General features: G+C 71.0%; 57 protein-coding genes and 7 pseudogenes (1 of these 64 cut by a window edge). 36 read left to right on the top strand and 28 right to left on the bottom strand.

Features of this window, described 5'->3' with window-relative positions:
* A protein-coding gene (locus E6R62_RS29430) for an alpha/beta fold hydrolase (protein ID WP_136216527.1) crosses the window boundary here: on the top strand, positions 1-176 show its 3' portion. It extends 1159 nt beyond the left edge of the window; the window shows 176 of its 1335 coding nt (coding positions 1160-1335); its start codon lies off the left edge, out of view; the stop codon is at positions 174-176.
* Here E6R62_RS29430 and E6R62_RS42255 read toward each other — a convergent pair.
* The 4 genes and pseudogenes from E6R62_RS42255 to E6R62_RS29410 all read right to left on the bottom strand — a co-directional run.
* Positions 88-798 (bottom strand): transposase, encoded by a 711-nt coding sequence (locus E6R62_RS42255; protein WP_368773875.1) that lies wholly within the window; start codon positions 796-798, stop codon positions 88-90. The genes E6R62_RS29430 and E6R62_RS42255 overlap by 89 nt on opposite strands.
* Positions 799-970: 172 nt before the next feature.
* Positions 971-1089: pseudogene (locus tag E6R62_RS41300) on the bottom strand (IS5/IS1182 family transposase); the annotation flags it as partial.
* Positions 1090-1127: 38 nt separating this feature from the next.
* Entirely contained in the window at positions 1128-1727 is a 600-nt protein-coding gene (locus E6R62_RS29415) for a hypothetical protein (protein ID WP_136216525.1), read from the bottom strand.
* 50 nt (positions 1728-1777) lie between these two features.
* Positions 1778-2261, bottom strand: a pseudogene (locus E6R62_RS29410) (type IV secretion protein Rhs); the annotation flags it as partial.
* 27 nt (positions 2262-2288) lie between these two features.
* Between E6R62_RS29410 and E6R62_RS42250 the strand changes: the two are divergent.
* A pseudogene (locus E6R62_RS42250) lies at positions 2289-2495 on the top strand (FAD-dependent monooxygenase); the annotation flags it as partial.
* A 282-nt stretch (positions 2496-2777) separates the two neighbouring features.
* Here E6R62_RS42250 and E6R62_RS29405 read toward each other — a convergent pair.
* Both E6R62_RS29405 and E6R62_RS29400 read right to left on the bottom strand, forming a co-directional pair.
* Positions 2778-3716 (bottom strand): NADP-dependent oxidoreductase, encoded by a 939-nt coding sequence (locus tag E6R62_RS29405; RefSeq protein ID WP_136216524.1) that lies wholly within the window; start codon positions 3714-3716, stop codon positions 2778-2780.
* A 723-nt stretch (positions 3717-4439) separates the two neighbouring features.
* Complete coding sequence (locus tag E6R62_RS29400; protein WP_240801979.1) at positions 4440-5192, bottom strand: peptidylprolyl isomerase; 753 nt, start codon at positions 5190-5192, stop codon at positions 4440-4442.
* Positions 5193-5431: 239 nt separating this feature from the next.
* Here E6R62_RS29400 and E6R62_RS29395 point away from each other — a divergent pair, with 239 nt between their 5' ends.
* The 4 genes from E6R62_RS29395 to E6R62_RS29380 all read left to right on the top strand — a co-directional run bounded on the left by E6R62_RS29395 (position 5432) and on the right by E6R62_RS29380 (position 9215).
* Entirely contained in the window at positions 5432-6418 is a 987-nt protein-coding gene (locus E6R62_RS29395; RefSeq protein WP_136216523.1) for an aldo/keto reductase, read from the top strand.
* Positions 6419-6461: 43 nt separating this feature from the next.
* The gene (locus tag E6R62_RS29390) at positions 6462-6671 is read left to right on the top strand and encodes a hypothetical protein (RefSeq protein WP_136216522.1); all 210 of its coding nucleotides are present in this window, start codon (positions 6462-6464) and stop codon (positions 6669-6671) included.
* Between the two features lie 221 nt (positions 6672-6892).
* Positions 6893-7834, top strand: coding sequence for an RNA polymerase sigma factor SigJ (gene sigJ, locus E6R62_RS29385; protein WP_136216521.1), 942 nt, complete (start codon positions 6893-6895; stop codon positions 7832-7834).
* Between the two features lie 169 nt (positions 7835-8003).
* A complete protein-coding gene (locus tag E6R62_RS29380; RefSeq protein ID WP_136216520.1) occupies positions 8004-9215 on the top strand; it encodes an NAD(P)/FAD-dependent oxidoreductase in 1212 nt (403 codons plus the stop codon).
* A gap of 77 nt (positions 9216-9292) precedes the next feature.
* Here the strand turns inward: E6R62_RS29380 and E6R62_RS29375 are convergent, their stop codons facing one another.
* Positions 9293-10072, bottom strand: a complete 780-nt coding sequence (locus tag E6R62_RS29375; protein ID WP_136216519.1) for an NAD(P)H-dependent oxidoreductase — start codon at positions 10070-10072, stop codon at positions 9293-9295.
* A gap of 140 nt (positions 10073-10212) precedes the next feature.
* Between E6R62_RS29375 and E6R62_RS29370 the strand changes: the two genes are divergently transcribed.
* Positions 10213-11061, top strand: coding sequence for a helix-turn-helix transcriptional regulator (locus E6R62_RS29370; RefSeq protein WP_136216518.1), 849 nt, complete (start codon positions 10213-10215; stop codon positions 11059-11061).
* Between the two features lie 119 nt (positions 11062-11180).
* Positions 11181-11333, top strand: a pseudogene (locus E6R62_RS41295) (YdcF family protein); the annotation flags it as partial.
* A 162-nt stretch (positions 11334-11495) separates the two neighbouring features.
* On the opposite strand, the gene E6R62_RS29360 reads toward E6R62_RS41295, so the two are convergent.
* Entirely contained in the window at positions 11496-12017 is a 522-nt protein-coding gene (locus tag E6R62_RS29360; RefSeq protein ID WP_240801978.1) for a RidA family protein, read from the bottom strand.
* Between the two features lie 359 nt (positions 12018-12376).
* Here E6R62_RS29360 and E6R62_RS29355 point away from each other — a divergent pair.
* A pseudogene (locus E6R62_RS29355) lies at positions 12377-12840 on the top strand (nucleotidyl transferase AbiEii/AbiGii toxin family protein); the annotation flags it as partial.
* Positions 12841-12903: 63 nt separating this feature from the next.
* Here E6R62_RS29355 and E6R62_RS29350 read toward each other — a convergent pair.
* The gene (locus tag E6R62_RS29350) at positions 12904-13812 is read right to left on the bottom strand and encodes a LysR family transcriptional regulator (RefSeq protein WP_136216517.1); all 909 of its coding nucleotides are present in this window, start codon (positions 13810-13812) and stop codon (positions 12904-12906) included.
* A 148-nt stretch (positions 13813-13960) separates the two neighbouring features.
* Here E6R62_RS29350 and E6R62_RS29345 point away from each other — a divergent pair, with 148 nt between their 5' ends.
* Positions 13961-14998 carry a YncE family protein gene (locus E6R62_RS29345; protein ID WP_136216516.1) on the top strand — a complete coding sequence of 346 codons (1038 nt, stop codon included), beginning with the start codon at positions 13961-13963 and terminating at the stop codon, positions 14996-14998.
* 323 nt (positions 14999-15321) lie between these two features.
* Here E6R62_RS29345 and E6R62_RS29340 read toward each other — a convergent pair whose 3' ends face one another.
* The 3 genes from E6R62_RS29340 to E6R62_RS29330 all read right to left on the bottom strand — a co-directional run bounded on the left by E6R62_RS29340 (position 15322) and on the right by E6R62_RS29330 (position 17093).
* Complete coding sequence (locus tag E6R62_RS29340) at positions 15322-16047, bottom strand: restriction endonuclease (RefSeq protein WP_136216515.1); 726 nt, start codon at positions 16045-16047, stop codon at positions 15322-15324.
* Positions 16048-16105: 58 nt separating this feature from the next.
* The gene (locus tag E6R62_RS29335; protein ID WP_136216514.1) at positions 16106-16315 is read right to left on the bottom strand and encodes a hypothetical protein; all 210 of its coding nucleotides are present in this window, start codon (positions 16313-16315) and stop codon (positions 16106-16108) included.
* Between the two features lie 313 nt (positions 16316-16628).
* Entirely contained in the window at positions 16629-17093 is a 465-nt protein-coding gene (locus tag E6R62_RS29330) for a hypothetical protein (RefSeq protein ID WP_136216513.1), read from the bottom strand.
* 752 nt (positions 17094-17845) lie between these two features.
* Here E6R62_RS29330 and E6R62_RS29325 point away from each other — a divergent pair.
* From E6R62_RS29325 to E6R62_RS29300, 6 genes are all read left to right on the top strand, one after another.
* On the top strand, positions 17846-19057 hold the full coding sequence (locus E6R62_RS29325; RefSeq protein ID WP_136216512.1) for a sedoheptulose 7-phosphate cyclase: 1212 nt from the start codon (positions 17846-17848) through the stop codon (positions 19055-19057).
* Positions 19054-19833, top strand: coding sequence for an SDR family NAD(P)-dependent oxidoreductase (locus E6R62_RS29320; RefSeq protein WP_168714212.1), 780 nt, complete (start codon positions 19054-19056; stop codon positions 19831-19833). Before E6R62_RS29325 ends, E6R62_RS29320 begins: the two co-directional genes overlap by 4 nt.
* Before the next feature lie 78 nt (positions 19834-19911).
* A complete protein-coding gene (locus E6R62_RS29315; RefSeq protein ID WP_136216510.1) occupies positions 19912-21444 on the top strand; it encodes a GMC family oxidoreductase in 1533 nt (510 codons plus the stop codon).
* Between the two features lie 130 nt (positions 21445-21574).
* The gene (locus E6R62_RS29310; protein ID WP_240801977.1) at positions 21575-22669 is read left to right on the top strand and encodes a Gfo/Idh/MocA family protein; all 1095 of its coding nucleotides are present in this window, start codon (positions 21575-21577) and stop codon (positions 22667-22669) included.
* Positions 22666-23997, top strand: coding sequence for a sugar porter family MFS transporter (locus E6R62_RS29305; protein ID WP_136216509.1), 1332 nt, complete (start codon positions 22666-22668; stop codon positions 23995-23997). Before E6R62_RS29310 ends, E6R62_RS29305 begins: the two co-directional genes overlap by 4 nt.
* 124 nt (positions 23998-24121) lie before the next feature.
* Positions 24122-24727: an HAD family phosphatase gene (locus tag E6R62_RS29300; protein ID WP_136216508.1), complete on the top strand. Its 606-nt coding sequence runs from the start codon at positions 24122-24124 to the stop codon at positions 24725-24727.
* Positions 24728-24926: 199 nt separating this feature from the next.
* Here E6R62_RS29300 and E6R62_RS29295 read toward each other — a convergent pair whose 3' ends face one another.
* Entirely contained in the window at positions 24927-25661 is a 735-nt protein-coding gene (locus E6R62_RS29295) for a helix-turn-helix domain-containing protein (protein WP_136216507.1), read from the bottom strand.
* A 241-nt stretch (positions 25662-25902) separates the two neighbouring features.
* Here E6R62_RS29295 and E6R62_RS29290 point away from each other — a divergent pair, with 241 nt between their 5' ends.
* Genes E6R62_RS29290 through E6R62_RS29280 form a run of 3 tightly spaced genes read left to right on the top strand, consistent with a single transcriptional unit; the run spans position 25903 to position 28373 of the window.
* The gene (locus E6R62_RS29290) at positions 25903-26574 is read left to right on the top strand and encodes a DUF4097 family beta strand repeat-containing protein (protein ID WP_136216541.1); all 672 of its coding nucleotides are present in this window, start codon (positions 25903-25905) and stop codon (positions 26572-26574) included.
* Positions 26575-26601: 27 nt separating this feature from the next.
* Positions 26602-27585 carry an ATP-binding cassette domain-containing protein gene (locus E6R62_RS29285; protein WP_136216506.1) on the top strand — a complete coding sequence of 328 codons (984 nt, stop codon included), beginning with the start codon at positions 26602-26604 and terminating at the stop codon, positions 27583-27585.
* Positions 27582-28373 carry an ABC transporter permease gene (locus E6R62_RS29280; protein WP_136216505.1) on the top strand — a complete coding sequence of 264 codons (792 nt, stop codon included), beginning with the start codon at positions 27582-27584 and terminating at the stop codon, positions 28371-28373. Before E6R62_RS29285 ends, E6R62_RS29280 begins: the two co-directional genes overlap by 4 nt.
* Positions 28374-28549: 176 nt before the next feature.
* On the opposite strand, the gene E6R62_RS29275 is transcribed toward E6R62_RS29280, so the two are convergent.
* Positions 28550-28765 (bottom strand): MbtH family protein, encoded by a 216-nt coding sequence (locus tag E6R62_RS29275; protein ID WP_136216504.1) that lies wholly within the window; start codon positions 28763-28765, stop codon positions 28550-28552.
* A 311-nt stretch (positions 28766-29076) separates the two neighbouring features.
* Between E6R62_RS29275 and E6R62_RS29270 the strand changes: the two genes are divergently transcribed.
* Positions 29077-29265 carry a hypothetical protein gene (locus E6R62_RS29270; RefSeq protein ID WP_136216503.1) on the top strand — a complete coding sequence of 63 codons (189 nt, stop codon included), beginning with the start codon at positions 29077-29079 and terminating at the stop codon, positions 29263-29265.
* Between the two features lie 99 nt (positions 29266-29364).
* On the opposite strand, the gene E6R62_RS29265 is transcribed toward E6R62_RS29270, so the two are convergent.
* Positions 29365-30117 (bottom strand): class I SAM-dependent methyltransferase, encoded by a 753-nt coding sequence (locus E6R62_RS29265; RefSeq protein WP_136216502.1) that lies wholly within the window; start codon positions 30115-30117, stop codon positions 29365-29367.
* 268 nt (positions 30118-30385) lie between these two features.
* Between E6R62_RS29265 and E6R62_RS29260 the strand changes: the two are divergent.
* Positions 30386-30621, top strand: a pseudogene (locus E6R62_RS29260) (transposase family protein); the annotation flags it as partial.
* Positions 30622-30636: 15 nt separating this feature from the next.
* On the opposite strand, the gene E6R62_RS29255 reads toward E6R62_RS29260, so the two are convergent.
* On the bottom strand, positions 30637-31164 hold the full coding sequence (locus E6R62_RS29255; RefSeq protein ID WP_136216501.1) for an ATP-binding protein: 528 nt from the start codon (positions 31162-31164) through the stop codon (positions 30637-30639).
* 140 nt (positions 31165-31304) lie between these two features.
* On the opposite strand from E6R62_RS29255, the gene E6R62_RS29250 reads away from it, so the two are divergent.
* Both E6R62_RS29250 and E6R62_RS29245 read left to right on the top strand, forming a co-directional pair.
* Positions 31305-31505: a hypothetical protein gene (locus E6R62_RS29250; RefSeq protein WP_136216500.1), complete on the top strand. Its 201-nt coding sequence runs from the start codon at positions 31305-31307 to the stop codon at positions 31503-31505.
* Positions 31502-31891: a hypothetical protein gene (locus E6R62_RS29245; protein ID WP_136216499.1), complete on the top strand. Its 390-nt coding sequence runs from the start codon at positions 31502-31504 to the stop codon at positions 31889-31891. The genes E6R62_RS29250 and E6R62_RS29245 overlap by 4 nt, the downstream gene beginning before the upstream one ends.
* Positions 31892-32012: 121 nt before the next feature.
* Here the strand turns inward: E6R62_RS29245 and E6R62_RS29240 are convergent, their stop codons facing one another.
* Positions 32013-32330, bottom strand: coding sequence for a hypothetical protein (locus tag E6R62_RS29240; protein WP_136216498.1), 318 nt, complete (start codon positions 32328-32330; stop codon positions 32013-32015).
* 148 nt (positions 32331-32478) lie between these two features.
* On the opposite strand from E6R62_RS29240, the gene E6R62_RS29235 reads away from it, so the two are divergent.
* The 3 genes from E6R62_RS29235 to E6R62_RS29225 are packed head-to-tail and all read left to right on the top strand — an operon-like array spanning position 32479 to position 33391.
* The gene (locus tag E6R62_RS29235) at positions 32479-32745 is read left to right on the top strand and encodes a hypothetical protein (RefSeq protein ID WP_136216497.1); all 267 of its coding nucleotides are present in this window, start codon (positions 32479-32481) and stop codon (positions 32743-32745) included.
* Complete coding sequence (locus tag E6R62_RS29230; RefSeq protein WP_136216496.1) at positions 32742-33113, top strand: DUF6247 family protein; 372 nt, start codon at positions 32742-32744, stop codon at positions 33111-33113. Before E6R62_RS29235 ends, E6R62_RS29230 begins: the two co-directional genes overlap by 4 nt.
* Complete coding sequence (locus E6R62_RS29225) at positions 33110-33391, top strand: hypothetical protein (protein WP_136216495.1); 282 nt, start codon at positions 33110-33112, stop codon at positions 33389-33391. Before E6R62_RS29230 ends, E6R62_RS29225 begins: the two co-directional genes overlap by 4 nt.
* A gap of 467 nt (positions 33392-33858) precedes the next feature.
* Here E6R62_RS29225 and E6R62_RS29220 read toward each other — a convergent pair whose 3' ends face one another.
* A complete protein-coding gene (locus E6R62_RS29220) occupies positions 33859-34689 on the bottom strand; it encodes an alpha/beta fold hydrolase (protein WP_136216494.1) in 831 nt (276 codons plus the stop codon).
* A gap of 1806 nt (positions 34690-36495) precedes the next feature.
* Positions 36496-37491: a helix-turn-helix transcriptional regulator gene (locus E6R62_RS29215; RefSeq protein ID WP_136216493.1), complete on the bottom strand. Its 996-nt coding sequence runs from the start codon at positions 37489-37491 to the stop codon at positions 36496-36498.
* A 228-nt stretch (positions 37492-37719) separates the two neighbouring features.
* On the opposite strand from E6R62_RS29215, the gene E6R62_RS29210 reads away from it, so the two are divergent.
* On the top strand, positions 37720-38115 hold the full coding sequence (locus E6R62_RS29210) for a hypothetical protein (RefSeq protein WP_136216492.1): 396 nt from the start codon (positions 37720-37722) through the stop codon (positions 38113-38115).
* A 62-nt stretch (positions 38116-38177) separates the two neighbouring features.
* Positions 38178-38414 (top strand): hypothetical protein, encoded by a 237-nt coding sequence (locus E6R62_RS39840; protein ID WP_168714211.1) that lies wholly within the window; start codon positions 38178-38180, stop codon positions 38412-38414.
* Between the two features lie 381 nt (positions 38415-38795).
* On the opposite strand, the pseudogene E6R62_RS29195 reads toward E6R62_RS39840, so the two are convergent.
* A pseudogene (locus tag E6R62_RS29195) lies at positions 38796-39070 on the bottom strand (MerR family transcriptional regulator); the annotation flags it as partial.
* 407 nt (positions 39071-39477) lie between these two features.
* On the opposite strand from E6R62_RS29195, the gene E6R62_RS29190 reads away from it, so the two are divergent.
* Positions 39478-40131 (top strand): TMEM175 family protein, encoded by a 654-nt coding sequence (locus E6R62_RS29190; RefSeq protein ID WP_276615668.1) that lies wholly within the window; start codon positions 39478-39480, stop codon positions 40129-40131.
* 112 nt (positions 40132-40243) lie between these two features.
* Here the strand turns inward: E6R62_RS29190 and E6R62_RS29185 are convergent, their stop codons facing one another.
* Positions 40244-41653, bottom strand: coding sequence for a hypothetical protein (locus E6R62_RS29185; RefSeq protein WP_136216490.1), 1410 nt, complete (start codon positions 41651-41653; stop codon positions 40244-40246).
* A gap of 304 nt (positions 41654-41957) precedes the next feature.
* On the opposite strand from E6R62_RS29185, the gene E6R62_RS29180 reads away from it, so the two are divergent.
* A complete protein-coding gene (locus tag E6R62_RS29180) occupies positions 41958-42428 on the top strand; it encodes a hypothetical protein (protein ID WP_136216489.1) in 471 nt (156 codons plus the stop codon).
* Between the two features lie 93 nt (positions 42429-42521).
* Here the strand turns inward: E6R62_RS29180 and E6R62_RS29175 are convergent, their stop codons facing one another.
* Together E6R62_RS29175 and E6R62_RS29170 are read right to left on the bottom strand one after the other, a co-directional pair.
* Positions 42522-42983, bottom strand: a complete 462-nt coding sequence (locus E6R62_RS29175; RefSeq protein WP_136216488.1) for a pyridoxamine 5'-phosphate oxidase family protein — start codon at positions 42981-42983, stop codon at positions 42522-42524.
* Positions 42984-43138: 155 nt separating this feature from the next.
* The gene (locus tag E6R62_RS29170; RefSeq protein ID WP_136216487.1) at positions 43139-44110 is read right to left on the bottom strand and encodes a helix-turn-helix transcriptional regulator; all 972 of its coding nucleotides are present in this window, start codon (positions 44108-44110) and stop codon (positions 43139-43141) included.
* 363 nt (positions 44111-44473) lie between these two features.
* On the opposite strand from E6R62_RS29170, the gene E6R62_RS29165 reads away from it, so the two are divergent.
* The 6 genes from E6R62_RS29165 (at position 44474) to E6R62_RS29140 (ending at position 49655) form a co-directional block, all read left to right on the top strand.
* Positions 44474-44671 carry a hypothetical protein gene (locus E6R62_RS29165; protein WP_136216486.1) on the top strand — a complete coding sequence of 66 codons (198 nt, stop codon included), beginning with the start codon at positions 44474-44476 and terminating at the stop codon, positions 44669-44671.
* Between the two features lie 7 nt (positions 44672-44678).
* Complete coding sequence (locus tag E6R62_RS29160; RefSeq protein WP_136216485.1) at positions 44679-44993, top strand: hypothetical protein; 315 nt, start codon at positions 44679-44681, stop codon at positions 44991-44993.
* A gap of 427 nt (positions 44994-45420) precedes the next feature.
* On the top strand, positions 45421-46821 hold the full coding sequence (locus E6R62_RS29155; protein ID WP_136216484.1) for a hypothetical protein: 1401 nt from the start codon (positions 45421-45423) through the stop codon (positions 46819-46821).
* A gap of 177 nt (positions 46822-46998) precedes the next feature.
* Positions 46999-48063, top strand: a complete 1065-nt coding sequence (locus E6R62_RS41895; RefSeq protein ID WP_136216483.1) for a transglycosylase family protein — start codon at positions 46999-47001, stop codon at positions 48061-48063.
* A 651-nt stretch (positions 48064-48714) separates the two neighbouring features.
* Entirely contained in the window at positions 48715-49311 is a 597-nt protein-coding gene (locus E6R62_RS29145) for a TetR/AcrR family transcriptional regulator (protein ID WP_136216482.1), read from the top strand.
* On the top strand, positions 49308-49655 hold the full coding sequence (locus E6R62_RS29140) for a nuclear transport factor 2 family protein (protein WP_136216481.1): 348 nt from the start codon (positions 49308-49310) through the stop codon (positions 49653-49655). Before E6R62_RS29145 ends, E6R62_RS29140 begins: the two co-directional genes overlap by 4 nt.
* A gap of 238 nt (positions 49656-49893) precedes the next feature.
* Here the strand turns inward: E6R62_RS29140 and E6R62_RS29135 are convergent, their stop codons facing one another.
* The 5 genes from E6R62_RS29135 to E6R62_RS29115 all read right to left on the bottom strand — a co-directional run.
* Positions 49894-51105 carry an MFS transporter gene (locus tag E6R62_RS29135; RefSeq protein WP_168714210.1) on the bottom strand — a complete coding sequence of 404 codons (1212 nt, stop codon included), beginning with the start codon at positions 51103-51105 and terminating at the stop codon, positions 49894-49896.
* Positions 51080-52204: a zinc-binding dehydrogenase gene (locus E6R62_RS29130; protein WP_136216479.1), complete on the bottom strand. Its 1125-nt coding sequence runs from the start codon at positions 52202-52204 to the stop codon at positions 51080-51082. The genes E6R62_RS29135 and E6R62_RS29130 overlap by 26 nt, the downstream gene beginning before the upstream one ends.
* A gap of 626 nt (positions 52205-52830) precedes the next feature.
* Positions 52831-53301 (bottom strand): DIP1984 family protein, encoded by a 471-nt coding sequence (locus E6R62_RS29125; RefSeq protein WP_136216539.1) that lies wholly within the window; start codon positions 53299-53301, stop codon positions 52831-52833.
* Positions 53302-53447: 146 nt separating this feature from the next.
* On the bottom strand, positions 53448-53786 hold the full coding sequence (locus E6R62_RS29120; RefSeq protein WP_136216478.1) for a MerR family transcriptional regulator: 339 nt from the start codon (positions 53784-53786) through the stop codon (positions 53448-53450).
* A gap of 882 nt (positions 53787-54668) precedes the next feature.
* On the bottom strand, positions 54669-54997 hold a 329-nt coding region (locus tag E6R62_RS29115), incomplete at its 5' end, for a TipAS antibiotic-recognition domain-containing protein (RefSeq protein WP_206308877.1).

Here is a 54997-nt window from a genome sequence, read left to right as displayed (position 1 = left end):
CCATCCAGCGCACGCAGTACGTGCCCGGAGTCGGACACCACATGTGGAACGGCCTGGACGACAACAACGACCGAGCCGCCGCCGTCATCACCGCCTTCCTTCAGGACAAGCCAGCCCCCCTGCCGAACTACCCGACCCGCGACGAGATCCCTGCCTTCTTGCGCGACCACAAATGAAGACGTTGTAGCCCGTCACGGGCGCAGGCCGCATGAAAGCGGTGCTGCACGTGCTCCATGAACGGGTCGAGGACACCGCGGCCGCGATCCTGCGCGGAGGCGAGCAGACCTGCCAGGTCCTTGTTCCGGTAGCGCGCCGGACTGTCTTGCGGGCCAGCTGCCGACGACGGGCGATGGCGTTGAGCGACATACCGCTGGCAGCGAAATCGTTGACCTCCGCGTGGCGCTGTCGGATCCGGTCCAGGAGCGGAGTCTCCGGTGTGGCCAACGGTGGGCTTCCCTCTGGTCCAGCTGGTTGTCGTAGGCAGTCACGGTGCCGGCAGCAGGTCTTCTCGACGGCCGTCGGGAGGTTCTGGAGGCGCCAGCGATCTGCCACCTCCAGCGCCTCTGGGGCGGGCTGCTTGATGGCCTGGGTGAATGCCATCAGGCGGTCTCGGCAGATGATCTCGGTGCCGGGGTGGTCCTGGAGCCAGGTGGCGACCCTGCTGGTCTCTCGAGCAGGCAGCACGTCAACCGGCCTGGCGGACTCGACGTCGACGTCGACGAGGACGGTGCCGTAGGTCCGGCCCTTGCGGAACGCGAACTCGTCGGTGCCAAGTGTCGGTGGAGCCAGGGCCGGCACAGGCTGCGCTTCCAACTGTCATAGGAGCGTCGCCACGTTGTGCACCGCTACGTGGTGACCATCCGGAAAGGCATCGCGGTACCTGCCCGATCGGCGACTCCCCGCCCTCGCGACATCACCTCATGGATCATGCGCCCCCAGAAGACACTCGGCGCCTCCGACGTCGCCCACGCACCTCCCGGTCACCGTGCCGGCGCCGGCCTCGACCTTGCGCACGAGTTGGTGCCTCCGGCACTACCCGCTGGAAAACGCCCACAGCCCATCCGGAACCAGCCGCTCGACGATCCCCACCGCAGCAACCTTTCGAACTCGCCAAACGAGATGGCCTGTTAGTGCGGGTCCTCGACGAGGAACTCGATCATCTCGATCACATGTTCACCAAGCATGAAGGCGGTACTGATCTGCTGGTACTCATGCCAGTCCACCGGTGTGACCGAAACCATGCCCGCTACGTACAGCCGCAGTAGCAGCCGGAACGCCAGCTCGGCCGAGAGCGTCCGGGCGCAGACGGTCAGCACTTCCCGCAGCTCTACGCCGAGCGGTGCCGCCGCGACGGCCCGCAGCACTCGGTCACGCAGCTCCGGATCCTCCCATGCCGGGTCGCCGGCGGGCCGGGCACTTCCGTGCGCGCGCTGCCAGTCGCGACCGACCGCGAGGAACCGGCGGAGCAGGCCCCGCCCCGTCTCGCCCGGTCCGAACACGTAGTTCTCGTCCGTCGCCGCTTCCCAGAGCCGCTCTATCTGTCCGTCGCCCAGCTCTGAGCCGATCAGCACCGACACGTCGCGCTCCAAAGCCGCGGCCCCTTCACCCGACCCGATGGACTCCAGCGCCACGTCCTCGGGAGCGCCGGTGTAACACCAGTCCTGGTGGAAGCCACCCGCCAGAACGGTCAGGCCGAAATCGAAGTCGGTGAATCTCTCGCGTGACATGCGCGTCCTGTATCGGGTAGATCGTGCGGATGTACCAGCCGCCCTTGGCAGTTGTAGTGCAGACCCGATTCAGGGTCGAAGTACTGCCCGGGGAAGCGGAGCGGCGTGTAGGCGTTCGCGTCCGCGTTCAGGTCGTCGTTCCCCCCAGGATGCTACGCGTGCGCCATGCGATTGCACCCGCTTCGTCGACGAGTTCTGTCGACGTGCCGATCAGGTCGGTGACGATCCGAAGAAGCGACTGTCGATCTCCCGTCCGTCCGCATCGGCCAGTCTCTCGGTCTGGGCGAGCGGCTGGAGGCCGTCGTGGTCCCAGGTCAGGGTGACCGCGTGCGGCAGGTCCTTCGAGGTCGTCGTCTGCTCGCACAGAGTCATGCCGTCCCAGACGAAGGTGACCTCCTCGACCACGGTGACACCGTCCGCGGCCATGCGGCGCTTGGCACTGCGCCGACCGAGCGCGTCGTAGGCGTAGCGCCACAGCGTCCCGTCGGGGGTGGTGACCGTCTTGAGCCGGTCCTCTGCGTCCCACTCGTAGCGCGTCCTTTACCGACCGTCCGGACGACGATGTTCGTCGGTGCCTCCCGCCTCGACCTCGCCGCCGTGCGCGCCAAACACCCCTGCGCCCTCGGCATCCCCCGGACCCGCGTGGAGGAGTTGCTCGCCGATTGGGCCGTGGGGTCAGGCGCACGGGCCGCCCGCAGCCGGCGCCTCACCGGGCTGCGGCAGGAGGGTGACGGCGTGACGGATGTGTCCCGTGCCCGGCCGCGCGAACTGCACGAGCAGCGCGAGGAGGCGCTGGCGCGCGCCCTGGTAGGGGCGGCCGGACGACGAGAGCGAGGCCCTGCTGGAGCCGGTGGCCGATCAGGTGAGGCCCGCTCACGCGGCCGTCGGCGGCATCCCAGGCGGCGCCCGCACCTCGACCGGCTCACCACGCGCGTACGCGGGAGGGCGGTGACCCGACCGGCCACCGCTCTCCCGCGTACGCCGCCCGCGCCCGGTAGCCCCGTACGGCCGAAGCCGGATACGCACCGCCGAACGCCGGCCGCACGAACCCTACGGAACCAGCACGATCTTGCCCCGGACCCGCCCGGTCTCGCTGAGCTCGTGTGCCTTCGCCGCCTCGGTGAGCGGGAGGGTCTCGGAGATGGTGGGCCGGATGCCGTGGCCGTCGATCAGCGCGGCGAAGTCGGTCAGTACGGCAGGGGTCGGCTCCAGGAAGAACTCCACGAAGCGCACGTCCAGTTCGGCGGCGCGGGCGGTGACCTCGGTGCGGTCGACGCCGACCCCGACCACGTCCACCAGGATGCCGCCCGGCTTGAGCGTGCCGAGGGAGCGCGGCCCGTAGTCGTGGCTGATGGTGTCCAGTACGGCATCGATGTCGCGGAGCGCGCCGAAGTCCGCCACCGTGTAGTCGATCAGCTCGTCGGCGCCGAGGTCCCGCAGGTACGCGTGCTTGGCGGCGCTCGCCGTGCCGATGACGTACGCGCCCCGGGCCTTGGCGATCTGGACGGCGAGGTGGCCGACGCCGCCGGCCGCGCCGTGGATCAGCACCCGGTGGCCGGGCCCCACGTCCGCGAGGGTGATCAGGGCCTGGTAGGCGGTGAAGCCCGAGATGGGCAGGGCCGCGGCGCCGATGTGGTCGAGGGTGCGGGGCTTGGGGGCGATCCGGTCCTCGGGGACGACGACGTGGTCGGCGTGGCTGCCGTGCGGCGGCACGGTCCAGCCGTAGACCTCCTCGCCCTCAACGAAGCGGTCCACGCCCTCGCCGAGCCGTTCCACGGTGCCGCTGAACTCGTGGCCGAGGACGTAGGGCGGCGGCCCGAAGAAGTCCACCTTGCCGACCCGGACCTTCCAGTCGGCCGGGTTCATGCCGCTGGCCCGCACCCGGACCAGCACTTCCCCGGGGCCGGGCACAGGGAGGGGAGTCTCGGCGAGTTCCAGCACGTCGGGGCCGCCGATGCTTCGCTGGATGATCACACGCGTCGTCATCATGAAGATCATCTTTGCACCGGGAGCGGTTAGTTGAACAGTAAATTTTACGACGTGATGAGGAGGCTGGAGTTCTGCCCCGGTTCCGTCACCGCGGGGGACGGCCCAACCCGCCGGTAGGGCGCCGCCGTGTCCGAGCACCAGCGCGACCTCGTCGGCTACGCGCCCGGCCGCCGCACGCCGCCCGGCACAGCCGAGCCCGGGTCGCCGTGAGCCTCGTCCTCAACCACGAGGAGGGCGGCGGGCAGACGTCCTGGAGGGCGACCCGGCCTCCGAGGACTACCTCCACGAGATCGTCGGCGCCCGGGCCGGATTCCGGCCGTCCACGAGCTTGTCGTACTCCTGCAGCCACGCGACGACCGCGGCAGACTCGAACTGCGGATGCGCCAGTCCACCGACGTCCGCACCACCGGCAGCAGGGCCACGTCCAGGGCGGAGGAGAGCGGGACCGTGGTCACCCCGCTGGCCTACGGCCCGGCATCCGGCTCTGCGCGGTCGTGGAGTCCGGCCCCGGCATGGAGCCGGGACCGGACGAGTGGTGCGATGTCCATGGGCGGCACCGTACGGAGTCCGGTGGTTGGGCTTTGGGCGCTTCGCGTGGTCCGGGCACGAGGTCCGGAGCCCTCCGCTTCCGCACCCGGATGCTTCAGCCGGCAGGTGTCGTCCGCCTGGGGCGGCCACAGGCGCAGGGCACGCTCATCGAGGACGAGGCAACGTCACGGTGCGTCAATGCCGGCAGGACGGCCGGACGCGGAGCAGCTCGGTTCGCAGTACGGGTGTGCCGTCGACCGGCGCCGGGTCTTGCGCGGTCGGCTCGATACCTCCGGCGGCGACTTTGTCGAGTGTCGTCAGGCCGTCGGCGCCGACCGTGCCGAACACCGTGTAGTTCGGTCGCAGCGCGGAGTCGCCGTAGACGACGAAGAACTGTGAACCGTTCGTGTCCGGACCGGCGTTGGCCATCGCCAGCAGGCCGCGCCCATAGAGACGGCGCGCGCCGGTCGGATCGGTCGGTGCCGGCGGCAGGTTCACCGGCAGCTCGTCCTTGTACTTGTACCCGGGTCCACCCTCACCGGTACCGGTCGGGTCGCCACACTGCAGGACCTTCAGCGTCGGATAGGCCGTCAGACGGTGGCACACCGTACGGTCGTAAAACCCATGCTGTGCCAGGTGCAGGAAACTCTGGACCGTGCACGGCGCCTTGGCGCGGTCCAAGTGCAGCGGGAGCGCGCCCTGGGTGGTCGGAACCTCCATGTCCACCGTGCCGCGACTGGGGGTGCGCCGCGGGTCGGGCGGCAGCGGAACAGAACGCGCGGGCGGCTCGTCCGGGGTCTGGGTGTACTGGCAAGGGCCGTGCGTGGTGCGCGGTGGAGCTCCGTCGGAAGCGGTGGCGACGCCTCCCCCGGCCACGACTAACACCACGGTCGCGAATGCGCTGAACAGTGCCCGTTTCATCTCGCACGCCCTCCCGATGAACGCCAAGTCTTGGAGCCGTCGCAGTCTAGGCGTGGGAGTGGTCCGCGGGAATGGCCAACGGCAGGGAAGCATCGCGCGGCCTGCCCCCAGGGCCTCGCCCGGGCCCTCGCCCTCGCCCTCCGCCGACGTCCCATCGGTCGGCCAGGCGACCAGGCGACGCGTCGGCCGTTTGATCGTTTGACATGGAGTGCACTCCAACTCCTAGCGTCGTGGATAGACGGTTTTCCAGCTCGGGAGGCAGCAGAATGATCGACGTAGGCATCCGGCACTTGGGCGAACTCGTGGTCTCCGCGCAGGGGTTGGGCTGCATGGGGATGAGCCACGGCTACGGGGACTCGGACGACGCGCAGTCGATCGAGACCCTCAACCGCGCCCTCGACCTCGGGGTGACGCTCCTGGACACCGCCGACTTCTACGGCGCCGGGCACAACGAGGAACTGGTCGGGCGGGCCATCGCCGGGCGCCGCGACGACGCGGTGGTCGCGACGAAGTTCGGCTTCGCCAACCGTCTGGGCGAGCCCACCGTGATCCGCGGTGACGCCGCCTACGTGCGCCAGGCGTGCGAGGCCTCGCTGCGTCGCCTCGGGGTCGACCACATCGACCTCTACTACCAGCACCGGGTCGACCCGCGGGTTCCGATCGAGGAGACCGTCGGCGCCATGGCCGAGCTGGTACGGGCCGGCAAGGTGCGCCACCTCGGGCTGTCCGAGGCCGGCGCGGAGACGATCCGCCGGGCGCACGCCGTGCACCCGATCACGGCACTGCAGAGCGAGTGGTCGCTCTGGACCCGCGACCTGGAGGAGGAGACCGCCCCGGTCTGCCGTGAACTCGGCATCGGCCTGGTCCCGTTCTCCCCGCTCGGGCGGGGCTTCCTGACGGGACGCCTCAACTCGGTCGAGGGCCTGGCGGAGAACGACGTTCGGCGCACGCAGCCGCGGTTCGCCGACGGCAACCTCGACCGGAACCTGGCGATCGTCGCGAAGCTGGAGGAACTGGCCGCCGCCAAGGGCATCACCGCCGGGCAGCTCGCACTGGCCTGGGTGCAGCACCGGGGCGAGGACGTCGTGCCGATCCCCGGCACCCGGCGCCGGCAGTACCTGGAGGAGAACCTCGCGGCCCTGGCCGTCGAGCTGACGCCGGAGGACCTCGCCGCCATCGAGGCCGCGGCTCCGCGCGAGCAGATCGCGGGCGCCCGCTACGACGCGACGAGTCTGGGCTTCGTCAACCACTGACGGAGCGCAGTAACCGCCGGCCCGGACGCGCGTTGGGACCTGCGTGACCCTCGACGACCTCTACACCGACATCGTGGCCGAAGAACTCGACGCCGATGTCGCCCCCCAGCGGCTGGCGATCCTCACCTACCGCGAGGCCGAACTCGCCCTCGCCCTCCTCGCCGCCGTCGTCAAGGGCGACACCGGCGAGGAGGTCCGCACCACCGCCCGTGCCCTGAGCACCCGTCTCGGCATGCGCCTGCCCGCCACCTGACCTGCCCGCCACCGGATTGTGCCGGTGCTCCGTGCCGGCGCTCTGTGCCGGCGCCGCGCCCGTGCCCGCAAGCCCGGCGCGCGGCTGCGGCCGGCCACGGCCCGTCCAGGACGAGCCGTGGGGCGTCCCGGGCGACGCGCGCTGTCCGCCACCGGTCGGCGCCGGAGCGCGGTGCGGTCTCGCCCGGCTCTCCCGTGGCCCGGTCTACTAGGATCGCGCGCATGGCGATGACCATGAGCGACGTGGCCCGGTTCGAGGCGGCCAGGCCCCGGCTGGAGGCCATCGCCTACCGGTTGCTCGGTTCGGCGGGCGAGGCGGAGGACGCGGTGCAGGAGACGTTCCTGCGTTGGCAGGCGACCGATGTCTCCCGAATCGAGGTGCCCGAGGCGTGGCTGACCAAGGTCCTCACCAACTACTGCCTCAACCAGCTCACTTCGGCCCGTGCCCGGCGCGAGACGTACGTGGGCAGGTGGCTTCCCGAGCCGTTGCTCGCCGGGGACCCGATGCTCGGGCCGGCCGACAGCGCCGAGCAGCGGGAGTCCGTGTCGTACGCCGTCCTCGTCCTGCTGGAGCGCCTGTCGCCCGGTGAGCGGGCGGTGTACGTGCTGCGCGAGGCCTTCGACTACCCGCACCGGGAGATCGCCGAGCTCCTGGACATCACCGAGGCCGCCAGCCAACAGACCTACCACCGGGCCAAGAAGCACGTCGCGGACGGCAAGGCCCGGGTCGAGATCGACGACGCCGCCGCCCGCAGGATCGTCGAGGAGTTCCTCGCCGCCGCGACCAGCGGCCGTACCGAACCCCTCGTCCGCCTGCTCGCCCAGGACGCCGTCTCGGTCGGCGACGGCGGCGGGAAGGTCCCGGCCCGCGCGAAGGGGTTCGAGGGCGCACTCGCGGTCGCCAGGTTCCTGCGCGGCCTGTTCAAGCCCGGCGACGCCAAGCGGGCCCACATCGGCGGCGTGCCCGACATCTACGCCGCGACCGCCAACGGCGAACCCGCCATCGTGGCGGTCGTGGACGGGCGGGTCGTCGGGATCACGTGCCTGGAGGTCGGCGCGGAGGGCATCGTCGCGATCCGCAGCCAGGTCAACCCCGACAAGCTCGTCCGCGCGACCGAGCAGTGGGCCGCGACGGGCCACGGGGACCCGCTCTACACCCTCTGACCGCGAATGCGGACCCGACCGGGGATGCGGCCCCGATCAGGGATGCGGCTCCGATCGGCGGTGTGACACACGTCACATTCGGGTGCTGTCAGGAAACGCCGGGCTGTCCGGTTCAAGAGGCGAACCGACGCTGGGCAGCGGCGGATCCCTCGCAGACAGGAGCAGGCTCATGCAGCACCGCATCGTCGTCCTCGGAGCCGGATACACCGGAGCGGTCGCCGCCGGCCGCCTCGCCAAGCGGCTGCACCGCGAAGACGTCGCCATCACCCTGGTCAACCCCGAACCGGACTTCGTGGAGCGTGTCCGGCTGCACCAGCTCGCCGCCGGCCAGGACCTCACCCCGCGGCCGTTCCGCGAGATGTTCGCCGGCACCGGCGTGGAACTCAAGCTCGCCGAGGTCACCGCCGTGGACGCGGACCGCAAGACGGTGACGGTGACGGTGACCGGCGCGCGCGGCTCCGAGCGGGAGGAACTGACGTACGACACACTCGTCTACGCCCTCGGCAGCGGCTGGGACGAGGGGGGTGTCCCCGGCGTCGCCGAACACGCCTACGAGGTCTCCGGGCGCCCCGGCGCCCTGCGCCTGCGCGACCGCCTTGCCGCCCTCGACGGCGGGCGGCCCGTGGTGGTGGTCGGTGGCGGCCTGACCGGCCTGGAGGCCGCGACCGAGATCGCCGAAGCGCGCCCGGACCTCCAGGTCGCACTCGCGGTCCACGGCGGCCTCGGGGACCGGCTCTCGGACAAGGGCCGCGCCCACCTGCGGAAGGTGGCGGACCGGCTCGGCGTCACCCTCCACGAGAACGCCGCGGTCACCGCCGTGGCGGCGGACTCCGTGACGACCGCCGACGGCCGGACCGTCCCCGCCGACGTCACCGTCTGGACCACCGGCTTCGCCGTCCACCCCATCGCCCTGGCCACCGCGCTCGAACTCACCGGCCAGGGCCGGATCGTCGTCGACGAAACGATGCGCTCGCTCTCCCACCCGGACGTGTACGCCGTGGGTGACGCGGCGATGGCGGTGGGCCCGAACAACGTGCCGCTGCGCATGTCCTGTGCCTCGGGCGTCCCCATGGCCTGGCAGGCGGCCGACGCCATCGCCGCCCGCCTCACCGGCGGCAAGGTCCCCCACGTCCCGATCCGCTACTTCCAGCAGTGCGTCTCGCTGGGCCGCAAGGAGGGCCTGATCCAGTTCGTGACCGCCGATGACCGGGCGAAGGACCGGGCCCTGACGGGCCGTGTGGCGGCCCTGTACAAGGAACTGATCTGCAAGGGCGCGGCCTGGGGCGTCGCCCATCCGACCGCGGGCCTGCCCTCACGCCGCCGGCGCGTCGTCGGGCAGCGGACCCGGAGCGACCGCGCCCCGGCCCAGGCCGCGGCCTGACCCGGCGGGCCCGACCGCGGGTGCGCGGCTGGGGGAACGCGGCTGGGGGAGCGGATCGGCTCGTGCGCCGGCCGCGGTCAGCCGCGTACGTGCAGTCCGAACCCCGTGCGGCCCGCGGGCTCCAGTCCCTCCTTCAGGTGGAGGGAGGGGATCTCGTAGTCACCGAAGTTCTGCCGGCGGAACGCGATCGGCTCGGTCGACTCCAGGGTGAGCAGGCGCTGCTCCCACGCCTTGGCGACGTCCGGGTACTCCTCGTCGGTCATCCGGTCGGCGCCGTGCAGCACGAACGGCGGCAGCACCTCGATGCCGGGGTAGTAGAGGATGCCGTGGTGGATCGGGAACAGCAGGTCCTCGATGGGGCCGTTGATCCCGCGGGCGGCGTAGTGCGACTCCGGGCCGCCGGTGGTCACCGAGAGCAGGGCCCTGCGGCCCGCGAGGGTGCCTTCGCCGAAGCGCTCGCCGTACTTGGTGTCGCTGTGCTCGCCGACGCCGTAGGCGAAGCGGTAGGTGAACACCCGGTCCACCCAGCCCTTGAGGATCGCCGGCATCGTGTACCACCACAGCGGGAACTGGAAGATGATCGTGTCGGCCCACAGGAGCTTCTCCTGTTCGGCGCGCACGTCCGGGGTGAGCGTCCCGGCGTCGAAGGCCCGGCCCGAGTCCAGGGCGACCTTCAACGGGGTCGAGGCGCGGGGACCGTAGTCCGCGGCGTCCACGACCGCCTTCCAGTTCATCGCGTACAGGTCACTGACGCGGACCTCGTGCCCGGCGGATTCCAACGTGGACACCGCGAGGTCCTTCAGCGAGCTGTTGAGCGACTTCGGCTCCGGGTGGGCGTGGACGATCAGCGTCTTCACGGGAAACTCCTTCGGATCGGATGCCGCCGATACTGCGTGGCGTCGCGCCCGGTGTTCAGGGGCGCCGCTTCCGTCGGACCGGACTTCCTGGTATCGGCAGGACCACCTTCGCGAGCACCGCCGAGGCCATACTGGGAGGCATGGACGATCTTGCGAGCTTCCTGCGGACCCGGCGTTCCCGGGTCGACCCGGCAGCCGTCGGGATACCCACCGACAGCCGTCGCCGGGTCGCGGGCCTGCGCCGTGAGGAGGTCGCGCACCTGTCCGGGGTCAGCGTCGACTACTACGTGCGACTGGAGCAGGGGCGCGCGACCCAACCTTCCGAGCAGGTCCTCGACGCGCTCGCCCGAGTCCTCGCCCTCGACGAGACCGAACGGGGACACCTCGACCGGCTCGCCAGGCAGCGCCGCCGGCGGGCGAAGGCGCCGGGCGGGCGTGTCCGGCCGGATCTGTTGCGCGTCCTCGACCTGGTCACCGACGCACCCGCGCTGATCATGGACCCCCGCATGGACGTGCTCGCCGGGAACCGCCTCGCCGGGCTCCTCTACGGCCGCCCGTTGCCCGGCCTGAACACGGCCCGGCACATCTTCCTGGAGGAAGCCGAGCGCGGCCTCTACGGGGACTGGCAGACATGCACCACCGATGTGGTCGGGCACCTGCGCCTGGCCGCCGGAAAGTACCCCGAGGACCCCCGCCTGGCCTCGCTGATCGGCGAGTTGGCGATGGGCAGCGAGCGCTTCCGTCGCCTCTGGGCCCGTGCGGACGTGCGCGCCCGCACGCATGGGCGCAAGGCCTACCGGCACCCGCTGGTCGGACCGCTGGAACTGCACCACGAGAACTTCGCGCTGCCGGACGAGTCGGGCATGGAGCTGATAGTCCTGTCCGCGGAACCCGGCAGCGCGTCCGAGGACGGGCTGCGCCTGCTCGCGGGCCTGGGCGCGGACGGCGGTACCGCGCGCCCCACGGCGCACGCCCGGGTCCCCGAGTGACGACCGAGTCCTCGCAGGTCCGTCGATGGGCGACTGGGGACTGGGCGACCCCGGTCCTCGTTGCGCCATTCACGCCGGTGGCGTCACCGGTGCCGTCGCCGGGTCACCGGCCGACCGACTTGCGCTGGCAGCGTCCTGATCTCGCCCGGCGGCTCGTGCGCGCGGACGACTACCGCCCGGGCGAGTGGATGGTCGTCAAGCCGCTGCCGGCCCTGTACGGGCTTTGGACGCTTCGCGGTCTCAAGCGGGAGAAACGGAAGGTCCCGCGGTAGGAGCCGCGAAGCCGCCGCCGGGCCGCAAGCGGGGCAGGCCGGTTGCGGGGCAGGCCGCGAGGGGGTCGGACGGACGCGGCGGGGGCATCAGGCGGCCGGCGGAGCCGTCACCGCCGTGACGGGCTGAGCGGCCGCGCGGCGGTCACCGCGCGGCCCGCTCGGTCAGGAGCGCGGCGACACCAGCGCGGTGGCCTCGATCTCCACCAACTGGTCAGGGAACGCCAGGTCGGTGACACCGATGATGGTGTCGGTCGTGCGGTGGTCGCCGACGTACTCCTTGTGCAGCCTGGCGGCCGTGTCGAAGTTCTTGCGCAGGTCCTTGGTGTAGATCTTCATGCTGACGATCTGGCTGCGCGGGATCTTGTAGTGCGCGAGGACCTTGTCCATGTTCTCGAACGAGGTGCGCACCTGCTTCTCGAAGTCGCCGACGCCCACCAGGTTCCCGGCCGCGTCATGCGACAGCTGCCCGGAGATGTAGACCGTGTCCCCGGCCCTGATGGCCTGCGAGTAGCCGTAGGACTCCTCCCACGACACCCCGAAACCGAAGTGGTCCCAGCCGCGGCGCGCCTGGTCCTGCGCGCTGGCGCCCTGCGGTCCCACGACGGCGATCATCACGGCCACGAACGCGGCCACCGCAGCGGCGATTCCGAACTTGCGCCCTGACTTGCGCCCTGACTTGGTCATTCCCTTGTCCTTTCGTCCCCAGCGGAGCCTGGAGCCCCGACGCTGTCACGGCGCAAGGGAGAACTCCTCGAATGGAGATCGATCGGGCGTCGACCGCCTGCCGGAACCGCGCGCGCACGCCGACCGTCGCGCGAGCCTGCCGGCGAGCGGGGGGGCGGCGCAGGTGGGACCGGGGCGCCGCGCCCGGCGCCTGTGCCGGGCCGGTGCCGACTCGCTCGGCGGCGGGTGCAGGCCCTCGGCTCGGCCGGTCGTGCGTCGAGCCCCGTGGGTACGGCGTCGAAACCGCCGTGGCCCCCGGGGGACGTGCTCGCCGGGGGCGCACCGGTCCGTCGGCGGGTGGCGGAAGGAGCGGGAGGAACACCGGTGGATACGCCGTGCGGGCACACGGCCTCGTGGACCGACTCAGCCAGGACCTCGACGTCGCCACCGAGAACCCCGCCCCGATGTCCGACATCGCCGCCGACCTGGTCCACGAGCTCACCAAACGCGGCTGGCGGCGGGCGAGGTGGACGTACTCGAAGAGAACCTTTGGTCGGTCCCGGAGCCCACGGAGTACGGGCCGGTCCCGGCCTTCGACGACGTCGTCGGTACGAAGGTCCGGGCCCTGGCCGACCGGGGCGCCGTCCGTGACCTGATCGACGTACATGCCGCCTCCCTCCACCGCTCGCTCCCCGACCTCGAACGCCTCGGGGCGCGCCACGGCCGCGACCAGTTCCGCCTCGACGACGGCCTGGACGACGAGGTCATCGCGCGCCTGCGCGCCTGGGCACGGCGGTGGTCGGACGACATCGACGGGCGCCTCGCCGGGGAGTCGGCGCACTGACTGTGCCCGTGGCTCCGGTATGAGGCCTGCGGGAGCCGGACCGCGCCGAACCGGTGGGCATGTTCAACGTCCGTGACCGGTACCGCCGGCCCGCCGGCTGTCGCGGACGAGGTCGCGCAGCCACATGTGCTCCGGGTCGGCGTCGTTGCGCGGGTGCCAGGCCATGCCGAAGCTCAAGGGCGGCAGTTCCAGCGGAATCTCGAACGTGTGCAGGTCCAGCACCTCCCGGTGGTACGCCGCGCTGTCGGCCGGCACCAGGCAGACCAGGTCCGTTTCCCGGCAGAGGTGGAGCGCGGCGCTCCAGCTCGGCACGACGGCGACCACCCGGCGGCGCAGCCCCCGTTCGGCCAGCCGGTCGTCGATGGGGCCCCGGACCCGCCCCTGTCGGGACACACCGATGTGGCCGGCTGCGGCGAAGGCCCGGGCGGTGACCGTCGTGCGGGCGGCCAGGGGGTGGCCGGCGCGCACGGCGGCGAGGAAGCGGGTGTGGCCGAGGGGTTCGATGCGGGTCTCCGGGTCGGGGTGGCCGATGACGCCGATCTCCAGGTCGAGCCGTCCCTCGCGCAGGGCGGGTGTGCCCTCCATGGTCTCCGGCATGAAGCGCAGGGTGACGCCGGGTGCCTGCCGGGCGACGGCGCCGACGAGCCGTGAGACGAGGCCGGCGAGCACGATCTCGTCGGCCTGGACGGTGAAGTCGCGCGACAGCCGTGCGGGGTCGGTGACCGGTTCGGGAACCAGGAGGTCCTGTGCCTGGCGGACCAGGGCGCGGACGCGCGGTCGTAGTTCCACGGCGCGCGGCGTCGGGACGAGCTGCCTTCCGGCGCGTACGAGCACGGGATCGGCCAGCGCCGTACGGATACGTCCGAGAGTGCGGCTCATGGCGGGCGCGGAGACGTGCAGGCGGGCGGCTGCCGCCGTGACGCTCTCTTCTTCGAGCAGCGCGTCGAGGGCGACCAGCAGGTTCAGGTCCATCTGTCTGCCGAGTCCGTCCACCCTCTGTGTCTCCCCTCACAGTCCGGTCCGCCGCGTACGCGGTCGACCAGTTTCATTTCACCTGACGCAAAGACACCTTGCCATGGATGCACTGGAGTTAATCCACGAGGCCTCCCAGTCTGGGGGCATGACACAGACCACCACGAACGCAGACGTCCTCGCCGTGGCAGGCCAGAGCGCCTCCACGATCACCTTCTTCGACGCGGCGGACTTCCGCCGGCTGGCCGTGTTGGAGGTTCCGAACGAGCCGCACGAGCTGTGCTTCGACCCGGTACGGCGGCGGCTCTACGCCACCATCACCTACCGCTCCGGCTACTACCACGCCAACGGCGGCCGCGCGCACGAGCTCGTGGTGATCGACCCCGACCGCCGTCGGATCGTCGACATCGTCGACCTGTCACCGGAACGCGCGCCCCACGGCATCGCCCTTGACCCGTCGGGGCGCCTGCTGTGGGTGAGCGTCGAGGCGTACGACGACGAGGAGGGCGCCCTGGTCGCGCTCGACGCGGACACCCTCAAGCCCGTACGCCGGGTGCCGGTCGCCGCGCCCGGCCCGCACTGGTTCACGCTCACGCCGGACGGCGGCCGTGCCTACAGCGCGAACAAGGAGGCACCGTTCCTCTCGGTCGTCGACACCGGTTCGGCGGGAGCGGTCGGCCGTATCCCGGTTCCCGGGAGCGAGGGCATCGCGGCCTCGCGCGACGGGCGGTTCGTCTACGCCGCGGCCCCCAAGGGCGACTTCGGGGTCACCGGGCCGGTGCCGGACGCCGGTGTGCGGGTCATCGACACCGCCACCGGTGCCGTGGTCCGAACGCACCGCACGGACGGCTTCGTCTTCCCCGTCCACGTCACCGCCACCGATCTCGTGCTCGCCGGTGAGCTCCGGATACGGGCGAGCGGGGCGGGACTGGGCGCGCAGGCGCCGGGGCTGCTGCACGTGTACGGGACGGACGGCGCGGAACACGGCCGCGTGGAGGTCGGCTCCTTCCCCTTGTCGATCACCTCGTCACCCGACGGCAGGTACGGCTATGTCGCGGCGGTCTCCTCCAGCACGGTGACGGTGGTGGACCTGGCACGGCTGGAGGCGGTGACGACCCTGCACGTCGACAACCCGGGAGAGGCGGGGGCGCACGGACTCGCCTACATCCCGGCGGCCGGCGCCTGACGCGTAGAGGTCCGAGCGTCGGAGCGGCCTGGGTTCCGGCTGCGGTTCGGCTCCGGTCGGGCCTGTCAGCGGTTTTGCGCCCCGGCCCACCTCGCGGACGCCGGCGCTGCCGATCCATTCGCCCTGCTCGTCGTTCACCAGTCCACCTTCGCGTTCTCCGAAACCGGGCGGGGAGAGCCGGGGCGTCTTGCAGAATCCATGCAGCAGGCGGACCGTCGAAGTTGAGGGCGCTCGGGAAGTGGGGAACGGGCAGGCCCGGGCGAGTCGCGAACCCGTCCGGGCCGGCTTGGCCGCCGTGAACCCGGCTGACCGCCCCTCGGTTCTCAGAGGCCCTCCTGGCGGCCCCTCGGGGGGAGCGCGCGCAGGAGATCCCACAGGGGGCGGGAGCCGCCTGCCCATTCGGCGAGGAGGTGGCGGTCGACGAGGTGCAGCCGTTGGGACTGGGCGAAGTCGACTGCGGTGGCGGTTATGCGGCCGTTGGTGAGCATGACCAGGATGTCGCCGCCATGGACCTGTCGGCCGGTGCCGTTGAGGACGTGGAGGTCGGGGGTGCCGACGGGTTTCCCGGCCCAGCCGTCCTTCCGGTGTTTGCACTGGATGACCCACCGGCGTCCGTAGGGGTCGGTGGCCTTGACGTCGGCTCCGTTGTCGCCGTGCCCGCCCACCTGTCGCGCGTCTGTGCAGCCGTCGCGGCGCATCAGGTCCCGTACCGTGAACTCGAACGCCCGATGATGCAGGACATCGAGTTGTCTGAGCGCGTATCGCAGACCGCTCGCCCGGACTTGTTCCCACCGGGCGGCCTCCCTGCGCCGCCAGGCCCAGGCGCCGGCGCCCGCGACAGCCACCACCAGTACGGCGGCCACGGTCCGGGGATGGGCGACCAGCCATCGCAGGGCGGCGGCCGCCAGGCCGAGTACGACCGTGGCCGCGAGGGCGGCGAGGACCACCTGCTCCAGGCCGTGGCTCTTCCCCCGCCGGGGCCGCCGACCGTAACGGCGGGGCGGACGACGGCGGACCGGACGACGGACCGAACGACGGCGCCCGTTCACCGGCCCTCCCCCGGCGGCAGAACGGCGCGGCGGCGCGAGTGGGTGGTGTCCCGGACCGTCACTGCCCCGCCTGGGAGACGCCGCTGACGAGTTGCCCGAGGAGGTCGGCGATGCCCTGACCCACCTCGGTGGGGGCCAGGATGACACCCAGCGCCAGCACGATGACCACGGTCGTCTTCTCGTCGCGTCGGCTCCGGGCCTCCGTACGCCGTCGCAACCGCAGAACAACGATGACCGCCAACAGAACCGCCACATCGATCGTCAGCAACCGCCCACCTCCGCCGGGACCGCTATGGGGCAGCGGACGACAGCCCCGCCTTCTTGTGTAGCCGGAGAGCAGCCGCAGGGTGACCGGATTGCCGTGGATTGGCGGCAATGCGACGCGCCGGCCGGAATCGGCGACTCGTGTTCGAATGTACTTTCCCGGTTGGGGCATTAGGCCGGTGGTCGGAAGCGGGCCCCGAGCCCCGAGCGGTGGTGGCGGCCTGGCCGAGGGCCGTGTCGTCCACGTACGCCCGGTGATCTGGTCCACCCCTCGGACGCGGGCGGTCCACACCCACCGTTCGGGCTCGCCGAACAGGTCAGAGCTTGAACAGCACGCCGCGCCAGGTCCAGCCCGCGTCGAGGACCGCTTGCTGGAGCGGGCTCCTCATGTCCTGTGTGGCGAAGCGGAACGATTCGGTCTTGTGGCGGCGGCCGTCTGCCCCCTGCTTCATCTCCCACTGCCGGTACACCTTGTGCCCCGGTCCGCGGCCGTACTGCCTACGGGCACCGTCGGCCCCCGGCTCCCACGACTCCTCAAGGACACGGACCTCGCACCTCGCGGCATCCAGACGCATCCGGGTCTTCAGGGTCAGACCCAGCGGCGGGTACTCGAACTCCGCCACCAGTTGGGCGCCTTCGCCGGGGCGTCCCTCGCGCACGACGAACCTGACGCCCCGGTCGTTGATCGCGAGGAGCGCGGCCCGGACCTCCGGGGCCGGCCGTGCGGGGAGACCGTCGCGCGGGTGTCTGGTTCCGGTCCACCTGTCCGTGAAGCGGCCCATGGCTACTCCCCCGCCCCTGGTCCGCTCACCGGTCGCACTCCGTCCCCAAAGCTCTGTCGCCACCTTGCCGCTCGCCCCCCGGCAGGTGCCGACCCGGCACCACCCCGCTCCCCGGCGGCGTCGGAACTCTCGACTCGCCGGAGCGGCCACGGCAGGTGATCAGGCGTCATTGTCACACGGTCGTGGTCATGCGCCATGGCGCCGGCGGCGGCAGCGCGGGGGTGCGGGTGGTGGGCCCCGACCCGCCGGCGCCGCTGCCCTCGGCGGCGGCGCCGTACGCCTTCCCTCGGGCGACGGTCGGGTTACCGGCGGTTCGCCGAAATATCGCGGTTGCGGGGCCCGGTCGGAAATCCCGGGCGGCCCGACAAGGCCCGGCTATTTTCCGTGAGATGGGCCACAGGGTCGCCGGTCGGGCCGTGTACCGAATAAGGGACTCGCCCAAGCCCGGGGCGAGCGGAGAAGCGTAGGTTTTCGGCCCTGCCGGGCCGGGATCGAAAGGCCGGATCGCCCGTTCGATTCGGGGATGGCGGATCGGGACGGGAATGCGGTTTCGGCCACGGCGCGGTGCGCCGTCCGAGACCTTCGGGCGAGGCCGATGGGAACAAAGCCGTCATCCCACGTACATCGGGAGCCGCACATAACAGACATATGGCTGAACCCATTCGATTGGTCACGTTACATTCGCCCTGTAAGTTCCGTGGAGGAACAAACCAGGTGCCGTATCGGTCGGCCCGGCCCACAGGAGAGTTGCCATGAACGACGCTCCGCGTCAGCAGAGTTGGAAGATCCGTACGGAATTACCCGTCGAGTACGAGATAGTCGAGAGCCACGGCCTCCTCGACCCGGCGAACCCCGAACTCCTCACCATTCCCGGCGGCGGCCGAGGAGCGGGTACGCGCCTCGTCATCCTCGACCATTCCGTCGACGAGTTGTACGGTGCGCGAATTCGGGAGTACTTCGCCGCGAACGCGGTGGTGGTCGAATATCTGACGCTGCCCGGCTCCGAAGAGAACAAGTCGATCGAGCGCGTCCTCGAAGTGGTCAACAAGCTGAACGAGGTCGGCACCAACCGCCTCAGCTCACCGCCCATCGTCATCGGCGGCGGTGTCGTGGCGGACGTGGTGGGGCTCGCCGCGAGTCTCTACCGGCGTGGCATCCCCTTCGTCCGGGTCCCCACCACGCTGCTCGGCCAGGTCGACGTCAGCGTGGCCGCCAAGTCCGGCATCAACTACGGCGGGTACCGCAACCGCCTCGGCGCCTACACCCCGCCCCCGCGGACGCTGATCGACCGCCGCTTCCTCGCCACCGTCCCGGACCGGCAGCTGCGCAACGGCATGGGCGAGATCTTCAAGATGGCCCTGATCAAGGACCTGCGGCTGTTCGAACTCCTGGAGGAGCACGGGGCGGAACTCATCCAGACGCGCTTCCAGGACCCGGAACCCGGAAGCACCGGCCTGCCGGGAACGGTGGCGGACGAGGTCATCGGCCGGGCCATCGCGGGCATGGCCGAAGAGCTCCAGCCCAACCTCTGGGAGAAGGACCTCCAGCGGTCCGTCGACTACGGGCACTCCTTCTCCCCTCTGGTGGAGATGCGGGCCCTCCCCGAGCTGCTGCACGGCGAGGCCGTGGCGATGGATTGTGTCTTCTCCGCCCTCATCGCCGCCGACCGCGGCCTGATCGACGACGCCCGCCTCGAACGCGTCATCGCGGTGGCACGCCGTATGGGGCTCGCCCCGTCCCACCCCCTCTTCTGCGACGTGACGCTCGTATTGGAGGCCCTCGCGGACACGGTGCTGCACCGCGACGGCCGGCAGAACCTGCCGATGCTCACCGGGATCGGCGAGGTCTGCTTCCTCAACGACGTGAGCGAGAGCGAGATCGAACGGGCCTGCGCCGCCATGGGCCGCCTGCTCGACACCAACGCTGGCTGCCGCCCCGGCCGGCCCGTCGGGGCCGACCGGTGAGCGGAGCGACCGGCGCCCGGGACCTCGCGTACCGGAAGGTGGTGGTCGTCACCGGCGCCAGCGCGGGTATCGGCCGCGCGTCCGCCGCCGTCTTCGCCGAGGCGGGCATGCGGGTCGTCCTCGCGGCCCGCGACGAGAAGCACGGCGCCGAGGCCGAACGCGAGATCCGGGCCCGGGGCGGCGAGGCCCACTTCGTGCGCTGCGACGTCACGAGCCCGGAGCAGGTACGCGCCCTCCTCGCCCGCACGGTCGAGCGGTACGGGCGAGTGGACTGCGCCTTCAACAACGCGGGGGTGCCCGGCGACGGGCGCCTCGCCGACGTCACGACCGAGGACTTCGACCGTGCCTTCGCCGTCAACACCCGGGGCCTGTGGCTCTGCATGCGGGAGGAGCTGCGGGTCATGTCCGCCCAGGGAGGCGGCGGCAGCATCGTCAACAACACGTCGGTGCACGGCGTCCGTACGGTCTTCCCCGGCATCGGCGCGTACGTCGCCTCCAAGCACGCCGCGGTGGCGCTGACCCGCGTGGCGGCCGTCGAGCACGCCCACGAGGGCATCCGCGTGAACGCCGTCGCCCCGGGCCCCGTCGAGTCCGACATGCTGGCCGCCTCGGAGGTGGCCGTGGGGGGCGCGACGACCTGGCGCCGGCTGATCCCGTCCGGCGAGATCGGCACCCCGCGCCAGGTCGCCGACGTGGCGCTGTGGCTGTTCTCCGCCTCCTCCTCGTACGTCAACGGGCAGGTCATCGGCGTCGACGGCGGTTTCCTCGCCACCTGACCCGCCGGCCGGCTTCCTTCCCCCACCCCCACCCCACCCCCGCCCCTATCCCTGCTCCGCGGAGCGAAGGACACCCCCATGGAAAGCGACACCACCTACGACTTCATCGTGGTCGGGGCCGGCGCGGCAGGCAGCGTCGTCGCCGCCCGGCTCAGCGAGGACCCCGCCCGCAGCGTCCTGCTCCTGGAGGCCGGGCCGGCGGACACCGACTCCCGCATCGCGCGCCCCGCCTCCTGGCCGTCGCTGCTCGGCGGCGAACTGGACTGGGGCTACCGGACCGTGCCGCAGACCGCCCTCCACGGCCGTCGGCTCGCCTGGCCGCGCGGCCGGGTCGTGGGCGGCTCCGGCGCCATCAACGCCATGGTGCACGTCCGGGGCGCCGCCTCCGACTTCGACGCGTGGCAGCGCTGGGGCGGTGACACCTGGAACGCGCGGCACCTGTTGCCCTTCCTGGAACGCCTGGAGGGGCCCGCCGAGGACGCCCCCTACGGCACCCTCCCGGTGGCGCAGAACACCGCGCCCCACCCCTTCGCCACCGCGTTCGTCGAAGCGGCGCAGAAGTACGGGCTGCCGGCCAACGCGGACTTCAACGCCGGCCGGCAGGAGGGTGTGGGCCTCTACCGCACCACTCGTACCGCGGCCGCCCCCGGCGCTCCCGCCCGCCGCGGCAACACCGCCCACACCCATCTCGGGCCGGCCCTCGCCCGTCGCAACCTCAGCCTCTGGACCGACGCCTCGGTCCTCGGGCTCGTCACGGACGGCGGCCGGGTCACCGGGGTCAGGGTCCGGCGCGACGGCACCGTCACCTCCGTCGCCTGCACGAGCGAGGTCGTGGTGTGCGCCGGGGCGGTGGCCGCGCCACAGTTGTTGCTGCTCAGCGGCATCGGCCCGGCCGCCGACCTCGCGGCCCTGGACATATCCGTGCGGGTCGACCTGCCCGGCGTCGGCGGCAACCTCCACGACCACGTGCAGGTGTCGCTCGCCTACGACACGACCGAGGGCCATCCCGTCGCCGATTCCTCCAACCTCGGCGAGGCGGGCGGCTTCGTGCGGCTCGACCACGGCGCGGGCGAACCGGAGATCCAGCTGTCCTTCGCGCCGATGAAGGACCTCAACGACGCGTCCCGGCTCGGACACGGCTTCACCATCGGCCCGGGCGTCACCCGCCCCGTCAGCCGCGGCCGACTCACCCTGGCCCGCGCCGACCCCGACGCGCACCCGCTGATCGACCCGGCGTACCTGACGGACCCCGCCGACCTGGACACCTTGGTGGAGGGCGTGCGGATCGCCCGTGACATCGCCGCCACCGATCCGCTCGCGGGTCTGGCCGGCGGCCGTGCCCCGCTCGGCGCGACGGCCACCCGCCGCGAGGTGGAGGAGTTCGTACGGGCCCACGCCCAGACCCAGTTCCACCCGGTCGGCACCTGCCGCATCGGCGGCGACCGGGACCCGGGCGCGGTCGTCGACCCCAGGCTCCGGGTGCGGGGTACGAGCGGGCTGCGGGTGGCCGACGCCTCGGTGATCCCGACCATGATCACCGGGAACATCCACGCGGCCGTGGTCGCGGTCGCCGAGCGCGCGGCCCGGTTCATCGTCGAGGACCACGCGTGACGCAGGCACGCCTTCGGCAGGCGCCCGTACATGACAGGCCCTCGCGGAACGGGGCCCCGCGTACGGCCACCCGTGAGCCACGACCCGGCATGACGGAGAACCGGGCGGAGAACCAGACGGAGGACCAGGCATGACGACACACGACGGACACCACGGGCACGACGGACACGACGGACACGACGGCGCCCTGCGCTGGGGGGTCCTCGGGGCCACCTCCTACATCGCCACCCACCTGATGCCCGCCATCGCCGCGACGCCCGGTTGCGCGCTCACCGCCCTCGCCAGCCGCCCCGAACGGGCCGCCGCCGCCGCGGAACTCGCCCGCGCCCACGGCGCCACGGCCCACCCGGACTACGCCACGCTCCTGGCGGACCCCGCGGTCGACGCCGTCTACGTACCGCTGCCCAACACCGACCACGTCGAGTGGACGCTGCGTGCCTTGGCGGCCGGCAAGCACGTCCTGGTCGAGAAGCCCATGGCGATGGACGAGGAAGGCTGCGCCCGCGTCGAGAAGGCTGCCGAAGCGGCGTCCCGCACCGTGATGGAGGCGTTCATGTACCGCTTCCACCCCCAGCAGCGGCGCGCCGCCGAGATCCTCGCCTCGGGCGAGATCGGCGAACTGCGCCTCGTACGCGCCTCCTTCGCCTTCCGCATCGAGAGCGGCAGCGGCAACATCCGACTGGAGCCGGGCCTCGGCGGCGGTGCCACCTGGGACGTCGGCTGCTACGCCGTCGACGTCCCGCTGTTCTTCTTCGGCCGGGCGCCGCACCGGGTGAGTGCCCGGTTCAGCAGCCGCCCCGGCCTCACCGTGGACACCAGCGCGGTCGCGACGATGGACTTCGGCGGGGGCCGCTCGGCGGTCGTCGACTACAGCATCGACTACGGCCCGCGCGCGGCCTTCGAACTCCAGGGCACGCGCGGCACCGTCGTGGTGCGCAACGCCTGGGCCATGGACGGTGAGGACGGGGTCCTCACCGTCCTCACCGGGGACGGCGTCCGGGAGGAGACCGTCCCGTCGGCGAACCACTACCGGCTCCAGGTGGAGGCGTTCGCCCGGGCCGTGCGCGAGGGTTCGCCCGCGCCGATCCCGCTCGCGGACTCCCGGCGCACGGCGCGGGTGGGGAGCGCGCTCGTGGCGTCCGCCGCCGCCGGCGGCGCCGCCGTGGTCACCTCGACGGAGGCGACGGAGGCGACGGAGGCGACAAAGGCCGCGGGGGCCCGGTGAGCCCGACCGGATCACCGGCGACCACCCGCACCCTGACGGTCTGCGTCGCCTCCGTCGGGGGGCTGCTGTTCGGCTACGGCACCGGCGTCATCGCCGGCGCCCTGCCCCTGGTGACCGCCGAGTACGGGCTGTCGTCCTGGTCGCAGGGCGCCGCCGTGTCGGCCGCCCTGCTGGGGGCAGCCCTTACGGCGCCCGGCAGCGGCCGGCTCGCGGACCGCCTCGGCCGACTCCCCGTGATCGGCGGCGCGGCCGCCGTGTACGCGGCGGGCACCCTGGCGTCCGCGGCCGCCGCCGGAGCGTGCTCGCTCCTCGCCGGCCGTTTCCTGGTCGGCCTGTCCCTGGGCGCCACCTCCTTCGCGGTGCCGCTGTACATCTCGGAGATCGCGCCGCCGGCCCGCCGGGGGGCGCTGGTCACGCTGAACCAGCTCATGATCACCATCGGCCTGCTGCTGTCCTACGTCGTCGCCTACGCGCTGGAACCGGCGGGCGCCTGGCGCTGGATGCTCGGAGTCGGCATCGCTCCCGCCCTGCTCCTGCTCACCGGGATGTTCCTGGTCCCCGAGTCGCCGGACTGGCTGCGCAGCCGGGGTCACCGGGTCCGGGCGGCGCGGGCCGCGGCCCGGCTCGGCCTGGGGACGGGCGACGACGACCACCCCGCCCCGGCAGTCGGGCGGCGGGGCGCCGGACTGCGCCGGGCCTGTCGGTTGGCGGGCCGTCGGTGGGTGGCGCTGGGTCTCGCGATCGCGATCCTGGTCCATCTCACCGGCCTGAACACGGCCGTCTACTACGCCCCCACCATCCTGGCCGCCGGCGGGCTCACCTCCGCGGGCGGCCTGTTGGGATCGATCCTGGTGGGGATCTGCAACGTCGCGGCCACGGTGCTCACCGTGCTGTTCCTCGACCGTTGGGGGCGGCGACCGCTGATGATCGGGGGGCTGCTGGTCATGGCGCTCACCGCCGCGGCGATCACCACCGCCGAGAGCCTCGGCCGGGAGGGAGCCGCCACCGCCCTGTTGCTGTGCCTCTTCATCACCGCCGGGGCCGTCGGCCCGGCGGCCGTCTTCTGGGTGTACATCGCGGAGATCTACCCCTCCGAGGCCCGGGGCGCCCTGATGAGCCTGGCCACGGCGGCCCACTGGGCGGCGGACTTCGTGGTGGCCACGACGTTCCTCCCGTTGGTCGAGCACCTGTCCCTGGCCGGTACGTTCGCCCTGTACGCCGCGATCACCGGGGCCTCGGCACTGGCCTTGACCCGGTACATGCCCGAGACCCGGGGCAAACCCCTGGTGAGCGCCGTACGGCCGGCGCCCGCGCGGCTCACCGAGTGACCGCGCGGCGGTCGCGGGCCGATCGGGACACCCCCCGCCGGCGCGTCCCCTCCGCCCCGACCCGGGCGGGGTGGGGCGCGCGAGGCGACCACACGTAGGCACATCCTCTGACCCGGAAGGCAGCATGCACCCCGATCTCGCCCCCCGACACGCCAGTTGTCTGCTGTTCGACTGGGACGGCACGCTGGTCGACAGCCAGTACGCCAACTACCGTGCGATGGCCGCCGTCCTTTCCCCCGAGGGCGTGGACCTCGCCCAGGAGTGGTTCGACGCGCGCACCGGACTCTCGTCGGCGGAGATGATCCGCACCCTGGTCGACGAGCGCTCCCTGCGGCTCTCCAGGGCCGTGGAGGAACTGGTCGCGGACCGCGACCGGATGTTCCTCCGGGAGGCGCACACCGTACGGCCGCACCCGGCGGTGCTCCGGGTCGTCGAGGCCATGCACGGCCGGGTCCCCATGGCGGTGGCGTCCGGCGGAGCCCGTCACGTCATCGAGGCGACCTTGCGCCACCAGCCGTTCCGCGACCACTTCGACGCCCTCGTGACCCGCGACGACGTCGACCGCGGAAAGCCGGCGCCGGACATCTTCCTGCGCGCGGCCGAGTCGCTCGGGGCCCACCCCTCGCGCTGCACCGTCTACGAGGACAGCGACGAGGGTGTCGAGGCGGCCCACGCGGCGGGCATGACCGTCATCGACGTCCGCCCCTACACCCGCCTGAACCTGACCTGACCGCCCGATCGGGCACCACGGCGCGATCGAGCGCCGACCGGGTCCGCTTCTCGCCGCCGTGTTCCCCGCAGGGCGTGGCGGCGAGGGGCGGTGAGAAGACCGCCTCTCGTGGAAGGCGGCCACGGCCCCGCCCCGGCCCCGCGCCCCCGTGCGCCCCGGACCGAACTGCCCCGGACCGAACTGCCCCCGGGGCGCACGCTCAGGCGGTGTCGTCCGGGGTGGTGGCGGGTTTCGCGTAGAGGATGTCGCGGGCCTGCTCCGCGGCGCGGGCGATGCTCTCGGAGACGAAGTCGAGGAAGCGGGCGACGTTCTCCAGGCGGACGCCGGCGGGGGTGTCCGGACCGAGCACGGGGACCCCTTGCCGGAAGATTTCCACCATGCCGGCGGTGGAGCGGGCGCTGGCCATCATCGATTCGTACCAGACGTCGTCGTCCACGACGTAGCGCTCGCGCCGGCGTTCGTCGCGTTCACGGCGGACGAGCCCCTGACTCTCCAGGAAGGTGACCGCCTTGGAGATCGACGCCGGGCTGACCTGGAGCCGCTGGGCGAGTTCGGACGCGGTGAGGCTGCCGGTGTCGGTCAGGGTGAGGCAGGCCAGTACGCGGGACATCATCTTGGGCGTGCCCGCGGCCATCACCGCGGTGGTGAACGTCTCCTCGTACGCGCGCACGGCCTCGACATCGCGCCCGTGGGCCTGCGGGGGCGTGTCGGCGCCCCGGGCCGCGGCCGGTCGGCGGCGGTGGGCGCGGTGTTCGGTGGCGCGGTGGGCCAGTTCGGCGCGGTAGGCGGTGGGGCCGCCGTTGCGCATCACCTCGCGGGTGATCGTCGAGGTCGGCCGGTCGAGGCGTCTGGCGATCTCCGCGTAGGCGAGGCCGTCGGCCAACCCCAGCGCGATCTGCTGGCGTTCCTGCTGGGTGAGTCTGCCTCCCGGCATCGCGGTCTCCTTCGTGGTCCGTGGGGGCTCAAGCATAGCGTTCACACCTAGTTCATTGCAATGGCTATCGCGTCCGACGTTGCATTACTTCTCGAATCATTGCAATGATTTACCCGCCTTCATCTGCGGTGATGCTGGTCATGCGCAACGACTTCGTTGCCAAGACTGGAAATGCAACGTAGCGTTTCGAGCATAAGAAACGGCGGTCCGGAAGGAGCGCACGATGCAGGAGGAGCTCACCATGCAGAAGTTCGACACCCCCGCCCCGGTATCGGTCGTCCTCGACGTCCCGGCGGGACACATCCGCTTCATCGCCACCGACCGGGCCGACACCGCGGTCGAGGTCCTGCCGGCGAACGCCTCGAAGAGCCGCGACGTCAAGGCCGCCGAACAGACCACCGTCACGTACGAGGACGGCGTGCTGCGCGTCGGGGTCGCACCGGCGAAGAACCGCCTCCTCGGCCACTCGGGATTCGTCGAGGTGACCGTTCAACTGCCCGCCGGTTCCCACGTCGAGGCCAAGGCGGCCGTCGCCGAGTTCCGGGGCGTCGGACGGCTCGGCGATGTCGCCTTCGAAGCCGCACAGGGCTCGATCAAGCTCGACGAGACCATGAGCGCCCGCCTCGCCCTCCTCTCCGGTGACATCTCGGTCGGCCGCCTCGGCGGTCCCGCCGAGATCAGCACCCAGAAGGGCGACCTCCACGTCACTGAGGGGAAGCGAGGCACAGTCACCCTGCGCACCGAGGCCGGCGAGATCTCGGTCGGCGCGGCCCGCGGCGTCTCCGCGACCCTGGACGCCGGCACCGCCTGCGGGCGCATCCACAACAGCCTCAAGAACAGCGACGGCGCCGGAGCCGGCCTGCACATCCACGCCACCACCTCCTACGGCGACATCACCGCCCGCAGCATCTGACCCGCAGCCCCTGAAGGAGCACCCCTCATGACCGATCCGGCCATCGCGGCGAACGGGCTGCGAAAGTCCTACGGCGACAAGACCGTCCTCGACGGCGTCGACCTCACCGTCCCCACGGGCACCGTCTTCGCACTCCTCGGCCCGAACGGCGCCGGCAAGACCACCGCCGTCAAGATCCTCTCCACCCTCATCACCGCGGATGCCGGCGAGATCCGCGTCGGCGGCCACGACCTCGCCACCGACCCGCAGGCGGTCCGCCGGGCGATCGGCGTCACCGGGCAGTTCTCCGCCGTCGACGGTCTGATCACGGGAGAGGAGAACATGCTCCTCATGGCGGACCTGCACCACCTGACCAAGAGAGAGGGGCGGCGGGTCACCGCCGAGCTGCTGGAGCGCTTCGACCTCGTCGCGGCCGCGAAGAAGCCCGCCTCCACCTATTCGGGCGGTATGAAGCGCCGCCTCGACATTGCCATGACCCTGGTCGGCGACCCGCGGATCATCTTCCTCGACGAGCCGACCACCGGCCTCGACCCGCGCTCCCGCCACAACATGTGGCAGATCATCCGTGAACTCGTCGGGGGCGGCGTCACCGTCTTCCTCACCACCCAGTACCTGGAGGAGGCCGACGAACTCGCTGACCGCATCGCCGTGTTGAACGACGGCAGGATCGCCGCGGAGGGGAGCGCTGAGGAGTTGAAGCGGCTGGTCCCCGGCGGCCACGTCCGCCTCCGCTTCACCGACCCCGTCGCCTACCGGTCGGCCGCCTCCGCGCTGCCCGAGGGAAGCCGGGACGACGAGGCCCTGGCCCTGCAGATCCCGAACGACGGCAGCCAGCGCGAACTGCGCTCCGTCCTCGACCGGCTCGACGCGGCCGGCATCGAGGCCGACGAACTGACCGTGCACACCCCCGACCTCGACGACGTCTTCTTCGCCCTCACCGGCGGCGCCAAGGTCCCCCACCAGACCGGCCAGACCGCCCGGGCCGACATGTCCAAGGAGGACGTCCGATGAGCTCCCTCTCCCTCGCGCTCCGCGACTCGTCCACGATGCTGCGCCGCAACCTCCTGCACGCCCGGCGCTACCCCTCCCTCACCCTGAACCTGCTGCTCACGCCGATCATGCTGCTGTTGCTCTTCGTCTACATCTTCGGCGACACGATGAGCGCGGGCATCACCGGCGGCGCGCCCGACCGCTCCGCCTACATCGCCTACCTCGTCCCCGGCCTGCTCCTCATGACCATCGGCAGCACCGTGATCGGGACGGCGGTGTCCGTCTCCAACGACATGAGCGAAGGCATCATCGCCCGCTTCCGCACCATGGCCATCCACCGCCCGTCGGTGCTCGTCGGGCACGTCGTCGGCAGCGTCCTGCAGTCGATCATGAGCGTGGTCCTCGTCGGCGCCGTCGCCGTCGCCATCGGCTTCCGTTCCACCGACGCCACCGTCCTGGAATGGCTGGCCGCGTTCGGACTGCTCGTCCTCTTCGCCCTGGCGCTCACCTGGATCGCGGTCGGCATGGGCCTCGTCAGCCCCACCGCCGAGGCCGCCGGCAACAACGCCATGCCCCTGATCCTCCTGCCGCTCCTCTCCAGCGCCTTCACCCCCACCGAGTCCATGCCCGGCTGGTTCCAGCCGATCGCCCAGTACCAGCCGTTCACCCCGGCCATCGAGACCCTGCGCGGTCTGCTGCTAGGCACCGAGATCGGATACAACGGATGGCTCGCCGTCGCCTGGTGCGTGGCCCTCACGGTGCTCGGCTACTTCTGGTCGACCTCGAAGTTCAACAGCGACCCGAAGTAACGACCACGACACCCGCGCACGGACCCGGACTTTCCCTGGAACACCGCGCACCTGCCCGGGCGATGGCAGACCCGGTACGACGGTTGCCGTCGTTCGGCTTCGTCGGGCGTGCCCGTGCGCTCCGCGGGCGCCGCACGACGCGGACGTGGACGTGGACCGGAGGCCGTACGGCGGCCTCAGCCCGCCGCCACGGCTTCCCGGAGGCTCTTGGGGCGCAGGTCGGTCCAGTTCTGCTCGACGTACTCCAGGCACTCGGCCTTGGCCGCCTCGCCGAAGACGATCCGCCAGCCCGCAGGCGTCGGGGCGAACACGGGCCACAGGCAGTACTGGTCCTCGTCGTTGACCATCACGTGGAAACGTCCGTCTTCGACGTCGAAGGGGTTCGTGCTCAACTCGCGCCTCCAAAGCAGTCGCGGGACGGCCAAGCGGTACGTGGGCGGTGATCGCCGGACGGTGTCGTGCCCGTCCGGGGAGCCGGGGGGGCCCGGCGGCTCCGTGGGGCCCGACTCGGTACGGACCATCTTCGAGCCCCGGGTCGGGCCCGCTTCGCATACTCCTCAAGCGCTCCCGGCCGGTGCCCCACGCGGACTTCCCCGCAGCGGGCCGGCGGTACCCGATCGGCCCAGCGCGAGCGGCGTCGCACCCCTGCCCGTGCCAGGCTCGTCGAGGATCGACCACCCCCCACGACGAGGAGTCCCCCCTCATGGGCATCAAGGACGAGATGCAGGACAAGGCCCAGAAGGCCAAGCAGAAGCTGCAGGGCAAGCGGGACGAAGCCTCCCGGCAGGACCGGACCGAGCAGGAGCGCCTGCGGCAGCGCGCCGACGAGGCCCGGCAGAGCGGCCAGGCCTCCTTCGACGACATCCAGGACGAGATGGACGACCGCGGCTGACCGCCCCACGGCATTCGGGCCCGCACCCCTGCGAGGGGTGCGGGCCCTCGCCGTGCCGGGCGGGGCGGGACACCCTCAGGGGCGCCGGGGGAATCGCGTTCAGCTCGCGGCGGGCAGCCGGTCACGGCGGAAGAGGGCCGTCCAGAGGAAGGGCTCGCCCATGCGGGGGCACTCGGGCGGTTCGTCGCGCATACGGCGCAGTTCGATCTCCGTCAGGTCGGAGAAGATCCGGCGCAGCGCCTCGGGGGTGTAGGCGAGACCGCCGTGGAGGCGGGCATCCCGGTAGAAGTCGCGGTCGGGGAGCTCGGAACCCATCGCGCCGGCCGCGAAGCAGGTGAGGGCGAAATGGCCTCCGGGGGCCAGGGCCCGGTCGAGGAGGCCGAGGTAGCTGATGCGGCGGTGCGGCGGCAGGTGGTGGAAGCAACCGGAGTCGTAGATCAGGTCGTACGGGCCGGTCAGGGCGCGGTCCGCCCCCACGAGGTCGAACACGTCGCCTCGGCGGAACCGGACGTCCACCCCCAGGTCACGAGCCCGTCCCTCGGCCCAGGCGATGGCCGTCGGCGACAGGTCGACGGCGTCCACCTCGAAGCCCGAAGAAGCGAGGTGGAGCGCGTTGCGTCCCGGCCCGCAGCCCAGGTCGAGGGCGCGGCCCGCGGTGACGAGACCGCGGTCGAGGTACGAGACGAGGTTCTCGTCCGGCTTCGGCTCGAAGAACGGCACCGGGCGCGAGCGGTCCGCGTAGAAGCCGTCCCACCACGGGGCCGCATCCGCCGTCCAGCGGTCGGCGTCCGGTGCGAACAGGTCGTCCAGGAGCCTCAACGCGTCCTCGACCGTGCGTATGTCGCGATCCATCAAATCCCCTCTCGTCAGGGGAAAGTTTACTCGCCGAGGAGGGAAAAGCGCAGGTCAGACGGGGTAAGGGAAGGCTTGGGCGGTCGCCTGACGCGGTGTGGGAAAGAGGCCGGTCCCCCCACCCCCCAAGGAGGGCGCGCGTACGCCCACGCCCCCACCGAAGGCCGTCGGGAGGGCAAGGACGGCGACCGCGGACGGGCTTTCCGAAACGGTTCGGCCCGGGCGCGGCGAAGCGTTGACGACAGGGCTCTGGTGACCTGAGTCGAGTGGCGGCAGGCCGTGGTGCCTGCCGCCGGCCGACCGGGTCCTGCCGGTGGCCGTGTCCTACCGCACCAACCTCACGATGCGGCAGCTCGCCCCGCTCTTCGGGATCTCCCCGGCCACCGTCTGCCGGGTCATCCAGCGCCTGCGTCCGCTGCTGTCCTGGAGCCCGCCCCGCGCCCGGTCGCCTACGTGGACCGGCTGTGGATCGGGGACGGAACCTTGATCCCGGTCCGCGACCGTGTCGGGCCGAATCGATCACGCGAACGACGGCCATCGGACGGCGGCCCACTCCCGCCAGTCAGCCCGGCCCGGGGGCGGACCGGTGACGCCGCAGCCTCCCAGCTCCGCCGCGTCGGGCTCCTCGAAGTGCGCCCGCCCGTGCGCGATGTCGGCCTCGGTCATCGGGAACGTCTGCGCCGGGGCGCTCGCCCAGCGGTGGGCGATCCGCCTACGTTGAGTCTCCTCGTCCACCGGCAGATAGACCATGCACAGGCACGCGCCGTTCTCGACTTCGACCAGCCACCGGATCGCGGACCGCTCGTCTCGGGACCAACAGCCAAAGTCCACCACCACGTTCGTGCCCAACTTGACCGCCTCCAAGGCGAGCCAGAGCATGCGCCCTTCGAGCACGTCGCGCTTCCCGTCCGCCTCTGCCATGCCGAACAGGGGAATCATCCAGTCGTCGGGCGTCAGGCGAAGCGCGCCGTGCTCCTCGGCGAGCCGGCGAGCCTTCGTGGTCTTCCCGGCCCCGGGTAGGCCGACCATCAGGAACAACGTGGTCACCCCCAGATCGTGACAGGGCAGCCGGGCGGACGACCAACGCTTTTGTCTGCCCGATCGTGTCCTGCGCCACAGCCGGACCGACGCCGCGGTGACGGTACCCGCCCCGACTCGTGGGCGGCGACAAGACAGGGGCGGCGTGGGTGCGCTTGGTCGTCGGGACCACGATCGAGGGCACCAGTGGCAATGACGTCATCGACTGTCCCGAGGGCGTCAGGGACGACACCACGGTCAACGGTCTGGGCGGAGACGACCGGATCACCGTCACCGGTCGCCGCGGCATGGAGGGCAAGGCCTTCGGCGAGTCGGGCACGGACGGGAGGGCGCCGGCAACGCGGGAATGATCGACGGTGGCCCGGGCAACGACACCATCACCGTAGCCGGAGGTGACGGCGGCAGCGGGGCCAAGGGCGGGGACCGTGGCACCATCGGCGGACTGCGCGGCGGCAACGGCGGTACGGGAGCGCCCGGCGACACCGGAACCGTCAACGGCGGCGTGGGCGCAGACCGGATCACTGTCACCGGTAGCGCGGGCGGCGACGGCGGCCGCCTTGGCCGATACGGCCGCGACAACGGCACGGGCGCCACCGGCGGCAACGCCAACACGCACGTCATCGAAGCCGGCTGCACGGACACCATCAACACCGCCGGCGGCACCGGCGGCCGAACCGCCACCATGCTCGCGCACCGGTTGACCCCCCGCGCCGCCGGATCGCAGGCCGGCCCGTGATCCGGGGTGGGGGGCACCTCTTCGACTGCGGCCTGCGCATCTCCGCACGGCTGACCGCCCCCCGGGTGCGGAGGACGGCCCGAGCGGCCGTCCTCCGCGCTCGGCGCGCCGCGCAGGCTGATCACGGGCCGTCCAGGCGGGCAGGTCCTCGGGACCGGTAGACGCGCACCGTGCGGTGCGCGACGGCGACCCGGCCGTTGCCCAGGACCATGAAGCAGTGGCGCCTCAGGCCGGTCATTACGGACAGACGGCCGCCGGTCAGGACCTGGTCCTCCACCCGCAGTTCCGTGGGCGGCACGTCTACCAGGACATGTCCCGCCGGGATGAGGGCGGTCGGCTGCGGGCCGAGCTCCTCGCAGACGCCGTGGGCTGGCGGTCGCGGCTGGAGCGCCCTCTGCCCGCGGGTGTACCGGCAGGCGGTGCGTGCTGGTAGCGCCACGGGCTGACCACCGTTCCGTTGTACGACGCCCCCTCGGGGCGGGTGGCCGTCGGGAACGGCCGGCGCCCTCACCGGCGGCACGCGCACACCTCCTCACTTTTGTCAATCGCGCTTGCGTTTGCGGTATGAGTGGGGCAGTGTCACTTCCATGACGACTTCCGCCCCCGTACCCCGCGTGGACCTGACCGCGGAGGAAGCCCACGAGCTCGACCGGCTCACCCAGCACGTGGAAGCGTGCGCGACCGCCCTGGAACAGGCCCGGACCGCGCTCGGCGAAGCAGCCGGGAGGATCGCCGCCGGACACGGGCGCGGCGGCCCGGCCGCAGTCGCCGCCCGCGTGGGATGGTCGCGCCAGCACGTCTCCACCCTGACCGCCGCCCACCGCCGGCAGCAGCCCGAACAGGACGCAGCATGACCACCGCTCCCGAGCCGCCCCACGGGCCCGGTCTGCCCCAGCCGGCCGGCCGCCCCGAGGAACTGCGCGCCACCCTCACCCGGATCGCCCCCGACGCCGTCGCGACGTTCGACGCGGAGCGGGCCGAGGCCGTCGCCCGCGCCCGCCAGGAAGTCAGCTCCGCGCCCATGCGCAGGTTCCTGCGCCAGTGGGCCCTGCACGTCGCCATCGAACGCCACCCCGAGCAGGCCGCCCGCCTCCGTCTCCTCGAAGCCATGGCCGCGAAGGTCACCGATCTGGAAGAGGCCAGGGCCATCGCAGCGGAGATCGGGCAGATCCTCGACAAGGCCGCCGCCGAGGCCGGGCTGCCCCACGGCGGAGAGTCTTGAGCGGCTGGCGGTGGGAGTACGACCCTGACGCCGAGCATGTCGTCAAAGGACTGCCCGGCCACATCGTCGCCGAAGTGGAGCGCCTGTCCGACGAGCTCGTCGCCCTGGCCGACGTCGGCGTGGATGTCACCGACATCGGCGAAGGCGCCCGCCGCGGCGTGCCCGGCGGAGTCCGTCGCGTCCCACTCCTGGCCGACGGCTGGTTCTACGCCCTGCCCCTCCCCCGCATGAACCTCATCGCCATCGTCCGTGTCATCCCCCCGTACAGCGACCTGTAGCGGTGCCGTGGTCCCTGACCCACCCGACGATGCTCTTCCCCACCCGCCGCCACCGCGTCGCGCCAGCAACCCGAACAGCCCGGGTCCGCTGGTAGCGCCTTGGCCCGATCTGCACCGGTCTCGCTGCCGCGGAGCTCGGACGAGTGGTGATCATCTCGTAACCGCGATGATCACCGGTCGTTCGATCAAGCTGTGAGTCAGACCTACCCGTTCCGCCACGATGTGGCGTCAGAGACTGATCCGTTCATGACGTCGCTGCGGCGCCATGAGCCCGTCGCGAGGGTCGAGATGCCCTACGGCAGCGGCCCGTGCCGGCTGGTGACCCGCTACGCGATGTGCAGCTGGCCACCTCCGACCGGCGCTTCAGCCGGGCCTCCCTGATCGGCGCGGACTTCCCGCGCATCCCCCGGCGCCCATCGCCCAGCCCGAGGCACTCGCGCACGCGGCCAGGGCGGCCGAGCTCGCCGTCAGGACTTCAGGAAGGCGAGGATGTCGGGGTTCAGGACGTCCGGGTGGACCTGCAGCATCCCATGTGGGTAGCCCTCGTAGCTCTTGAGGGTTCCGTTCTTGAGGAGCTTCGCGGTAAGCGGTCCGGAGTCCTCGTAGGGGACGATCTGATCTCCTGTGCCATGGCAGACGAGAACAGGGATGTCGATCTGCCTGAGGTCCTCCGTGAAGTCCGTCTCGGAGAAGGCTTTGATGCACTCGTAGTGGGCGTTGGCCCCGCCCATCATGCCCTGGCGCCACCAGTTGTCGATCAGGCCCTGCGAGACCTCCGCGCCCGGCCTGTTGAAGCCGTAGAACGGGCCCGTAGGGACATCGATGTAGAACTGCGCGCGGTTGGCGGTGAGCGCTGCGCGGAACCCGTCGAAGACGTCGATCGGCGTGCCGCCAGGGTTCTTGTCAGACTTGACCATGATCGGCGGCACCGCACCGACCAGTACCGCCTTGGCCACTCGTCCGGCCTTGGCGCGCGCTGCGTACCGTGCCACCTCGCCGCCGCCGGTCGAGTGGCCGATATGGAAGGCGTCCCGGAGGTCGAGAGCGTCCGTCAGCGTGATGACATCGGCCACATAGGTGTCCATGTCGTGGCCGGTCGAGGTCTGGGTGGAACGGCCGTGACCCCGGCGATCGTGCGCGATCACACGGTAGCCGTGCGACAGGAAGAACAGCATCTGGTTGTCCCAGTCATCCGCACTCAGCGGCCATCCGTGGTGGAAAACCACCGGCCGGCCGTCGCGCGGCCCCCAGTCCTTATAGAAGATGTCCGTGCCGTCGGCGGTGGTGATCGTGGTCATTGCTGAACCTTCGGCTCGAAAGGGGGAGTTCTGGAAAGAATGACGACGGATGGGCAGGAGCAGAAATGAGGGCGGCCGCAAGACTGAATACCGGCCTCTGGGCGATCTCCGGACAGATTACGCTCGGCCCGGCACATCCCAGCGCCATCAAGGGCGCGTGTGTTCCCTTCATGACGGACATCTCCAGATCTGCCCCCCGTCCGGACCAATGCGGGCGACCTGTTGGAATCTGTATCCACTTCCCCAAACGGCGGCGCGTACGCTCCGCCAGGCCGCATGCGCGCCTGACGAGTCCTTCCCGGACACGGGCGCGGGCGAAAAGGTCCAGCAAGGAAGGGGCTCGGGGAGCGGCAGCGCTGAAGGATCTCAACCCGCGCAGGAGTGCCGCGGAAGGACGGTTTGATGTTGTCGCGGCTCTGGGGGGACCGCAACCAAAATGCAGCGCATCCGCACAGACCGCATCCGGCATCCTCCCCGGAGTGACTGAACACGGCGGCCCAGCGACCGAGGTCGCTCAGTCGCTTTGAGTCGCTCACAGAAAAGCACAGGTCAGAGGCACAGCAGGCTCTCATCAGCGACTGAAGCGACTGAAGCGACTGAAGTCTCCGATATATGACGCACACGCGCACACACTGATGACCGCATATATCCGAAGTTGAGTCGCCGCAGAGTCGACGGCCCTCAATCCCCGCCTGGGTAGGAACCTAGCGGGGGCATGACCGGCATACCCAGCCGGACCGGCGAACCGCTGAGGGGCGGCGCCTGGACTCGTGCCCTTGAGCGCACCTGATGCGGTGAGGGGTGTGAACCCCAAGCCAGGACTCCTCTAACAGGGCGGCGCCTGCCGCAGCCAGACGTTCCGGGCGGAAGGCTGCTTCCGCGGTCTCCCGGCAGCGTCCGGCACAGACGCGGCAAACCCCCTGTCCCTGTTGCAGGTTGGCAGGGCGCGGCGTGACTACGTGCCCGGCGGCACAACGGAGCGTGTGCCGGGAGCCACTGCCCAACCAGGTGTTCTCAAGCAGCTGCGCGCCGGCATTCGCAAGGCGCTCTCGGAACGCCTGCTCCGCACGTAACGAGTGCGCGGGGCGAAGAGGGTGCACGTGCTCTCCCGGGTCGTGGACCTCACCGTACGGGCGGTGACGGCTGCCAGGAATTTCTACCCCGGGCGGGCCGAAACGGCAGCAGAGAAATCGGTCAACGCCGGTGTGAACAGGCACGCCCATGGCGGCCGGCCGTCCGTCCTCCAGATCGGTGCCTGTCGGCAGCAGTTGGTCACGCCACGACAGCCGTGACTACCGCTTCTGCGCAGCTTGAGCAGGGGCCGCCGCCTCATCCGTGCTGTCGCCCATCAAGTGCCGCCGCCGCGCCCATTCACACCAAACAGCGCAATCAGCCCCCAGGGCAAACCGGGAGATCCAACGGATCATCACGCGCGGTATCGCATCTGGAGTGTGGCCGCAGCGGAGAGCGCCTCGCGCAGACTCAGCACGAGGCGGTGGAAGCGGCCCGAAGCCCTGCCCCGCCTCCTGCGGAGTGGATGATCGCCGGAACCGCTGACCCAGACCTCCGCGGCCTGGCATGCCGGCGGGCGTACCGGCGGGCGTACCGGCGCGGTTCTCGGAGTGTCTTCGCTGCGTGGATCGGAGGCCGGCTTCGCGAACACCACCGTCCCGGATGTCGGTGGAGCAGAGGTAGGTGACGGCGGAAGCCGGCAGGCCGTTGTGGGTGAGCGGCGGGTGACCGTCCCCGCCGCCGGCCGGCATGCCGGGTGTCCTCGGAACCGGTACGCCTCGGACGAGTGCGGCATCAGCGGGCGCGCGGGCCGGCCAGTAGGTCGGTGGCGCGGGGGGTCTGCTGGTAGCGGACGTGTTGTCCGCTGCGGGTGCGGGTGATGAGTCCGGTGCGGTGCAGGATGCCGAGGTGGTAGGAGACCGTGCTGGTGGCGAGGAAGTGCCGCTCGCTCAGTTCAGCGGTGGTGCGGGCGGTGTGCAGGTCGGACAGGAGGCGTGCCCGGGTTGCCCCGAGCAGGGCATGGACCGTCGGCCCCGGGCGGGTCTCCGGCCCGGGCCGACAGGGGTAGGCGAACATGGGCTGCCGGACGGCGGGTCCCGGTATCGAGTCGATGACCATGCGTAAGTCTGTGGTGAACACCGAGGGAGTCAGGACCAGACCGGTACTGCCGGAGATCCGACCTTGGAAGCGGCTGACCAGCGTCAGTTGGTCGTCGTTCCAGAGCATCCTGGGGTGGAGGGTGGCCAGCATGCCGGACAGGCCGTGGCGGGCGATGGTCTGCGCCCGGTGGGTGATGTCATCCTCCATGCGGGTGCGCAGGACGGCCCACTGCGGGGCGAGGGCCGCGTCCCACAGCCGGTGCAGCTCCGCCGCCATCCGTTCGGCGAAGTCCCGCTCGCCCCGCTCCAAGGCGTCGCGCAGGACCACGGGAACCACCCGTCCCGCCAACCGCTCCGCACTGACCCCCTGGGCCATGACCTGCAGCTCCCAGCGCAGACGAGCGGAACCCGTGGTGGCGACCGCGTGCAGTTCCTCCTGCAAACCGGTCTCCGGGGCCTGCGGCTGTGGCGTCAGGAAGTCCGGCACGTAGTCCCACGCACCGCCGAAGAGCGAGCCCAGCAGAATGAGCTTCCGGTCACGGACGGTCTCCCGGACCGTGTCCAGCCAACCGCCGCCGCTGGGCCGCTGGTTGTCACGCAGGAGGCGGAGCGCGCCGATCACGGTGTTGAGCGGCGAGATCGCGAACCGGGCGTTCGCGAGTACGGCACGGTCCATGTCGAGGTGGAGCACGGCACCCCCAGGTCAGCAGGCGGCCGCCCGAGCGGCCGGCGTCATGAGTGTTCGAACCTGATCGAATCACTCGAGGGGCCGGCCCGTCGTCCGGTTCCCTTGATTCGGGAACGGGCAGCAGGCACCGATCGCCGTCCGCTCCCACCGGGTGAATCGACGCGGATCGCGTGAGAGGTCCGCCCGGGAGCGGTTCTGGTCCCTGGTTTTTCTTCCTGTCAGGAGGCAGGCATGAGGTTCAAGTTCGGACGGCGGATCGCCTCGGTCGCGGCAGTCGCGGCGGTGGCCGCGGGGGCGCTGGGGATGTCCACCGGCAACGCGTCGGCGGCCGCGTGGGACTGGCTGAGCACGTCCAACGGTGTGGGCGTCTACAGTCAGCCCCACACGTGGTCCGCCAAGGTGGGTGCCCCGGACCTCTTCCGGGCAGACGGCGACGGGGTCTACGCCTACTGCTGGACCACCGGCGACAACGTGGGCAATGGCAACGTCTGGTACGGCGTCAGCCGGGAGTACTACGGCGGCTCGGGCTGGGCGCCCTACTACTCCGGGTATGTCTACGGCGGCAACACGGACGACAACAACCTGTTCCACACCTACTTCAACAACGGCTCCTGGGGCCACTGCTAGCCAGGCTCCATCAAGTCCGCGCGGGCGCCGGCCTCGGCCGCGCACGGCCGCCTGAGTCGGTGATGGTCACGTACGCCAGTCGCCAGTGCTGTACGGCCTGCGCCTGCCGGCAATCGGCCGCGAGCAACCTGGCCGAGGACATCGTCCCGCGCGACTGCCTCAACGATCCGGTTCCCGGCTCCGCGATTCATCGTCAGGCCCTCCGCAGCCTGCTCGGCCGCCTCATCCAGGTGGCCGAGCAGGCTCGGTACAAAGCCTGGTTCGCCCACGACCCCTCGACGGCCTCCTGGGCATCATGAGCCGCGACCCCGCCGCCTCCACCTCGTATCTCGATCCGGGGCCCGAGGGGAAGAACGACAACCTCCACTACCTGCTCAAGGAGCGGGACTGGGAAATCAGCAACACCACGAACTGGCGCGGCAACATCGAGATGCAGGGCCGTTGCCCGCATCGCCGAGGCCGAGCGAGAAGGCCGGCTCGGCGAGGTCGAAGGGCTGGGAATCAGCCTCGCCGGAGCTGAGGACAAGCTTGCGCAGATCGACCGGCGGCGCTCGCGGGCGATCGACCTGGGCATGCCGAGTCGCGCGGCCGGTCCTGTCCACAGCACCATGCCCGCTCAGCGCCGCACCTGACCGGCGGCCCCTCCAGGAGTCGCCATGACACTGACGCTGCGACGCGGTTCAAGCCATGAGCAGGCGGAGGCCGAGATCTGCCGCGTCGAGTCGGCGAGGTCGCCGTTACGTTCGGCCCACCGGCGGGATTCGAGGTCGTCACCAAGGCTTCGCACTGCCCGCTGCTCGGCCTCCGGCCCGACCCTGGTCCACACCGACGTGGCACGGCGCACGTGATTCTCCGGATACGCCCCCGGTCGGCGCCAGTACGCCTCGAACAGGCCGTCAGAGCAATCCCGCGCAACGGCCACCGGCTCAGCGCGGGCGCCGATCGCGTCCGCCACGACCTTCGCGGCCAGGACGGTGGCCGGTACGTCCAGTGGGAGCCGCGCCCGCAGGACGGCATCGACTACGGCGGCGGCCGGGAGCCGGTTCCCCTCACCGGGGTTCTCCGCGGCCCGCACCACCGCGGGATTGCCGCACACGGCTTCGCGCAGCCGTCCCTGGACGGAGGCGAACCAACGGCGTGCGATGAAGAGACGCTCCTCGTCGTCATCCTCGCGGCTGCCGCAGTCCTCGCCGGCCAAGTGCTGGGCGATCAGCAGGTCGATCTCGTGTTCGGGCATGCCCGCCGTTCCGCCTGGGTTGGTCATGCGGCGTCGCCCCGCCGCGGCCCTCTCCCGCACCATCGGCCATGAACTCTCGCGAGTCCCGCCCCTGCTCTACCGGCGTCTCGCCCTAGGGTGGCGCCGTGAGCGGTCATCAGGGAGTGCGGGACGATGAGGGGGGCGCGGCCAGGCTCCTCGCGCTGTCGGACGGCGTCTTCGCCATTGCCATGACGCTGTTGGCACTGGACATCTCGCTACCCGCCGGCCTGGACCCCCCGGGGTTCGACCGGGCGCTGGAGGAGTTGGTTCCGAACCTATGGGCGTACGCCCTCAGCTTTCTGGTCATCGCCGCGTTCTGGCGGGGCCACCACCAGATCTTCCGGTACACGCGGGAGGTCGACGGGACGGTCATCAGGCTCGCACTGCTGGGCCTGGGACTCATCGCCTTGATGCCCTTCCCCACCACCCTGCTTGCCGAGTACGGCGACCTGCCGCCGCCGGTGGCGATCTATTCCGCCGCCGTGGCGGCCATGGGGGCCACGCAACTCGTGTTGACGGTCGTCCTGTGGAAACGCCCATGGCTGGCCAGTGCCGCGCTGCCCGACCCGGTGGTGCGCAACGACGTGGCCGATCTGGCGTCGACGGTACTGGTCTTCGCCGTCGCCGTGCCGCTCGCCTTCGTCTCCCCGATGGGCGCGAAGCTGTGGTGGGCGGTGCTGATCCCGATCAAGGTGGTGACGGGGGTACGGGGCAAGCGTCTGCGCACGGCCGCCCGGCCACCGGGCGCAGGCGCGTAGTGAGGCCGTCCGGGACCGGTGACGGGGCGGAGGTCCGCCGGGGCCGTCTGTGTGGCGGCGGCCCCGGCGCGGGTGAGGCGGTGGGGTGAGGGGGTCAGGGGCGTCAGGGGCGTCAGGGGCGGTCAGGGGCGGTCAGGATGTCGGTGACCCAGTGTGCGTAGATCACCCGGCCGCACGGGGAGCCGGTGTCCGTGCAGGTCGGGTCCGTGGTGTCCATCCGGTGTTCGGTCAGCGACCAGAGGTATTGCGTACCGCCGCCCTGCACGCTCTGCCCGTGCTCGAAGGACAGGTCTTCGGGGCCGACCGCGTTGGTGATGTTGGCGCCGTAGTCCACCAGACGGCCGCCCGAGACGGTCGCCCGGCGCAGGCTCCCGCTGTGGGTGGTCCAGCTGCGGTTGAAGTAGTACATGCCGTTGTAGCGTGCCGCGCCCTGGGTGAGGTCGCGGGGCAGGTAGAACGCGCCCGTCGCGCCGACCACACCGTTGGTGGACTTCAGGAGGCCGGTGGCGTCGTCGATCGGCAGTGCGCCGACCCGGCCCTTCTCGGGGTGCGCTTCGTCGGAGTCGCAGTATTCGCCCATGACCAGGGCGGGGGCGGTGGTGTCGCTGCGGTCGACGGAGATGTAGGACGCCTTCGGCGCCCCGGTGGCCGCACAGGTCCCCGCGGAGGAGTTGCCCTGGGCGCTGACGAACTTGTACGAGGCCACCTGCGGCATCACGTACCGGTAGGTGTAGCCGTAGTAGACGTTGTTCTGCCGGCCGATCTGGGTGTCGTCCCGGACGTTGCTCTTGAGGCCGTCCAGGGTGGTGTCGTCCACGGACGCGTTCTGGTCCGGGTTGAGGTCGAGGATGGAACGCATGTCGAAGACCCGCAGGCCGCCCAGGGTGTCCGCGACGTAGAGGTAGTACTTGTACCAGGCGATTCCGCCCGCGTGGATGTCGACCGCCTTGTAGGAGACGTGGTCGTAGCTGTTGTAGTACGGCTCCACCAGCAGGACGTGACGGTAGCGCCGGCCGTCGGCGTCGCCCGGGATCGCGGTGTCCGGGTCGAGGAACGACAGCCGTACGCCCTTGCCGCCGACCTTGTCGTACCAGGCGGTGACCAGTGGCTTGCGGGTGCCCCACAGTTCGTCGGCCTGGGCGTCCGAGACACCGGTGATGCCCTGGGGAATCCAGTCCTCGGTGGTGGAGTCGCCGGGATCCCAGCAGAGTTTCCTGGCGGGGGCCAGCACCTTGCCGTCGTCGCCCGAGCCGAACGGGTCCGTGGTGCAGGACGCGCCCGTTCGCGCTACCCGGTTGCCCTGGTCGAGCAGGTCCTGGACGCCCTGCGTGGGCAGGGCCGCTTTCAGGGCGGCCACCTGGCCGCTCAGGTCGGGCCCGGACTTGAGGTTGAAGGAGGACGCGGTCGCCGGGTCTCCGGGCGCCGCCTGGGCGGGGGAACCGAGCATCGGCACCGAGAGGACCGCCGCGACTGCGGCGGCGATCCAACGGGCGTGCGTGTGAGGGGATTTACGGGGTGGCATCGCTGATTCGTCGACCTTCGCTGAGGGGAGGAAGCGAGATCATACGTACGGCGACCGGGTGCGCGTGCGCCGGGGGACGCGTGTGAGTCGCCGGGGCGCGGGTGAGTGGCCGGGGGCCGCCGACCGAGTATGCCGGTGAGCGACGGTCCTACCCCCAATCGTGTACCCCCGGCCCGTGTTGACGGATGGGCACTCTTGACGGTCGAGGCCACCACGCATCGGGCGCGAGCTGGAGTCGGGCACCTCCCGACTCCAGTGGACCCAATCGTTCAGTCCGACCCGCCGGCTCGCCGCCAAGCCGGCGGTGCCCGTTGCCGGCGTGCTCCTCGTCCTGCCCGCGTTCGTGCTCCTGGCCGCCTGGATCCGGCGGGAAACGCCGGACACCTGGTACCCGCTCCAGTGGAACAGTCTCCCCGTCTACCAGGTGATCGGGCCGGCGGCGGTGAGTTACGCCCTCCTCGGCATCGCGGTGGGCACCATGGCCGGCCTGCTGATCGGACGCACGGTGCCCGCCATGGCCGCGGCCGTCGCCGTGGTCGGGACCGTCACAGCGGCCCTCGTCCTGCTCCGCCCCTCGCAATGGGCCGCCGTCGGCGGGCGGTCGCGCGGCGAGGACCGGGACTTCTCCGGTCCCGTCGACCGCACCACGGTCGTCAGCTATCACCCCGAGTCCCACTTTTGGCCGCCGCAACTGGTCGAGCGCGCGATCGTGCCGGCCCTCGCCGCCGCCGCGATCGTCGCGGCCTTCGCACTCCTGCGCCGCAGGCACCGCTGACCGAGCCCGGCCGGGACCCGCGCGCGCTGTTCCAACTCGGCGGAGGCCGCCGAAGACGGGCAGCCGACGACGGGCAGCCGTCCGCGGTGGCGACTACTCCAGCCAGGCGCCGTCACGCATGACGACCCTGCCGCGCAATTCCGGCTCCCCGCGCCAGGCACGCACCACCTTCGCCACCACGCGTACGTACACGAAGGGGGCGTCCTCCGTGCGCGGGTCCCAGCCGAACTTGCGGGCGAACGCGTCCGCCGCGTCCGTGGGCACGTCCTGGTCCGTGAAGCACTGCGCCGTCCCTTCGAGCAGCACCGCATCGGCGGTGTCCGGCAGCGACAGGCGTACACGCGGGTCGTGCCTCAGGTTCCGCACCGTCGCGGACGTCGCCTTCGTGCACACCCACACCGCTTGCCCGTCCCAGGAGAACCACAAGGGGATGTGGTGGGGGCCGTGATCGGGGTGGGCCGTCGCCACCCATGCGTCCCGCTCGGTGGCGAGTCGTCGCAGCGTCGCACGCCTGCGTTCGGCCGTCGAGCGATGAAGGATTCCGGTGTTCGGCATGGTCGCGACGGTAGCCGGCAAGATCGGAAACCGCATGGGGCTACGGCCCTACGCCCCCGGACCGACCCGGCCGCCCACCCGCCCCCCTGCCGGCTCCGAGGCCGGCTCCGAGGCCGGCGCCGACGCGACCGGGCTGGACCAGGGCGTTTGGTATGTCAGAGCCAGCCCTTCTGGGCGGCTTTGATGCCCGCCTCGAAGCGGCTGCTCGCACCCAGTCGTTCCATGATGCAGGACATGTGCCGTCCGACGGTGCGTGAGGAGATGTTGAGGCGTTGCCCGACGCCCTCGTCTGTCAGTCCTGCTCCGAGCAGCCGCAGTATTTCGCGTTCGGTGGCGGTCAGCCTGGTATGCGGGTCCTGCGCATGGGTGGCGCCGAGCGGTACCGCCGTGTTCCAGGCCTGCTCGAACAGGTCGACCAGTGCGGTGAGGATGCCGGGTTCGGTGATGTGGAGGGCGCCTTTGCGCGTGTCGGCCGGGTCGACGGGAACCAGGGCCTGGGCGCGGTCGACGACGACGATGCGTTGGGGGATCGTCGGTGCGGTGCGGACCTCGCTGCCCTGGCTCAGGAGCCAGTGGGCGTAGGCCGTGATGTGGGGCTGGTTGCGACTGGCGTCCTGATACAGCGTGCGCATCTTGATGCCCCGACTGAGGGCCTGGACATCGGCGGGGCGGCTCGCGGCAAGGTCTTCGGGGCGCTGGTTGCCGGGTTGGCTGCTCAGTACCTCGGTGGTGGCGGCGAGGCCCATCTGTTCGAGGCGGTCGTGGATCGCGTCCATGCCGTGCAGGTGTTCCCCGTGGTGGGCACGGTGCTCGGCTCGCTCGGCGACCATGCGCGTGACGGCGGCGCGTGAGGCGGCGAGCCGGGCCTGACGGTCGGCCAGTGCCGCCTCTTGGCCCGCGATGATGTCGGCGAGGCCGATCTCGGGGCTCACCGCGCGCAGCTCACCGGGCCACTCGGCGGAGGCCCGTACGAGGGTCAGGCGGCACAGTTCGTCGAGGTGCGCGTGCACTTCGGCGGGTGTCATGGCGCAGTGCGCGGCGATCCTTTCGACGTCGTAGCAGGGGTGATCCAGCATCACCTGGTAGACGGTGGTGGCGTCAGTGGTCAGCCCCAGCACTTCGAGCATGGATCCCCCCGGATCAGTGGTCGTGTCCCCACACGCCCTGTCCTGTATCCAACCAGCAGCGGACCTGTCGCTCAAGATCCACAAGCCGCTTCTTCTGCTGCGAGATGCCGTGGCGGTGCCATCGGGCGGGCGGCGCTCGACGCCCTCTCGCGAGGCCCCTCTTTGACACGTACACGTCATAATGTCCGGATCCCGACAGTCGGGTTGGCGACATGGGGAAGGCCTTCCGAGGGTGTGGCCGAGCGGCGAAGCTAGTGATCGCCGCCGGGGAAACAGCCCGGGACGGCGACCGGACGGGGCGTCAACCGCGGGGCCCCCGCACGGGACAGACCATCCACACCCATCACACCTGAGGACTCCGCCATGATCCGCATCCGTATCGCACAGTCCACCGCGGCCCTTGCCCTCTCCCTTCCCGCGACCCTCCTCGTTCCCGCCGTCACCTCGACCGCCGCGCCCCAGCCCGCCGAGCAGGGCTCGGGCAGCCCCGGTCGGGCAGCGGCCGCCTCCGACAGTCTCGGCTGGGGAGCACCGACGACCGGCAGCCTCGGCTGGGGATGACCTGTCGATGGACATCGTCTACGCCAGCCTGGTCTTCAGGCATCCGGGCGAAGCCCCCCACGCGCACCAGGCGGCCGAGGCCGCGGACGCCCTGTGGGCGCATGCCCTGCCCGGCGTCGGTCTCCAGCATGTCAGTGCCCACTGTCACTCCGGCCGGGTCGATTTCCTGCTCTACCTCATGAGCCCGGACTCCCCCGGCACGCCCGGCGCCGAGGTCCGCGCCCACGCCCTCATCACCCACGGCCAGCGCATCTCGCCCGTGCTCAACCGGCGCTACCTGCCGCCGGGGCCCCTCACGGAGCAGACGAACCCCGCCGGCTGAAGTTCCAACCCCATCACGCCGGGGGCCCGCCCTACGCCGCGAGCCCTGCTCCGGCTCCGGCTCCGGCTCCGGCTCCGGCAGGACAGCCGCGCACCTCCGCTCCGGACGCTAGGCGCGTCCTCCCCCGTGCAGCGGCGAGGTCTGCCCAGCGCGTCCCGACCCGGCGCCGCACGTCGCCTCCTCGCCGGAGGCCTCACGCTCACGCCCTGCTCCCGCCGCACCGGCCACCCGGCACCCGGCACCCGGCACCCGGCACCCGGCACCCGGCACCACGGCCATTCAACCCGGCCGGGGACGGGCTCCCCCATGTCACGCACCACTACCGGCGTGTCCCGCTTGCCCGGGCACGGAGCTGGCCGGCCGCCGGTGTCCGACCACCACCACGACCACCACCACGACCACTCAGTCTCCCTGGAGTCGATCCGCCATGCCCCAGCACATCCTCCGCCGTCTCGCCCTTCCCGCCACCGCGGCCGCCGCCCTCCCCATGGCCCTTGCCCTCGGCGTTCCCGCCTTCGCGGCCCCGGTCACCGCCGACGGCCCGGCCCACTCGCTGCAGGCTCCGGCCGCGGCGGGTCACACGACCGCGTTCACGCCCACGGTGAAGAACCCGTCCACGGCGACCGCGTCCGAGATGGCCGCGGCTGCGGCCAAGTCGAAGGGAGCGGCCACGGCCCCCCGGGCGGACATGCTCGCCGCGGCCTCCTCGGTCGGTGGGAGCATCACCCGTGGCGAAGTACTCGCCCGGGCCCAGTCCTGGGTCAGCCAGGGCGTCCCGTACAGCCAGACGGCCTATTGGACCGACGCGAACGGCAAGTACCGCCAGGACTGCTCCGGGCTGGTGTCCATGGCCTGGCACCTACAGTCCTCCAGTGCCAACAACTTCGGCGAGACCACCTGGACCCTGCCGAACTTCGCGACGCAGCTGGGCAGCTACGACGACCTCAAGCCCGGTGACATGCTCGACAACGTCTCCAGCCACGTCGTCCTCTTCAAGAGCTGGACAGACGGCAGCCACACCACCGCCAACATCATCGAGGAAGCCCACCCGGGTACCACCGCCCGCAACTCCACCTACAGCCGCAGCACCTTGACCGCGGGCAGCTACAAGCCCTACCGGTACGACAACATCACCGACGACGTCGCCATACGACCGTCGACCGCGGGTGTGTACCGGTCCGCGGGCTCCACGTTCTACATCAGCAACACCAGCGGCGGCCTGGGCGGATACGCCGGCTTCGGCACCGAAGGCGACACGCCGTTGACCGGCGACTGGAACGGCGACGGCAAGGACACCTTCGCCGTCTACCGCCCCAGCGACCAGACCTTCTACCTCACCAACGACAACAACACCGTGGCCGTGGCCCGCAAGCTCGGCAACCCGGACGACATCCCCCTCGTCGGCGACTGGGACGGCAACGGCACCGACACCATCGGCATCTACCGCCCCAGCGACCAAACCTTCTACCTCACCAACGACAACAACACCGTGACCATCACCCGCCGAATGGGCATCGACGGCGACAAGCCGATCACCGGCGACTGGAACGGCGACGGAAAAGACACCATCGGCATCTACCGCCCCGACGACACCACCTTCTACCTCAGCGACTCCAACGCCACCGCCTCAGTGGACCACACGGTCAAGTTCGGCAACCCCGGCGACATCCCCATCAAGGGCGACTGGAACGGCGACGGCACCGACAAGGTCGGCGTCTACCGACCCGCCGAATCCGACTTCTTCGGCGCCGCCAAGGACTCCAACACCCTCATCTACCAAGCCCGCTTCGGCAACCCCGGCGACACCCCCATCACCGGCGCCTGGTAAGGCCTCCGACCCGGTACGGCGCGCGTCCGAGGCCACCGGTGTCGACCACCCGCAGGCCCGGACCCGCGCTGAAAAACGCCCGAGCCGCACAGCCGGCGCCCGGCCACCCCAACGGGGCCGGGCGCCGGTCTACCCCCGCTCTCGCACATCACCCTCTCCCTGAAGGAGTTCCTCCCCATGCGCACCCCCACCTCGACCGTCTCCCGTACGGCTCGTCCGTTCCTCCTGGCCGTTGCTGCCGCTTGCCTCGCGGCAGGCGCCGTCCAGCCCGCCCAGGCCGCGTCGGTATCCACGTGGGACAAGGTGGCCCAGTGCGAAGCGGGCGGGAACTGGAGCATCAACACCGGCAACGGCTACTACGGCGGACTCCAGTTCAGCCTCAGCACGTGGAAGGCATACGGCGGCGGTCAGTACGCCACCTATCCGTACCAGGCCACCAAGCAGCAGCAGATCCTGATAGGTGAGAAGGTCCTCGCCGGCCAGGGCCAGGGTGCCTGGCCGACCTGCGGCCCCAAGGCAGGCCTCGGCTCGGACCACGCCGATCCCTACCCCGCGCCCGCCAAGACCCCGTCGACCGCGGGTGTGTACCGGTCCGCGGGCTCCACGTTCTACATCAGCAACACCAGCGGCGGCCTGGGCGGATACGCCGGCTTCGGCACCGAAGGCGACACGCCGTTGACCGGCGACTGGAACGGCGACGGCAAGGACACCTTCGCCGTCTACCGCCCCAGCGACCAGACCTTCTACCTCACCAACGACAACAACACCGTGGCCGTGGCCCGCAAGCTCGGCAACCCGGACGACATCCCCCTCGTCGGCGACTGGGACGGCAACGGCACCGACACCATCGGCATCTACCGCCCCAGCGACCAAACCTTCTACCTCACCAACGACAACAACACCGTGACCATCACCCGCCGAATGGGCATCGACGGCGACAAGCCGATCACCGGCGACTGGAACGGCGACGGAAAAGACACCATCGGCATCTACCGCCCCGACGACACCACCTTCTACCTCAGCGACTCCAACGCCACCGCCTCAGTGGACCACACGGTCAAGTTCGGCAACCCCGGCGACATCCCCATCAAGGGCGACTGGAACGGCGACGGCACCGACAAGGTCGGCGTCTACCGACCCGCCGAATCCGACTTCTTCGGCGCCGCCAAGGACTCCAACACCCTCATCTACCAAGCCCGCTTCGGCAACCCCGGCGACACCCCCATCACCGGCGCCTGGTAACCGAGGCAACGGGGGCAAGACCGCGGCGCGGCGGAAGCCGGCAAGGACCGCGAGACCCCCTTCAGCCGCTACGTGCGGCTCGATGACGGCGGGGCCGGGCTGCATCAGCCGGCGCCGCCGTCTTCGGTTCAAGCGTCCAACGGGCCCGGCCGGGCATGACGGGCGCGGCTACAGATGGGCCGTTGCTGAGCACCGACCGAAATGGTGGGACGACGTTCCCCGGGGGCCGGTCGGCCGGGGCGTCGAGGCGGCCTGCGCGGCCCTGCCCTGTTCACTCTGCTCGCCACGCTCGGGGCCGGATACCGCACTGTCGGGCATGTTCCCGATGGGCGCTCGCCGGTGCGCTTCACCGCTCCGCGCCGGGGCCGAGGACGGAGACCGTGCGGGGGGGGACGCCTTGACCCCGCTCTGACGGTCGCCGTCGCTGCTCCCCCTGCCCTGTGGCTTTCACACCCTCACCCACGCTGCGCCGAACCGGTCCACCCGCGTCGCGCGCGCTGGCGATGGAGCGCTGGTAGTCCGTCAGCAGCGCGTTCCCGGACGCGCCAGGCCCGTGGCGGGGGACCAGTTGTGAGTCGGGTGGAGCCACGGGAGCGGCCGTCCGTGAGGCGTGCTATTTTTGTGAGCGATCGTTCAACTACGGGGGGATCGGTGGGACGCAAGCAGCTTTGGGACCAGGCGGAGGTACTGGCCTCCGCCATGCGACTGTTCCGCCGGCGTGGCTACCTCGGCGCCTCGGTTCGAGACATCGAGGAGGCGACCGGGCTGCATCCGGGCAGCCTGTACCGGGTCTTCCAGAGCAAGGACGGCCTGTTCTGCGCGGCCCTGGACGCCTACAACGACCAGGTGGTGCAGGGCCGCGTCCGGGCCCACCTGCTGGAAACGCCGGACCCTGTGGCCGGCCTCCGGTCGTTCTTCACCTCGACGTTCGAGACCGGCCGCGATCCCGATCCGGGCTGTCTGCTCACCAACACCGCAGTTGAGTCCTTCACCGTTCCGCAGGCCGCCGACGCGGTTCGCCGAGGGCTGGAGACGATCGAGTCCGGCTTCGCCGAAGCCCTGACGCGAGCCCGCACCCTGGGCCTGCTGTCGGAGGATCTGGACGTCGAAATCTCGGCAGCCCACCTGCTGGCGCTCTATCAGGGCCTGCTGGTACTGGTCCGGGCCGGCGCCCCCCGCACGAAGCTGCACACCATCACCGACGGCGCGATGGCGTCGATCGGCCCCATGAAAGAAGGACCGCGATGAGCGACTCACGACAGCTCTGGGAGAACTACGCCGCATGCTGGTCGGCCGACCCCGGCGAGCGGCTCGCCGCACTCGGCACGGTCGCGGTCGAAGACGTCGCCTACCGGGACCCGGGCACGGAGGTCGGCGCACTGACCGAACTGGCTGCCTACATGGCCGGATTCGCCGGTGCCTTCCCCGGCCACCGCTTCCGCATCGACGAGGTACTCGAACACCACGACCGCTCACTCGCACGGTGGACCCAGCTCGGCGAGCAGGGCGAACCCGTCATGGCGGGCGTGAGCACCGCGCTCCACCGCGACGGCCGACTCGCCGACATCACCGGCTTCTTCCTCCCCTCGTAAGCGGATTCCGACTCGCCGAGCACATCGCCGATCAGCCGGCGCCGCTCGGCGAGGTCGCCGTCCGCCGCTACATCGGCGGCTGGGCACCGCGCGGCCACTGTCTCCGGTTCGCGATGGTGACAACACCTGCCGGCACGTTGCCGCCGCCCCGCGCCTCGGTGTGCCCTTGTCGCTCACGTGGCGCGGAGGGCGGGGCGGTCGGCCGTGTCGTGTGGTCAGGCATGTGCCGCGGTGTCGGTCATCCCGAGGCGTCACGGCCGGGCGCCGTGGCGGTCAGAGCTCGCCCCGCCAGCGGGATGATCAGGACGGAACACAGCGCGACGAGGAGGAAGGCCCAGCGCAGCGAGGTCATTTGAGCCAGACCTCCGATGGCCGGCGGCCCGATGAGGAAACCGAAGTATCCGATCGTGGACACCGCAGCGATGGCTGTATCGGGCGCCGTGTCCTTGCCACCGGTGGCTCCGGCCGCGCTCACGACCTGCGGGTACACCACGGACAGGCCCAGTCCCATGAGCCCGAAGCCCACGACCGTGGCGAGCGGATGGCCGATGAGCACGACCGAGGTGATCCCGACGGTGCCGATGCATCCGCCGTAGATCACCAGGCGACGTGGGCCCACTGCCGCGGCCAGGCGATCGCCGGCGAGCCGGCCTGCCGCCATCGCGCCGGCGAAGGCCGCGTATCCCATGCCTGCGAGTGCGGCTGCGGACAGGTCGTTCTTGAGGTAGACCGCGCTCCAGTCGCTGACCGCCCCTTCCCCGAACAGGACGCAGAAGGCGACCGTTCCTCCGATCAGAGCGGTCTTGGTGGGCCGGACGAGCACGGGGGCGGCATTGTCCCGGTCGGGAGGTGAGGACAGGAGCCGGCTGCCCGCGGCGAGCGTCAGGCAGAGCAGGATCGCGGCGGTGGCCGAGAGGTGCGCCCGGGGGCCGATGCCGGCCGAGGCCACGGCCCCCCCGCCCAGGGAACCGACGAGGCCTCCGATGCTGAACACGCCGTGGAAGGAGGACATGACGGGCCGGTCCAGGGTGCGTTCGACGAGAGAGCCCTGTACGTTCATGGCGACTCCCAGCGCCCCGTTTCCCACGCCCACGACGATCAGGGCGAGGGCCAGCGTCCACCAGTCGGTCGCGTAGGGCGGCAGGGCGATGGACACGGCGAGGACCGCACCGGAGACCCGCAGGACCCAGGCGCCGTCCATCCGCGTCCCCAGCCAGCCCGCGAGCGGCATACCGACCAGGGATCCGACGGTGACCGCCAGCAGCGCCGCACCGAGGGAGCCCTTGCTGATGCCGAGCTCGTGCTGGACATCGGGAATCCGTACCACCCAGGAACCGAAACCGAGCCCCAGCACGAAGAAGAACGCGCTCACGGCCACCCGGACCAGGCCCGGCGGCGATTCCCCGCGGACCGCAGTGCCCGTCTCATGCGACGTGGTCGGCCGTGACATGGGCACCCTCCCCGGTCCGGCTCGGCGGGAACGCGATGGATGTCTTGAGGGACGCCGCAGTCCCGTAACGCTCGAACACGGCACGGACACCGTCTTCGTCATGGAAGCCGACCGTCCCGGTGACCAGAGGCTTCACGTCGACGACACCGCCTTGGAGGTAACCCAGGGCGGTTCGCAGCACGTGCGCCGTGCGCCGCATGGGAAACATCCGGACGTCGAACGGCGCCGCCTGCACTTTGAGACCCTTGGCCAGGATGAGCCAGGTCTTCAGGGTCTGTGGGCGTGCGGTGGCCCCGTAGACGACATAGTCGCCGGCGGGACGCAGCAGCCTCATCGCCATCTCACGCACGTCGTACCCGTGGGCGTCGAGTTCCACATGCGGCAGCGCGTCGAAGACGTAGTCCGCGAAGTGGTCCTGGTGCCGGGCGACGAACGCCTCCAGCGCGTCGGCCTGGTGGGCCGGGTCGAACGTCTCGGTGGCCCCGAGCCGCAGAGCGGCCTCCAGTCGGTCCGGGTTGTGGTCGACGGCCACGACGTGGCCCGCCCCCATACAGCGCGTCAGGATCTGCAAGGCGAGCAGGGCACTGGGGCCGCAGCCCAGCAGAACCACGGTGTCGCCGGGGCGCGGCGGATTGATCAGCAGCGACCGCAGGACGGACGTCAACGGCTCCGCCAAGGTGGCCAGCGCACCGGGTACGTCGGGTGGAACGACCGCCACAGCTGCCTGGGCGGCATCGTAGAAGTTGCGTTCGGTGTGCCAGGTACTCTCGCGCTCTGGTCCGTCGGACGGGAACAGCGGCCGCAAGGCCCTGAACTCGGCGAGCCCGCCGAAGTCCGTCTGTCCCCAGTACGTCAGCCGTTCCCCGACGGTGACGGTCCCGCGTAAGCGCGCTCCGACCTCGACGACCTGCCCGACGTACTCGTGTCCCGGCACCACCGGCCAGGACTCCGGTATGAGGTGCCCCCGGTAGTACGAGATGTCGGTGGAGCAGACCGAGACCGCCTCCGTCCGCAGGACCACCTCATCGGGCCCACAGACCGGATCGGATAATCGCTCCCGGGTGACGACGCCCGGAGCGGACATAACGTATGCGAACATGCCACGCCTCCCCGTGATGAACTCTTGCGTGCCGAAGCCGTGTACCCGCCGCGCGAACCCTCATGTGCGGTTCGAAGCGGTACAAACCGGAATCGGTACAAACCCGCCATCGACCGGCCTGGTGGGTGACTTGGCCAGTCACCCACCGGCTCTCACACCAGCCGGCCAACCTCGGTCGTCGCAGGAGAACAGCACCCACCCTCCGAGAAGGCCGGGTCGTTGCACCACGACCGCCCCCGCGCCCCGGTGGCGGCGCCGCGGCGCGCTGGGCACGGATCACCAGGCCACAGCCCTGCCGGCTTCGAAGCCGGCATCAAAGCCGCACGAAAGGGCACCGTCGCTCCCCGGTCGCCGGCCGTAGCCGCCGGAGATCGCCGTTCTGGATGGTGCTGCCGCGATGTGGAAAGCCCCGTGCCCGCCCTCGCCGCTTCGGATCTGCACGTGGTGGTGTGCTGTGCGATGTGCGCCTTCACCTGTACGCGGTGCTGAGCTGCGCTGTTGCCGGGGAGTCGAACCCCGCGTTGCTCTTCACGCGCCAGGAGGGGACCGGAAGACCGCCGGCCCTCGGTGTGTGCACGCCTCCGGAGCGGCTACCTGCTCCACATCGTCGCAGCTCGCCGGACTGCTCAGTCCAGCAAGTCGACCTCCCAGTTCGTCCGCTGGATCCGCACATCGATCTCCCTGATCTCCCGGGCGAGGGCGTCCGCCCGGCCGCGCAGTTCGGCGACCGGGAGCGCGGAGAGCGTCAGCAACTCGGACCGAAGCTGTCGGCCGTATCCCCGCTCGCCCTTGCCGGCGGCCGCGTCCGCCGCCGCGGTGATCACGGAGTGACGCAACCGCAGAACGTCCCGGCGCGCGAGCGCATCGGTGAGCGTGCCGTCCGTCCCCATCTCCACGGTGACGTTGGTGCGGTTGATCCGCCGGATCAACGATTCCAGGGCGTCCAGCACCCCGCCGGTCTCGGCCAACAGCTGGGCCGCGTCCTCGGCCGGAGTCTCACCCTCCTGGTACCGCGCACTGCTGACGACGCGCGCTCTCAGCTGTTCCACACGGCGCGTCGCGTCCGCGCGTTCCGCCAATGCCTCGGCAAGCTTCACTGTCCCCACCTCCCCCTCCATGAGCTCGCACGAGCATACGAACGGGCACCAGCGGTACGCATTCGGATTTCATCCGCCGGAGCTCCGACGAGCCATCGGAGCGGGGAGAGTACAACCGCCCTGCCGCCGATCCCGCGCTGTCCTCCTCAGGCTGCGGCCGGTGGGGGCGGGGATCCGGTGGTGCGCCGGTATTCGGCGTTGATGCGTTGGGCTTCTTCGAGCTGGTCTTCGAGGATGACGATGCGACAGGCGGCCTCGATGGGGGTTCCCTGGTCGACGAGCTCGCGGGCGCGGGCGGCGATGCGGAGCTGGTAGCGGGAGTAGCGGCGATGGCCGCCCGCGGAGCGCAAGGGAGTGATGAGGCGGTGTTCGCCGATGGCGCGGAGGAAGCCTTGGGTGGTACCGAGCATGTCGGCGGCCCGGCCCATGGTGTAGGCGGGATAGTCGTCGTCATCGAGACGGCCGAACGTGTCGTCTGCTGTCATCGAACCTCTCTGTTGGTTGAACGCGCCGGAGTCGCACACGCTTGAGGGGCCCGGGTGCCGTACCGGCACCCGGGCCCCGAAGGAACTACTCACACCATCTGCCGGCCCTCATGCTGCGCCGGCCCTCTGTTTCCGCACGGCCGGCCTGAGCGCTGCCGGGGGTGCGGGGATCGCGGATGCGTGACCGGAGACCACCTCACTATCGATGTCCTGCGGTACCCGGACTCGGTCCTTCTCGTCCGGGCGATCCTGATGGCGCCTGGCTCCTCCGTTCTTTCCCTCTGGATCAATCACTTCACTTGCCGTACGGGAACTGCGTACTGCTGTAACGCGGGTACTTCCTGTACTACCGGTGTTGCGTACTGCCGGTGGCCTCACACAGCGCCACCCTTTCGGCAGCCAGCCCCGTCGCCCATCCTGCGTCTGCTCTGGCTTGGAACCCCACTGCCGAACCTCCCGGTGCGCGCGCCCGCAGCCCGACGCCTTCACCGAGGTACCACTCATACGACTGCACTGCTGGTACTGCTGGTACTGCCAACTGCGGCACTGCTCACGGCGGCCCCTGATCACCGCGGGCCACCCGGTCCGGTCGTCAGCCCCGTCGCCGTCATACGACTGCTTTGGCTTCGGAACTCCACCACCGCACCGTCCTGCGAACTGCAACTACTGGTACTGCGTGTACTGCTGCCCGGCAGTTCATCTCTGCCGGGCCCTTCTGATCTCGGCTACGAGAGAAACCATAACCGCCGAGGCATCCAATGTCTACTCCGGCCGACATAGATTTCCATCTGTTCGAAAGTGAGGTAGACGCACTCGAACACGGCAGGGCAGGCGGTGACCCGAGCGGGGCCCCACCCCCGTGGGGGCCCCGAAGCCCGGCGGTCAGCTCAGGCGGGTTTCGGCGTAGGCGACCATCGCCTCGCGCTGGTACGCGGCCAGGCCCTCGGCGATCTTGTCGAAGTTCCGGCGGAACTGCGGGTCGTCGACGTACGTCTGGGCCAGCCCCTTGTACGCGGTCGCGTCCGGAGTCCAGAACCGGCACACACTCTGGTAGTGGGCGTCGATCTCCGCCTGTACCGCGGGGTCGGCCACCGGGGTGCCGGCCGCCATGAACTCCGCGATGCGGATCATCTGCGCCGTCACCTCGCGCTGCCACCGCTCCGTGTCCTCGGCGGTGAGCGTCTCGATGGCCTGGCGGGACTGCTCCCAGG

This window comes from Streptomyces sp. A1136 (assembly GCF_004795055.1).
GTDB lineage: Bacteria > Actinomycetota > Actinomycetes > Streptomycetales > Streptomycetaceae > Streptomyces.
The sequence above is the reverse complement of the archived record's forward strand: the minus strand, read 5'-3'. Positions and strand labels throughout refer to the sequence as shown.

What these genes read in the sequence shown, in the direction of transcription:
- E6R62_RS29415 (WP_136216525.1), bottom strand. Translation starts at nt 1,727, where the DNA reads ATGTCACGCGAGAGATTCACCGACTTCGATTTCGGCCTGACCGTTCTG.
- E6R62_RS29405 (WP_136216524.1), bottom strand. Translation starts at nt 3,716, where the DNA reads ATGATGACGACGCGTGTGATCATCCAGCGAAGCATCGGCGGCCCCGAC.
- E6R62_RS29395 (WP_136216523.1), top strand. Translation starts at nt 5,432, where the DNA reads ATGATCGACGTAGGCATCCGGCACTTGGGCGAACTCGTGGTCTCCGCG.
- sigJ (WP_136216521.1), top strand. Translation starts at nt 6,893, where the DNA reads ATGGCGATGACCATGAGCGACGTGGCCCGGTTCGAGGCGGCCAGGCCC.
- E6R62_RS29380 (WP_136216520.1), top strand. Translation starts at nt 8,004, where the DNA reads ATGCAGCACCGCATCGTCGTCCTCGGAGCCGGATACACCGGAGCGGTC.
- E6R62_RS29370 (WP_136216518.1), top strand. Translation starts at nt 10,213, where the DNA reads ATGGACGATCTTGCGAGCTTCCTGCGGACCCGGCGTTCCCGGGTCGAC.
- E6R62_RS29360 (WP_240801978.1), bottom strand. Translation starts at nt 12,017, where the DNA reads ATGACCAAGTCAGGGCGCAAGTCAGGGCGCAAGTTCGGAATCGCCGCT.
- E6R62_RS29350 (WP_136216517.1), bottom strand. Translation starts at nt 13,812, where the DNA reads ATGGACCTGAACCTGCTGGTCGCCCTCGACGCGCTGCTCGAAGAAGAG.
- E6R62_RS29345 (WP_136216516.1), top strand. Translation starts at nt 13,961, where the DNA reads ATGACACAGACCACCACGAACGCAGACGTCCTCGCCGTGGCAGGCCAG.
- E6R62_RS29330 (WP_136216513.1), bottom strand. Translation starts at nt 17,093, where the DNA reads ATGGGCCGCTTCACGGACAGGTGGACCGGAACCAGACACCCGCGCGAC.
- E6R62_RS29325 (WP_136216512.1), top strand. Translation starts at nt 17,846, where the DNA reads ATGAACGACGCTCCGCGTCAGCAGAGTTGGAAGATCCGTACGGAATTA.
- E6R62_RS29315 (WP_136216510.1), top strand. Translation starts at nt 19,912, where the DNA reads ATGGAAAGCGACACCACCTACGACTTCATCGTGGTCGGGGCCGGCGCG.
- E6R62_RS29310 (WP_240801977.1), top strand. Translation starts at nt 21,575, where the DNA reads ATGACGACACACGACGGACACCACGGGCACGACGGACACGACGGACAC.
- E6R62_RS29300 (WP_136216508.1), top strand. Translation starts at nt 24,122, where the DNA reads ATGCACCCCGATCTCGCCCCCCGACACGCCAGTTGTCTGCTGTTCGAC.
- E6R62_RS29295 (WP_136216507.1), bottom strand. Translation starts at nt 25,661, where the DNA reads ATGCCGGGAGGCAGACTCACCCAGCAGGAACGCCAGCAGATCGCGCTG.
- E6R62_RS29290 (WP_136216541.1), top strand. Translation starts at nt 25,903, where the DNA reads ATGCAGAAGTTCGACACCCCCGCCCCGGTATCGGTCGTCCTCGACGTC.
- E6R62_RS29285 (WP_136216506.1), top strand. Translation starts at nt 26,602, where the DNA reads ATGACCGATCCGGCCATCGCGGCGAACGGGCTGCGAAAGTCCTACGGC.
- E6R62_RS29280 (WP_136216505.1), top strand. Translation starts at nt 27,582, where the DNA reads ATGAGCTCCCTCTCCCTCGCGCTCCGCGACTCGTCCACGATGCTGCGC.
- E6R62_RS29270 (WP_136216503.1), top strand. Translation starts at nt 29,077, where the DNA reads ATGGGCATCAAGGACGAGATGCAGGACAAGGCCCAGAAGGCCAAGCAG.
- E6R62_RS29265 (WP_136216502.1), bottom strand. Translation starts at nt 30,117, where the DNA reads ATGGATCGCGACATACGCACGGTCGAGGACGCGTTGAGGCTCCTGGAC.
- E6R62_RS29245 (WP_136216499.1), top strand. Translation starts at nt 31,502, where the DNA reads ATGATCGACGGTGGCCCGGGCAACGACACCATCACCGTAGCCGGAGGT.
- E6R62_RS29235 (WP_136216497.1), top strand. Translation starts at nt 32,479, where the DNA reads ATGACGACTTCCGCCCCCGTACCCCGCGTGGACCTGACCGCGGAGGAA.
- E6R62_RS29230 (WP_136216496.1), top strand. Translation starts at nt 32,742, where the DNA reads ATGACCACCGCTCCCGAGCCGCCCCACGGGCCCGGTCTGCCCCAGCCG.
- E6R62_RS29220 (WP_136216494.1), bottom strand. Translation starts at nt 34,689, where the DNA reads ATGACCACGATCACCACCGCCGACGGCACGGACATCTTCTATAAGGAC.
- E6R62_RS29210 (WP_136216492.1), top strand. Translation starts at nt 37,720, where the DNA reads ATGAGGTTCAAGTTCGGACGGCGGATCGCCTCGGTCGCGGCAGTCGCG.
- E6R62_RS39840 (WP_168714211.1), top strand. Translation starts at nt 38,178, where the DNA reads ATGGTCACGTACGCCAGTCGCCAGTGCTGTACGGCCTGCGCCTGCCGG.
- E6R62_RS29185 (WP_136216490.1), bottom strand. Translation starts at nt 41,653, where the DNA reads ATGCCACCCCGTAAATCCCCTCACACGCACGCCCGTTGGATCGCCGCC.
- E6R62_RS29175 (WP_136216488.1), bottom strand. Translation starts at nt 42,983, where the DNA reads ATGCCGAACACCGGAATCCTTCATCGCTCGACGGCCGAACGCAGGCGT.
- E6R62_RS29170 (WP_136216487.1), bottom strand. Translation starts at nt 44,110, where the DNA reads ATGCTCGAAGTGCTGGGGCTGACCACTGACGCCACCACCGTCTACCAG.
- E6R62_RS29165 (WP_136216486.1), top strand. Translation starts at nt 44,474, where the DNA reads ATGATCCGCATCCGTATCGCACAGTCCACCGCGGCCCTTGCCCTCTCC.
- E6R62_RS29160 (WP_136216485.1), top strand. Translation starts at nt 44,679, where the DNA reads ATGGACATCGTCTACGCCAGCCTGGTCTTCAGGCATCCGGGCGAAGCC.
- E6R62_RS29155 (WP_136216484.1), top strand. Translation starts at nt 45,421, where the DNA reads ATGCCCCAGCACATCCTCCGCCGTCTCGCCCTTCCCGCCACCGCGGCC.
- E6R62_RS41895 (WP_136216483.1), top strand. Translation starts at nt 46,999, where the DNA reads ATGCGCACCCCCACCTCGACCGTCTCCCGTACGGCTCGTCCGTTCCTC.
- E6R62_RS29140 (WP_136216481.1), top strand. Translation starts at nt 49,308, where the DNA reads ATGAGCGACTCACGACAGCTCTGGGAGAACTACGCCGCATGCTGGTCG.
- E6R62_RS29135 (WP_168714210.1), bottom strand. Translation starts at nt 51,105, where the DNA reads ATGTCACGGCCGACCACGTCGCATGAGACGGGCACTGCGGTCCGCGGG.
- E6R62_RS29130 (WP_136216479.1), bottom strand. Translation starts at nt 52,204, where the DNA reads ATGTTCGCATACGTTATGTCCGCTCCGGGCGTCGTCACCCGGGAGCGA.
- E6R62_RS29120 (WP_136216478.1), bottom strand. Translation starts at nt 53,786, where the DNA reads ATGACAGCAGACGACACGTTCGGCCGTCTCGATGACGACGACTATCCC.